Origin of the sequence: Micromonospora sp. NPDC005237 (genome assembly GCF_040607775.1) — a bacterium.
Classification (GTDB): Bacteria; Actinomycetota; Actinomycetes; order Mycobacteriales; family Micromonosporaceae; genus Micromonospora.
Map to the genome: position 1 here is coordinate 608,220 of NZ_JBEXHJ010000002.1, position 56,115 is coordinate 664,334.

51 protein-coding genes, 1 tRNA gene and 4 pseudogenes (1 of these 56 cut by a window edge) are annotated in these 56,115 nt (G+C 71.5%); 34 read left to right on the forward strand and 22 right to left on the reverse strand.

The genetic code is table 11. The features are described 5' to 3' along the window. Window positions 1–508: tetratricopeptide repeat protein (locus ABZT87_RS07765; RefSeq protein ID WP_355134319.1), on the forward strand; the 508-nt coding region annotated here is incomplete at its 5' end. Window positions 509–933: 425 nt separating this feature from the next. On the opposite strand, the gene ABZT87_RS07770 is transcribed toward ABZT87_RS07765, so the two are convergent. Both ABZT87_RS07770 and ABZT87_RS07775 read right to left on the reverse strand, forming a co-directional pair. Then, window positions 934–1,344, reverse strand: coding sequence for a DUF4240 domain-containing protein (locus ABZT87_RS07770; RefSeq protein WP_355134321.1), 411 nt, complete (start codon window positions 1,342–1,344; stop codon window positions 934–936). Between the two features lie 31 nt (window positions 1,345–1,375). Next, a pseudogene (locus tag ABZT87_RS07775) lies at window positions 1,376–1,681 on the reverse strand (DUF4240 domain-containing protein); the annotation flags it as partial. Between ABZT87_RS07775 and ABZT87_RS07780 the strand changes: the two are divergent. Both ABZT87_RS07780 and ABZT87_RS07785 read left to right on the forward strand, forming a co-directional pair. Continuing rightward, complete coding sequence (locus tag ABZT87_RS07780) at window positions 1,672–2,223, forward strand: sigma-70 family RNA polymerase sigma factor (protein WP_354860409.1); 552 nt, start codon at window positions 1,672–1,674, stop codon at window positions 2,221–2,223. The pseudogene ABZT87_RS07775 and the gene ABZT87_RS07780 overlap by 10 nt on opposite strands. Next, on the forward strand, window positions 2,223–3,230 hold the full coding sequence (locus ABZT87_RS07785) for a CU044_5270 family protein (protein WP_355134323.1): 1,008 nt from the start codon (window positions 2,223–2,225) through the stop codon (window positions 3,228–3,230). The genes ABZT87_RS07780 and ABZT87_RS07785 overlap by 1 nt, the downstream gene beginning before the upstream one ends. A gap of 60 nt (window positions 3,231–3,290) precedes the next feature. Here the strand turns inward: ABZT87_RS07785 and ABZT87_RS07790 are convergent, their stop codons facing one another. Together ABZT87_RS07790 and ABZT87_RS07795 are read right to left on the reverse strand one after the other, a co-directional pair. Then, window positions 3,291–4,613, reverse strand: coding sequence for a hypothetical protein (locus tag ABZT87_RS07790; protein WP_354860634.1), 1,323 nt, complete (start codon window positions 4,611–4,613; stop codon window positions 3,291–3,293). 2 nt (window positions 4,614–4,615) lie between these two features. Next, entirely contained in the window at window positions 4,616–5,137 is a 522-nt protein-coding gene (locus tag ABZT87_RS07795) for a SigE family RNA polymerase sigma factor (RefSeq protein WP_354860633.1), read from the reverse strand. 259 nt (window positions 5,138–5,396) lie between these two features. Between ABZT87_RS07795 and ssd the strand changes: the two genes are divergently transcribed. From ssd to ABZT87_RS07830, 7 genes are all read left to right on the forward strand, one after another. After that, window positions 5,397–6,500: a septum site-determining protein Ssd gene (gene ssd / locus ABZT87_RS07800; RefSeq protein ID WP_355134325.1), complete on the forward strand. Its 1,104-nt coding sequence runs from the start codon at window positions 5,397–5,399 to the stop codon at window positions 6,498–6,500. Continuing rightward, entirely contained in the window at window positions 6,497–7,708 is a 1,212-nt protein-coding gene (locus ABZT87_RS07805) for a TadA family conjugal transfer-associated ATPase (RefSeq protein WP_355134327.1), read from the forward strand. The genes ssd and ABZT87_RS07805 overlap by 4 nt, the downstream gene beginning before the upstream one ends. Then, window positions 7,705–8,868, forward strand: coding sequence for a hypothetical protein (locus ABZT87_RS07810; RefSeq protein WP_355134329.1), 1,164 nt, complete (start codon window positions 7,705–7,707; stop codon window positions 8,866–8,868). Before ABZT87_RS07805 ends, ABZT87_RS07810 begins: the two co-directional genes overlap by 4 nt. A 329-nt stretch (window positions 8,869–9,197) precedes the next feature. Continuing rightward, the gene (locus ABZT87_RS07815; protein ID WP_355134611.1) at window positions 9,198–9,761 is read left to right on the forward strand and encodes a type II secretion system F family protein; all 564 of its coding nucleotides are present in this window, start codon (window positions 9,198–9,200) and stop codon (window positions 9,759–9,761) included. Between the two features lie 22 nt (window positions 9,762–9,783). Beyond that, window positions 9,784–9,951, forward strand: a complete 168-nt coding sequence (locus tag ABZT87_RS07820; protein WP_234584142.1) for a DUF4244 domain-containing protein — start codon at window positions 9,784–9,786, stop codon at window positions 9,949–9,951. Window positions 9,952–10,064: 113 nt separating this feature from the next. After that, on the forward strand, window positions 10,065–10,379 hold the full coding sequence (locus ABZT87_RS07825) for a TadE family type IV pilus minor pilin (protein WP_355134613.1): 315 nt from the start codon (window positions 10,065–10,067) through the stop codon (window positions 10,377–10,379). Next, a complete protein-coding gene (locus ABZT87_RS07830; protein WP_355134331.1) occupies window positions 10,379–10,792 on the forward strand; it encodes an Rv3654c family TadE-like protein in 414 nt (137 codons plus the stop codon). Before ABZT87_RS07825 ends, ABZT87_RS07830 begins: the two co-directional genes overlap by 1 nt. A 253-nt stretch (window positions 10,793–11,045) precedes the next feature. On the opposite strand, the gene ABZT87_RS07835 is transcribed toward ABZT87_RS07830, so the two are convergent. The 3 genes from ABZT87_RS07835 to ABZT87_RS07845 form a co-directional block, all read right to left on the reverse strand. Continuing rightward, a complete protein-coding gene (locus tag ABZT87_RS07835) occupies window positions 11,046–11,624 on the reverse strand; it encodes a hypothetical protein (RefSeq protein WP_355065448.1) in 579 nt (192 codons plus the stop codon). Between the two features lie 119 nt (window positions 11,625–11,743). After that, a complete protein-coding gene (locus ABZT87_RS07840) occupies window positions 11,744–11,947 on the reverse strand; it encodes a hypothetical protein (RefSeq protein ID WP_354860625.1) in 204 nt (67 codons plus the stop codon). Window positions 11,948–12,046: 99 nt separating this feature from the next. Beyond that, window positions 12,047–14,425 (reverse strand): DEAD/DEAH box helicase, encoded by a 2,379-nt coding sequence (locus ABZT87_RS07845; RefSeq protein ID WP_355134615.1) that lies wholly within the window; start codon window positions 14,423–14,425, stop codon window positions 12,047–12,049. Between the two features lie 188 nt (window positions 14,426–14,613). On the opposite strand from ABZT87_RS07845, the gene ABZT87_RS07850 reads away from it, so the two are divergent. The 7 genes from ABZT87_RS07850 to ABZT87_RS07880 all read left to right on the forward strand — a co-directional run bounded on the left by ABZT87_RS07850 (window position 14,614) and on the right by ABZT87_RS07880 (window position 24,099). Further along, complete coding sequence (locus ABZT87_RS07850) at window positions 14,614–14,970, forward strand: STAS domain-containing protein (RefSeq protein ID WP_355134333.1); 357 nt, start codon at window positions 14,614–14,616, stop codon at window positions 14,968–14,970. Beyond that, window positions 14,970–15,404: an ATP-binding protein gene (locus ABZT87_RS07855; RefSeq protein ID WP_234584146.1), complete on the forward strand. Its 435-nt coding sequence runs from the start codon at window positions 14,970–14,972 to the stop codon at window positions 15,402–15,404. Before ABZT87_RS07850 ends, ABZT87_RS07855 begins: the two co-directional genes overlap by 1 nt. Window positions 15,405–15,785: 381 nt before the next feature. Further along, on the forward strand, window positions 15,786–18,146 hold the full coding sequence (locus ABZT87_RS07860; RefSeq protein WP_355134335.1) for a sodium-translocating pyrophosphatase: 2,361 nt from the start codon (window positions 15,786–15,788) through the stop codon (window positions 18,144–18,146). A 102-nt stretch (window positions 18,147–18,248) separates the two neighbouring features. Next, a complete protein-coding gene (locus tag ABZT87_RS07865) occupies window positions 18,249–18,791 on the forward strand; it encodes a hypothetical protein (protein ID WP_355134337.1) in 543 nt (180 codons plus the stop codon). 176 nt (window positions 18,792–18,967) lie between these two features. Further along, window positions 18,968–19,531, forward strand: a complete 564-nt coding sequence (locus tag ABZT87_RS07870) for a hypothetical protein (protein WP_355134617.1) — start codon at window positions 18,968–18,970, stop codon at window positions 19,529–19,531. 421 nt (window positions 19,532–19,952) lie between these two features. Continuing rightward, window positions 19,953–22,793 (forward strand): type I DNA topoisomerase, encoded by a 2,841-nt coding sequence (topA, locus tag ABZT87_RS07875; protein WP_355134339.1) that lies wholly within the window; start codon window positions 19,953–19,955, stop codon window positions 22,791–22,793. 79 nt (window positions 22,794–22,872) lie between these two features. Continuing rightward, on the forward strand, window positions 22,873–24,099 hold the full coding sequence (locus ABZT87_RS07880; RefSeq protein WP_355134341.1) for a CapA family protein: 1,227 nt from the start codon (window positions 22,873–22,875) through the stop codon (window positions 24,097–24,099). Between the two features lie 8 nt (window positions 24,100–24,107). On the opposite strand, the pseudogene ABZT87_RS07885 reads toward ABZT87_RS07880, so the two are convergent. Next, window positions 24,108–25,418 (reverse strand): annotated as a pseudogene (locus tag ABZT87_RS07885) (D-arabinono-1,4-lactone oxidase); the annotation flags it as partial. A 226-nt stretch (window positions 25,419–25,644) separates the two neighbouring features. Between ABZT87_RS07885 and ABZT87_RS07890 the strand changes: the two are divergent. Continuing rightward, window positions 25,645–26,250, forward strand: a complete 606-nt coding sequence (locus ABZT87_RS07890) for a TetR family transcriptional regulator (RefSeq protein WP_354860638.1) — start codon at window positions 25,645–25,647, stop codon at window positions 26,248–26,250. A gap of 21 nt (window positions 26,251–26,271) precedes the next feature. On the opposite strand, the gene ABZT87_RS07895 is transcribed toward ABZT87_RS07890, so the two are convergent. Next, the gene (locus tag ABZT87_RS07895; RefSeq protein WP_354860615.1) at window positions 26,272–27,477 is read right to left on the reverse strand and encodes an amino acid deaminase/aldolase; all 1,206 of its coding nucleotides are present in this window, start codon (window positions 27,475–27,477) and stop codon (window positions 26,272–26,274) included. Between the two features lie 317 nt (window positions 27,478–27,794). Here ABZT87_RS07895 and tmk point away from each other — a divergent pair, with 317 nt between their 5' ends. The 6 genes from tmk to ricT all read left to right on the forward strand — a co-directional run bounded on the left by tmk (window position 27,795) and on the right by ricT (window position 33,720). Then, window positions 27,795–29,885 (forward strand): dTMP kinase, encoded by a 2,091-nt coding sequence (gene tmk / locus ABZT87_RS07900; RefSeq protein WP_354860636.1) that lies wholly within the window; start codon window positions 27,795–27,797, stop codon window positions 29,883–29,885. After that, window positions 29,885–31,159, forward strand: coding sequence for a DNA polymerase III subunit delta' (locus ABZT87_RS07905; RefSeq protein WP_355134343.1), 1,275 nt, complete (start codon window positions 29,885–29,887; stop codon window positions 31,157–31,159). Before tmk ends, ABZT87_RS07905 begins: the two co-directional genes overlap by 1 nt. A 122-nt stretch (window positions 31,160–31,281) precedes the next feature. Beyond that, window positions 31,282–31,611 carry a YbaB/EbfC family nucleoid-associated protein gene (locus ABZT87_RS07910; protein ID WP_007454690.1) on the forward strand — a complete coding sequence of 110 codons (330 nt, stop codon included), beginning with the start codon at window positions 31,282–31,284 and terminating at the stop codon, window positions 31,609–31,611. Window position 31,612: 1 nt separating this feature from the next. Then, window positions 31,613–31,918, forward strand: coding sequence for a hypothetical protein (locus ABZT87_RS07915; protein ID WP_355134345.1), 306 nt, complete (start codon window positions 31,613–31,615; stop codon window positions 31,916–31,918). Next, window positions 31,918–32,598: a hypothetical protein gene (locus ABZT87_RS07920; protein ID WP_355134347.1), complete on the forward strand. Its 681-nt coding sequence runs from the start codon at window positions 31,918–31,920 to the stop codon at window positions 32,596–32,598. Before ABZT87_RS07915 ends, ABZT87_RS07920 begins: the two co-directional genes overlap by 1 nt. Window positions 32,599–32,883: 285 nt before the next feature. Continuing rightward, window positions 32,884–33,720 (forward strand): regulatory iron-sulfur-containing complex subunit RicT, encoded by an 837-nt coding sequence (gene ricT, locus ABZT87_RS07925; protein ID WP_354854689.1) that lies wholly within the window; start codon window positions 32,884–32,886, stop codon window positions 33,718–33,720. Between the two features lie 36 nt (window positions 33,721–33,756). Here ricT and ABZT87_RS07930 read toward each other — a convergent pair whose 3' ends face one another. From ABZT87_RS07930 to ABZT87_RS07940, 3 genes and pseudogenes are all read right to left on the reverse strand, one after another. Continuing rightward, window positions 33,757–34,002 carry a flavin reductase gene (locus tag ABZT87_RS07930; protein WP_355134349.1) on the reverse strand — a complete coding sequence of 82 codons (246 nt, stop codon included), beginning with the start codon at window positions 34,000–34,002 and terminating at the stop codon, window positions 33,757–33,759. A 10-nt stretch (window positions 34,003–34,012) separates the two neighbouring features. Then, window positions 34,013–34,271 (reverse strand): annotated as a pseudogene (locus tag ABZT87_RS07935) (hypothetical protein). A 138-nt stretch (window positions 34,272–34,409) separates the two neighbouring features. Continuing rightward, on the reverse strand, window positions 34,410–35,957 hold the full coding sequence (locus ABZT87_RS07940; RefSeq protein ID WP_355134351.1) for a recombinase family protein: 1,548 nt from the start codon (window positions 35,955–35,957) through the stop codon (window positions 34,410–34,412). A 71-nt stretch (window positions 35,958–36,028) separates the two neighbouring features. Here ABZT87_RS07940 and ABZT87_RS07945 point away from each other — a divergent pair. Next, window positions 36,029–36,235 (forward strand): annotated as a pseudogene (locus tag ABZT87_RS07945) (regulatory iron-sulfur-containing complex subunit RicT); the annotation flags it as partial. A gap of 96 nt (window positions 36,236–36,331) precedes the next feature. Here the strand turns inward: ABZT87_RS07945 and ABZT87_RS07950 are convergent. Then, entirely contained in the window at window positions 36,332–38,068 is a 1,737-nt protein-coding gene (locus ABZT87_RS07950; protein WP_355134353.1) for a metallophosphoesterase, read from the reverse strand. A gap of 143 nt (window positions 38,069–38,211) precedes the next feature. On the opposite strand from ABZT87_RS07950, the gene ABZT87_RS07955 reads away from it, so the two are divergent. Then, window positions 38,212–38,285: transfer RNA gene (locus ABZT87_RS07955), tRNA-Thr, on the forward strand. A 177-nt stretch (window positions 38,286–38,462) separates the two neighbouring features. Here ABZT87_RS07955 and ABZT87_RS07960 read toward each other — a convergent pair. The 3 genes from ABZT87_RS07960 to ABZT87_RS07970 are packed head-to-tail and all read right to left on the reverse strand — an operon-like array spanning window position 38,463 to window position 41,959. Continuing rightward, window positions 38,463–39,464, reverse strand: coding sequence for a LacI family DNA-binding transcriptional regulator (locus ABZT87_RS07960; RefSeq protein WP_355134355.1), 1,002 nt, complete (start codon window positions 39,462–39,464; stop codon window positions 38,463–38,465). Then, entirely contained in the window at window positions 39,461–40,816 is a 1,356-nt protein-coding gene (locus ABZT87_RS07965; RefSeq protein ID WP_355134357.1) for an amidohydrolase family protein, read from the reverse strand. Before ABZT87_RS07965 ends, ABZT87_RS07960 begins: the two co-directional genes overlap by 4 nt. Before the next feature lie 18 nt (window positions 40,817–40,834). Then, window positions 40,835–41,959 carry an FAD-dependent oxidoreductase gene (locus tag ABZT87_RS07970; protein ID WP_355134359.1) on the reverse strand — a complete coding sequence of 375 codons (1,125 nt, stop codon included), beginning with the start codon at window positions 41,957–41,959 and terminating at the stop codon, window positions 40,835–40,837. Between the two features lie 347 nt (window positions 41,960–42,306). Here ABZT87_RS07970 and ABZT87_RS07975 point away from each other — a divergent pair, with 347 nt between their 5' ends. Beyond that, window positions 42,307–43,053: a hypothetical protein gene (locus tag ABZT87_RS07975; RefSeq protein ID WP_355134361.1), complete on the forward strand. Its 747-nt coding sequence runs from the start codon at window positions 42,307–42,309 to the stop codon at window positions 43,051–43,053. A 47-nt stretch (window positions 43,054–43,100) separates the two neighbouring features. On the opposite strand, the gene ABZT87_RS07980 is transcribed toward ABZT87_RS07975, so the two are convergent. Continuing rightward, window positions 43,101–43,754, reverse strand: coding sequence for a hypothetical protein (locus ABZT87_RS07980; RefSeq protein ID WP_355134363.1), 654 nt, complete (start codon window positions 43,752–43,754; stop codon window positions 43,101–43,103). 162 nt (window positions 43,755–43,916) lie between these two features. Here ABZT87_RS07980 and ABZT87_RS07985 point away from each other — a divergent pair, with 162 nt between their 5' ends. The 7 genes from ABZT87_RS07985 to ABZT87_RS08015 all read left to right on the forward strand — a co-directional run bounded on the left by ABZT87_RS07985 (window position 43,917) and on the right by ABZT87_RS08015 (window position 48,747). Further along, on the forward strand, window positions 43,917–44,252 hold the full coding sequence (locus ABZT87_RS07985; RefSeq protein ID WP_355134365.1) for a hypothetical protein: 336 nt from the start codon (window positions 43,917–43,919) through the stop codon (window positions 44,250–44,252). Between the two features lie 17 nt (window positions 44,253–44,269). After that, complete coding sequence (locus ABZT87_RS07990) at window positions 44,270–44,575, forward strand: pore-forming ESAT-6 family protein (protein WP_355134367.1); 306 nt, start codon at window positions 44,270–44,272, stop codon at window positions 44,573–44,575. A gap of 38 nt (window positions 44,576–44,613) precedes the next feature. Further along, complete coding sequence (locus ABZT87_RS07995) at window positions 44,614–44,973, forward strand: DUF6507 family protein (RefSeq protein ID WP_355134369.1); 360 nt, start codon at window positions 44,614–44,616, stop codon at window positions 44,971–44,973. Then, window positions 44,970–46,964 carry a hypothetical protein gene (locus ABZT87_RS08000; RefSeq protein ID WP_355134371.1) on the forward strand — a complete coding sequence of 665 codons (1,995 nt, stop codon included), beginning with the start codon at window positions 44,970–44,972 and terminating at the stop codon, window positions 46,962–46,964. The genes ABZT87_RS07995 and ABZT87_RS08000 overlap by 4 nt, the downstream gene beginning before the upstream one ends. A gap of 37 nt (window positions 46,965–47,001) precedes the next feature. Beyond that, complete coding sequence (locus ABZT87_RS08005) at window positions 47,002–47,298, forward strand: hypothetical protein (protein ID WP_355134373.1); 297 nt, start codon at window positions 47,002–47,004, stop codon at window positions 47,296–47,298. Window positions 47,299–47,465: 167 nt separating this feature from the next. Continuing rightward, a complete protein-coding gene (locus ABZT87_RS08010; RefSeq protein ID WP_355134375.1) occupies window positions 47,466–48,161 on the forward strand; it encodes a hypothetical protein in 696 nt (231 codons plus the stop codon). 235 nt (window positions 48,162–48,396) lie between these two features. Then, on the forward strand, window positions 48,397–48,747 hold the full coding sequence (locus ABZT87_RS08015; protein ID WP_355134377.1) for a hypothetical protein: 351 nt from the start codon (window positions 48,397–48,399) through the stop codon (window positions 48,745–48,747). An 8-nt stretch (window positions 48,748–48,755) separates the two neighbouring features. On the opposite strand, the gene ABZT87_RS08020 is transcribed toward ABZT87_RS08015, so the two are convergent. The 5 genes in view from ABZT87_RS08020 to eccD are tightly spaced (at most 15 nt apart) and all read right to left on the reverse strand, a layout consistent with a single transcriptional unit that may run on beyond the window. Further along, entirely contained in the window at window positions 48,756–49,721 is a 966-nt protein-coding gene (locus tag ABZT87_RS08020) for a DUF6177 family protein (RefSeq protein WP_355134379.1), read from the reverse strand. Next, complete coding sequence (locus ABZT87_RS08025) at window positions 49,706–50,065, reverse strand: hypothetical protein (protein ID WP_355134381.1); 360 nt, start codon at window positions 50,063–50,065, stop codon at window positions 49,706–49,708. Before ABZT87_RS08025 ends, ABZT87_RS08020 begins: the two co-directional genes overlap by 16 nt. Further along, complete coding sequence (gene eccCa, locus ABZT87_RS08030; protein WP_355134383.1) at window positions 50,065–54,024, reverse strand: type VII secretion protein EccCa; 3,960 nt, start codon at window positions 54,022–54,024, stop codon at window positions 50,065–50,067. Before eccCa ends, ABZT87_RS08025 begins: the two co-directional genes overlap by 1 nt. A 15-nt stretch (window positions 54,025–54,039) precedes the next feature. Beyond that, window positions 54,040–54,978, reverse strand: coding sequence for a hypothetical protein (locus tag ABZT87_RS08035; protein ID WP_355134385.1), 939 nt, complete (start codon window positions 54,976–54,978; stop codon window positions 54,040–54,042). Window positions 54,979–54,991: 13 nt separating this feature from the next. Next, window positions 54,992–56,115, reverse strand: partial view of a type VII secretion integral membrane protein EccD gene (gene eccD / locus ABZT87_RS08040; protein ID WP_355134387.1) — the 3' portion only. It continues 205 nt past the right edge of the window; 1,124 of the gene's 1,329 nt are visible here — the last part of the coding sequence; its start codon lies beyond the right edge, outside the window; its stop codon occupies window positions 54,992–54,994.

Genomic DNA, 56,115 nt, shown 5'->3' on the forward strand with positions numbered 1-56,115 from the left:
CCTGGCGGGCGCCTACCGGGCAGTAGGGCGGATCGATGAGGCGATCCCCCTGTTCGAGCAGGTGCTGGCCGACCGGCGGCGGGTCCTGGGTGACGACCACCCGAGCACTCTGGCCTCGGGTGGCAACCTGGCCTACGCCTACCAGACGGTGGGGCGGATCGATGAGGCGATCCCCCTGTACGAGCAGGTGCTGGTTGGTTGTCGGCGGGTCCTGGGTGACGACCACCCGGACACTCTGGCCTCGGGTGGCAACCTGGCCTACGCCTACCAGACGGTGGGGCGGATCGATGAGGCGATCCCCCTGTACGAGCAGGTACTGGCCGACCGGCGGCGGGTCCTCGGCGACGATCGTGGGACCCGAGCGATTGCAGCCAACCTTCAGAAGGCTACTTATGCTGCAGGGAGTAGCACGAAGGGAGCGGAAGCCCCTAAGGCCGACACGCACTATAGGAAGAACCATGGGGGGCACGGTCGGCAGCACGAGGCAACACCTGATGACGACCGATAGCACTGCGTACGCGTGCTCGAACGAAGGGCCGGCTGGTACAGCCAGCTGTACAGCCAAGCCGGCCGACGGACACGGTCTGGGGCCGACGGCGGACGGCACGGCGAGCAGGCCAGCGGCAGCCACCGACTTTGGCTGACAGCAGTCTTGATCTTTGCAAGGCAGTGGTCCGGGGAGTTGGCCACGCGCTGCGGACTGCCCTGCGGGCGGCCTCCGGCCGTCCTCGGGCGCCCGCAGCGCGTCATCCGAGTCAGCAGATCGTCAGCGAACGCCGTACCGCGTAGCCACACTCGATCATGCTCGACGGCACGACCGATACGTCTGACCACGCGGTACGGCACCCGATCACACTCGTTGCTACGTCAGGTCACTTTCCCCCCGACGGGGGTCGTCCCTTTCCATGGGAGCGCGCCACAGCAGCTGACCGGCTACTCCATCGCGAGTCGGCGGGCGCGGAACAGCTCGAGGAGCCGAGGCAGCCGCCTTCGCCACTCGTCCTCGTCGCGAAGGTCCCAGCGATCGTCGTCAGGCTCCGGGCTGGGCTCTGGCGGGGTCGCAGATCGCGTTGCCTCGACGGCGTCCCAGAAGGCCTCGGAGTTACCCGTCAGCTGCTCGTACGCCGTCTCCGCGGCGAACTGGAGAGCCTCGTCGCCGATCCACAGGTCGCGGCCTTCCGAAGCGCTTATCTGCCGCACGGCGGGATGGTCGGCGAGCGAGTCGGGGTCGCGCACAACCGACTCGAACGCTCTTCTGCCCAGACCGACAAGCCCGGCCTGGAAGTCGGAGAACCCGTCGTCGGAAAGGAACGTACTCGATGATCCAGCATGCCGCGCAGACATCCCAGGTGTCGGCCTGGTCCACCACCTCGTCGAGCACCTGGTCGAACGCGACGATGTGCGGCAGCGGGAGCCGCATCAGCTCCGCCACCAGGGCCTCGGCGACCGCGCTCGGCTGACCGTCGCGTTGGGGTTGGTCCGCCGCTGTGCCTGCCGCGGCTCGTGCCCGCTCCACGACACTCCAGAACTCGTCCACATGCACGGCCAGGAGTGTCCACGATGGGTCTGACAGGAGAGGGCGCTGGGACCACGAAAGCGATCCGGGCGGTAATCGTCGGGCCTCCCGCGACACAAGCCAGGGTGAGGGTCGCCGAGGCAATGGGGGTTCGGGTGGGTCCACCGGAGAAACGCGACGAGGGCTGGTTCAACAGCCTCTACGCCGCCGATTACGCGCACATCGTCAGGTACGGCCTGCGTCGGCTCGCCGACTCCGAGGCGTCGGCCGAGCTCGCTCAGGAGGTCTTCGTCGTCGCGTGGCGTCGTCGCGGCGAGGTTCCGGACCGCAGCCTGCCCTGGCTGTACGGGGTGGCCCGCCGCCTGCTGGCGAACCAGTGGCGCTCCCGGCGTACCGCCCCCGACGTCGTGCCGATCACCGCCGCCGAGCTGGCGAGGGTGGCCGACTCGTCCGGCGCCGACACGAGCGTGGGGATCGCCGACGTTCGGGCCGCGCTGGCCACCCTCGGCGATCTCGATCAGGAGATCCTCCGGCTGATCGGCTGGGAGGAGTTGACGGTGTCCGAAGCGGCCCAGGTTCTCGGCTGCACCCGCGCGACCGCGGCGGTCCGTCTGCATCGCGCCCGCCGCCGTCTCAGCGAAGCGATGTCCGACCGGCCGGTTCCATCCCGGCGTCCGGTGCTGGCGACCACCCGAGAGGATCTGTGATGTTCGGAGCAGAGCGAACCCGTACCCTCCTCGGTCCGGCCGACCCCGCGCGCAGCGTCGCCGTCGCACCGCCGCCGGCCTCGGCGCGCGATCTGATCGACCGGGCCGACGCCACCGAGCCGGACGACGGGCGTCGTCGCGTACGCCCGACTCGCCGGCTGGTCCTGACGGCCGGGACGCTGGCGGTGGCGGCCGGCGCGGTGGCCGTCCTCCAGCCGTTCGATGAGCACAAGCCGGACAGTCCGGGAGGGCCCGGTGGCGCGGTGGGAACGGTGCTCGTGCCGGTCGCGTACCAGTTCGACGCCGACCCACCGGCGGCCGGCCCGCAGCTGCGCGCGCTGGCCAGCAAGATCAAGGACGCGGAGTACGACCTGCACGGCGGTCGCTACATGTACCACCACACGAAGGTGTGGGGCGATCCGGTGATGACCTCAGCCGATGGCCGTCACCACGTCGCGTTCGCCGGTGAGTCGAAGGTCTGGCAGGCCGCCGACGGGACCGGCAGCCAGATCAACACGCAGCTGGAGCCGCAGTACCCGGACCAGGAGTCTCGTGCCTACTGGCAGCGCAAACTCGGAGCGGGTCCAGCAGTCGGCGGCAATCCGGGGGCCATGATCCCCCTGCCGCCCATGGAGCTCACACCACCGCCGGCCGACCCGTCGCAGTTGCGCGAACTGCTCCAGGTCGAGTACGGCCCGGGTGCGGCGAGCAAGGAGGTCAGTACGCTCTACGCGCGGTACGTCGTGCCGCGTGCGACCCGGGCGGAAGTGCTGCGGGTACTCGCCGACGTGCCCGGTTTCCGCTGGCGGGGGCGGGTGACCGATCGCGCGGGCCGGGCTGGCGTGGCGGTCACCTTCGACGACCGCGAACACGACCAGCAGTCTCTGCTGATCTTCGACCCAAGGACGGGTGAGTTGCTCGCCCACGAGCTGCTGACGCTGGCCCCGGTGCGGATCAGCGCGTACCAGCTGATCCTGGACACGACCTGGACCGACCGGATCGGCTGACCACCGACGTCGGGGCCGCTCCCGAGGGAGCGGCCCCGACGTGTGTCCGCATCTCGCAAGTCAGGACGTGAGAGACACCGTGCTTACGGTGCCGCCGGTGGCGGTTACGCGTACCTCGGTGGCGGTGGGCGGCAGCAGCGCCGCGTCACGGCCGGCGTCGTGCCACTGGCCGGCGTCGCTCCGATAACTCAGCGCTGAGCCCTCGGCGGCAACGAGGATGCCCTGGTCGTCCGGCAGGCGCAGCCGGACCGGCAACGGCGCCGTCCAGTCGGCGAACGCGCTGGCCACGGCTTCGAGAGGAGCATCACCGCGTGCGAGCAGCGCAATGACGCGAGCGGGGTCGCTGTCGTACTGGATGCTCTGCAGGAGTAACCGTCGACCGTCGGCCGTCGCCCCGTAGACGTACAGCTCAGGGGCGTCTCCCGGGGCATGGAGGCCGGCAACATCGTCCCATGCGGCGAGAGCTTCGGGCCCGGCGCTGACCTCGTAAACGGACCGGTCGCCTTCGTATCGGGGATCACTGGGGTCGCCGCCCCACACCTGTTCGGCACCCGGCAGGGTTCGTTTGATTCGCTGTACGTCCCGGCGACCGCTTTCATTGGAAAAGAGGACGTCTGCGGCACCGAGGATCTGCACGGTGTTCCGTTCGCTCACGGGCGTGAAGGAGAGAGCGACGGTGACTTTCGTCTTCTGCGGGGGTATCCGCAGGATCGCCGCGCCGTCCTCGAATTTCACCGGCTGGTAGGTGCGGCTGATCCTGCCGTCCGGCGTGTACCGCAGTTCGGGCGAGAACTCCATCGGCTGCCCGCTGTCGAGGACGAGGAGCACGTCGCGCTCCGCCCCGAGCAATGCGGCCTGCGTACTACGCTGCCGTGGGTCGTCGGTGAGGGCTTCGATCGCCCTGACCTGTGGACCACCCCCGGTTGGCTCGACGAACGCCGCCCATCCGATGTGGTTGTCCCCCGCGCCCTCGTTCCGATCGGTCGTGCTGGCGTAAGCGACGTAGGCAGCAGGGCCGGCCGGCGTTCTTCCCGCCCACACGACGTGTGGGTCACCCGGCATCTGCGTATCGCCCGAGCGTTCCAGTTGCCGCCGCCATGCCGCACGGACCTGACGCAGGTACGCGTCGTCACCAGCCAGGTCGCCCTTGGTCGGTTCGTTGAACATCGGCGAGGTCACCTCGGGCGTGTCGCGCCAGACCGGGACCGTGAGCGCACCCCCCAGGGGGACAGCCACGACGGCGGCGCAGACGGCAGTCAGCGCGACCCGGAAGCGCCGGACTCGCCGCCGGCCGCCACGGCGCACATTTTCCAACAGGTCGGGTCGACCACTGAGGTGGCTGGTTGCCCGGTGCAGGACCTCCCGCACGTCGTTGTCACTCATGTTCACCGCGAACTCTCCCTTTCGATGGTGGACATGACGAGACCTGGCCCGGCAAGCGCCGTCCGCAGGCGAGCCAATCCGCGCGAGGTATGGCTCTTCACTGTTCCCTCGGAACAGCCCAGAGCTGCGGCAACGTCGGCGGTTGGGAGATCTTCCAGGTATCGGAGCACGACGGCCGCGCGTTGCCGAGCCGGTAGGTCGCGCAGTGCCGCGACGACCGCCCGGCGAAGCGCGATGTCGTCCGCGTGGTCCCGCGTGACAACGTCGTGGTCGTCCAAGGTCTGCTCGGGTCGCCGCCTACGTCTTCGCCACCGGTTGATCGATCGGTTGATCAGTGCACGTCGTGCGTAGGCCTCCGGACTGGCCTGCACGCGACGCCAGCGCACGTACATCTGCTCCAGAACCTCCTGCAGCAGATCCTCTGCGGCATGCCGATCGCCCGTCAGCAGGTAGGCGACACGCAACAGCGCACCCGAGCGTGTACGGACGAACTCGTCGAACTCCGCGCCCCGCGAATCTCGCATCTGACCTCCGGTCTCGTCATCAAGCAGGACACCGCGACACGTCCGCTGGTTTACCGGTGCGCGTCAGTTCGCGCGCGCGATGGGCCGATCCTGCTGGCGCAACAGTGACCTCGGCCCGCGCGCCTAGCAGATCAACTCCCTCCCCGGGCGTTGTCCACAGCACCCAAAGTTGTCCACAGGTGGCGTGCTCGGGCCGGTGCCCGGGGCCGATCGCGAGCAGGGTCAGCGGTGCATCTGATCCCGAGCGCTGGAGGCCGCGATGGCACCCCGTACCTCCGTTCCGCCGATCCGACGGCTCCCGCTGGTCGTCACAGGCGACGGCGACCTGCTCGACGACCTGCTCCGGCTCGCCGCCGCCGGCGGCACCGAGGTGGAGCTCGCCGCCGACCCGGCCGCAGCCCGCACCCGCTGGGGTCCCGCGCCGCTGGTGCTGCTCGGCGCCGACCAGGCGCAGGCGTGCCTGCGCGCCCGACTGCCGAAGCGGCCGCGGCTGGTGCTGGTCGGCTGGGCCAGCCAACTCGACCCCGGCTGGCAGATCGCCGAGCTGATCGGCGCCGAGCACGTCGCCGCACTGCCCGCCGCCGAGCCCTGGCTGGTGGATCGCCTGGCCGAGCAGGGTCCCGATCAGCCGGCCGGCCCGGGTGCCCAGGTCGTCGCGCTGTTCGGCGGCCGGGGCGGTGCCGGCGCGAGCGTGCTCGCGGGCGGGCTCGCCGTGACCGCGGCGCGAGCCCGACTGCGCACCCTGCTCATCGACGCCGACCCGCTCGGTGGCGGCCTCGATCTCGTCTTGGGCTGGGAGCAGCTGGAAGGGCTGCGCTGGCCGTCGCTCACCGACGCGGACGGGCGGGTGGACGCGCCGGCGCTGGTCCACGCCCTGCCGAGCCGGGGCGACCTGGTGGTGCTCTCCTGGGATCGCGGCGAGATGCTGGCACTGCCCGCCGCCGCGATGGCGGCGACCGTCGACGCCGCGCACCGTGGCCGGGACTTCGTGGTGATCGACCTGCCCCGACAGTTGGACGACGCCGCCGTGGTCGCGTTGCAGGCAGCCGACCAGGCGTTCGTCGTCGTGCCGGCGGAGCTGCGTGCCACCGCGGCAGCCGCCCGGGTGGTCGCCGCGGCCGCCCCACACTGCGCCGCGCTCTCGGTGGTGGTGCGCGGGCCCGCCCCGGGCCGCCTGCGCGCCACCGAGGTGGCACGGGCACTCGGGCTTCCGCTCGCGGGCACGCTGCGGCCCGAACCCGGGCTCTGCCGGGGTCTCGAACGCGGCGAGGCGCCGGCGGCGGCCGGCAAAGGCCCGCTCGCCACTCTCTGCCGGCGGATCGTCGCGGACCTCACCGGCGTCCCCGCGACGGGTGCGGCATGAGCGGCCGGCCGGAGGACGGCACCTTCGCGGCCCGGGTGCGGCAGCGGATCGCCGCCGCCACCGACCCGGTCACCCCGGCGACGATCGTGTCTGCCGTACGCGCCGAGCCCACCGCTGCGGTGTTGGGCGACACCGCCGTACTGCGGATCGCCGACCGGGTGCACGACGACCTCGTCGGCGCCGGGCCGCTGGCCCCGCTGCTGGCCGATCCGGAGGTGACCGACGTCCTGGTGAACGGTGTTCGCGTCTGGGTCGACCGGGGCGCGGGGCTGCACCAGGTGGCGGTCCCGGTGGGCTCGGTCGAGGACGTCCGCCGGCTGGCGCAGCGACTGATCGCCAGCGCAGGACGGCGGCTCGACGACGGCTCCCCGTACGCGGACGCCCGGCTTCCCGACGGCACCCGGCTGCACGCCGTGCTGCCGCCGGTGGCGACCGAGGGGCCCTACCTGTCCCTGCGGACGTTCCGGCACCGCCCGTTCACCCTCGACGAACTGGTGCGCCAGGGGACGGTGCCGCGACCGGTGGCGCCACTGCTCGCCGCCGTCGTCGCTGCCCGGCTGGCGTACCTGGTCACCGGCGGCACGGGCTCGGGCAAGACCACCCTGCTCAACACGTTGCTCGGGCTGGTGCCCGCCACCGAGCGGATCGTCCTGGTGGAGGACGCGGCCGAGTTGCAACCGGGGCACCCGCACGCGGTCGGGCTCCAGGCCCGTACCGCCAACGTCGAGGGGACGGGCGTCGTCAGCCTCGGCGACCTGGTCCGGCAGGCGTTGCGGATGCGCCCGGACCGGCTGGTGGTCGGGGAGTGCCGGGGCGCGGAGGTGGTCGACCTGCTGGCCGCGCTGAACACCGGCCACGACGGTGGCGCCGGCACGCTGCACGCCAACACCCCGTCCGACGTGCCGGCCCGGCTGGAGGCGCTCGGCATGCTGGGCGGGCTGCCCCGCGCCGCGCTGCATGCCCAGGTGGTCGCCGCGCTCCAGGTGCTGCTTCAGGTACGCCGAGGAGACCAGGGTCGTGTCCTCGAGTCGATCTGTCTGCTGCTTCCCGAGGGGCCCGAGCGACTGGCCACCGTGGTGCCCGCCTGGGTACGTGGACGTGGGTTGGGGCTGGCCGCGCGTACCTTCGGCACGCTGCTGCGAGACCGGGGCGTGGCGGTGCCCCCGATCCTCAGCGAGCCGTGGCCTGGATCGGCAGGCCCGGCATGACCGGCGGGACTGCGCTGGTGGTGGCGCTGCTGCTGGCCGCCGCGGCTCTGGTGGCCTGGCCTGTGCAGAGCGTCCGGGCACGCCGCCGCCGGGTGCTGGCACCGGGCCGTGGCACCACCGGCGCTGAGTCGGACGACGCCCTGGTGGAATGGATCAGGGGCCTCGCTCGTGGCCAGGGCGGGCCGACCGATGAGCTCGGCGGCGTGTCGGCCTCGGCCCACCCGGGTGCCCTCTCGTACCCGCCGGGCACGTCGGCGTCCAGCAGCGGGCGGGCGGTTGTCGCCTGGTCCACTCGGGACCTTGACGACAGCCCGAGCCGCCCGAGGGCGACCGGCGGCCCGGGGGGATCCACGCGACCGGCAGGCCCGGCACGTCCGCCGATCCGTCGGGATCCTCGCCGCCCGGCTGCCACTGCCCGGCCGGAGACCGAGACCCTGGTGGCCGTCGAGCATCCGGGCCACAGCCGGGTCGACCCGGCGGACCACCGCCTCATTGACCCGGCGGACGAAAAGGCCGGCGGTTCGTACGCGGCCCATCCGGTACGCGTGCGTCGGTCGCCGAGGCGTGTGCTGCTGCTGGTTGGCCTGGTGGGGGCGGGTGTCGGTGCCGTATCCGCCGGGCCGGTGGCCGCGGTCGCGGTGGCCGGCTACGGCACGCTGGCCGTGCGCGCTCTGCTCCGCTGGAGGGCGAGCCGGCACGCCGAGCTGGATCGGCGGCGCGGCCTGGACCTGCTCTGCGGTCTGGCCGCCGACCTCCGGGCGGGCCTGCCCGTCCCGCCAACCCTGGAGATCGCCGCCGTCCAGGGGTCGGGCGGAGCGGACCGGCTTAGCGAGCTGACCTCGGCCGCCGTGCGGCTGGCGGACCGGACCGGCGCACCACTGGCCGAGCTGGTCGAGCGGATCGAGGCGGACGCCCGGGCGACCGACCGGGGCCTGGCCGCCGCAGCGGCACAGGCGGCGGGTGCCCGTGCCACGGCCTGGTTGCTGGCGGCCCTGCCGCTCGGCGGGATCGCGCTCGGCTACGGGATCGGGGTCGATCCCTTGGCGGTGCTCCTGCACAGCACGGTCGGTGGGGTCTGCGCGGTCCTCGCGGTCGCCCTGCAGGTCGTCGGCCTGTTCTGGGCCGAGCGGCTGGGCGCGACGCCAGGTCGGGGCGCCTGATGTCCCCGGCGCTGCTCGTGGCTGCCGGTCTGGTGGTCGCAGCCCTTCTCGTGGTGCCGCTGCGGCTGCGCCAGCGCGGCCCGGCTCGCCCACCCCGGCGGGTGACCCAGGGCGGCTGGCCGGGCCGGGACGGATGGCCGGGTCGGAACGGTGCCGTGCGCCCCGACGGCGTGGAGCGTCAGGCCGTTCCGGGCGGTTCGGAGCGCCCAGCCGGCTCGGCGGGTCGGCGCGGCTCGCTGGCTCAGGGCGGCTCGCTGGCTCAGGGCGGCTCGGGTAGGGGCGGTGTGGAGAGGCGGCGGCGACCGGACGCGATCCGGCTCGCGGCAGGGATGGCCGGGCTCGCCGTGGCGGTGGTCGTCGGGGGCTGGTTCGGGCTGCTCGGTGCGGTTCCGACCGCGGTCCTGCTGGACGTGCTGCTGCGGCGGATCGAGTCCCCGGCGGCGCGCGGCCGGCGACTCCGGGAAGCCGCCGACCTGCCGCTCGCCGCGGACCTGCTGGCGGCGGCGATGCGGGCGGGTGCGCCGGTGGACCGCTCGGTGCTGGCCGTGGCCGAGGCGCTGGACGGCCCACTCGCCAGCCGACTGGCCCGGGTCGGCCGCACCCTGCTCCTCGGCGGTGGCCCGGCCGAGGCGTGGTCGGCGTTGGACGGGGTGCCGGGAGCGGACCGGATGGCCGCGGCGGCATTCCGCTCGGCCAACAGCGGCGCCGCGCTGGCCGGTGCGTTGACCCGTCTCGCTGATGACCTGCGGGCCGACCGGGCCACCGCCGCCGAGGCGTCGGCCCGCCGGGCTGGCGTACTCATCGTGCTGCCGCTGGGGCTGTGCTTCCTGCCCGCGTTCATTCTCGCCGGCCTGGTGCCGGTGATCGTCGCCGTCCTCGGCGACGTGCTCTGACCCTTCGAGAAAGGAAAGACGCATGCGCAAACTCATCGCCCGACTCCGCGGCGACGACGGGATGAACACCGCCGAGTACGCCGTCGGCACGCTCGCCGCAGTGGCTTTCGCCGGGATCCTGTTGAAGGTGCTGACCTCCGGCAACGTCCAGTCGGCGTTGACCGCCGTCATCGACCGGGCGCTCAAGTGATCGGGCGCCGGCAGGTCGGCCATGGTCGGGAACCGGGTACCCCCGGGCGGGCGTGCGACGGTAGCTGGTCGGCCCACCTCGTCGGCGGCGACCGGGGCTCCTTCACCGCCGAGCTGGCGGCCGGCCTGCCGGCGCTCCTCCTGCTGCTGCTCGCCGGCCTGACCCCGGTCAACGCCGTCAGCACCCAGGCGAGTTGCCTGCACACGGCCCGGGAGGTGGCGTTGGCCGCCGCCCGGGGAGCCGACAGCGCAGATGGGGAGCGCGCGGCGCCACCGGGAGCAGAGGTGTCGGTGTCGATCAACGGCGACCGGGTGCAGGCGACGGTCCGCGCGCCCGTCCGCGCGCTGGGCGGCCGGCTACCACGGATCACCGTTGTCGCGACAGCGGTCGCAGCCGTGGAGCCAGGCGCCAGCGAGGGGAGTTGGTGATGCGGCACCCCGACGCTCGGGCCCGTGGGCACGGCCCGAAGGCCGAGCGACACGATGGCGGTCGACCGGACGCGGAGCGAGGTGGCGCCACCCTGCTACTGCTCGCGTTGGGACTGGTCTTCGTGCTGGTCGGGACGTTCGGTGCCGCCGTCGCCGCAGCGGGGATGGCGGCTCAGCGGGCGGCGGTGGCCGCTGATCTCGGTGCGCTGGCTGGCGCTGTCCGGGCGCTCGACGGCGACGCGGTGGCGTGCGCGTCCGCCGCGGACATCGTCCACCGCAACGCTGGCCGCCTGATCGACTGTCTCCTCGACGGGCTGGACGTGCTGGTGACCGTCGAAGTGGCGTTCACACCCCTTCCGGGCCTGACCCGGGTCGCCGCGTCGACGGCCCGCGCCGGCCCGGTGCGCGGCTGAACAAGGCCCCGCTGGATACCACCGGGCTGGCCGGTGTCTTCGGGCCGCGGGTCGCGCCGACGGGTTACGCCCAGCTGATCCGACCGCCGGGCTGATCCGACCGCCGGGCTATCCGACCGCCGGGCTGATCCGACCGCCGGGCTATCCGACCGCCGGGGCTATCCGACCGCGGCCGGCTGGCCGGGACAGGGTTGCGGGCCCTGTCCCGGTCAGCGGCCGAGGGGGTGGGTCGCTGGGTGCGAGCCGGGGTGCGTCAGCGGGACTGGAGCGCGTCGAGGGCGACGGCCATCGCGATGACGAGACGACGGTCGATCTGCGGGTTCTGCACCTCGACGATGTACTTGTCGCGCAGGCCCCACTTCTTCACCACGGAGAAGATCGGCTGGCCACCGGCGGTGAAGTCGAAGTGGTACGGCAGCCAGGACAGCGAGTCGACGAACCGGCGCAGCAGTGCCACCGGCAGGCTGCGCTCCTGACCCGTCACCTGCGGCAGGCCGGCCTGCTCGACGTGCCAGGTGGAGCGGAGCAGCGACTGGGCGAAGTCCTTGCGGAACAGGCCGATCGCGTTGCCGGCCGCGTCGGTGACGTCGTACGTCGCGCCGAGGTCGATGCGCTGGCGGGCCTTGAAGCCGAGCAGGGGCTGCTGCTTGGAGTCGTCGGTGTAGATCGTCACCTGCTCCTTGAAGGCGAGCCGCTTCTGCTGCGCGAACGCCAGCAGCTCGCCCTCGGTGCCGTCCGGCGCGACCGCCCGGACCTCGTACTGGTTGACCATCATCCGCAGCCGCTGGCGGATGTGGAACTGCTGCAGGGTCTGCAAGTTGTCGAGCTGCATGTGTTCTCCTCAGGGGGATGGTGCGCCGGAGTCTCGCACAGCCGGGCAACCACCGCCGGCCCGTGGCCGTGGTGGTCCCACCCCGACCGGTCCGCCCCGCGGGACCGGCCCCGCGAAGGTCAGCGGCCGTCCACGGTCGCGCGCAACGACCAGGTGTTGAGCACCTGGTGGATGCTGCGCAGCCGTTCGTTGATCTGCTCCAGTCGTTCCGCCTGAGCCAGGGCGGCCAGCGCCGCCCCGAGTGCGATCTGCTGGTCGAGGGTGAGGTGATCCTGGTCGATGGTGTAGAGCAGGTCGACGGTCTCAGCGATCGTGTCGGCCACGGCTTCTCCTCGGGCGCGGGGGCTAACTGGAACACAAGCATCGATGGAAGCGCTCCCATGCCATTGTGCCCAGTGCCATCGGGATTCATGCAAGGTGCCTCAGGCGGGCAGATTCTCCAGCACCACGTCGAGCACCCGGATCGCGTCCGGCTTGGAGAGCGGGTTGTTGCCGTTGCCGCATTTCGGCGACTGCACGCAGGACGGGCAGCCGGTCTCGCAGCCGCACTCCGCGATGGCGTCCCGCGTGGCGCGCAGCCACGCCGACGCCGTCCCGTAGGCCCGCTCGGCGAAGCCGGCGCCGCCCGGATGCCCGTCGTAGACGAAGACCGTCGGCGCCTCGGTGTCCGGGTGCAGGGCGGTGGAGAGCCCGCCGATGTCCCACCTGTCGCACGTCGCCATCAGCGGAAGCAGGCCGATCGCGGCGTGTTCGGCGGCGTGCAGCGCACCCGGCACGTCGGCCTGCTGGACCCCTGCGGAGGCCAGCGACCGCGGTGACAGCGTGAACCAGACCGCCACCGTGCGCAGCTCCCGGGTGGGCAGGTCGAGCGGCCGGGTGTCGATCACCTCGCCGGTGGCGATCCGGCGCCGCTGGTACGACACGACCTGGCTGGTCACGTCCACCTCACCGAGGAACATCCCGACCGGTCCGGCGTCCACGTAGGAGCGCACCGACACCACGGACAGGTCCGTGACGTCCCGGGCGTGGGTGGACCAGTCCGGCTCCTCGACGTGCACCAGCGCGCAGCCGTCGGCCAGGTCGAGGTCGTCGACCACGTACGAGATGCCCTGGTGCAGGTAGACCGCGCCGGGGTGGAGCAGGAAGTGCGACGAGCCGCCGTCGACCGTGCCGAGCAGCCGACCGGTGGCCGACTCCACCACGCAGACCGGGGCGCCGCCCTCGCCGCGCAGGTCCACCTCGGGGCGCTCGCGGTGCCGCCAGTACCAGCCGGTGGGCCGCTGCCGCAGCGCGCCCGCCTCGACCAACTGGTCGATGGCCTCCTTCGCCCCGTCGCCGAAGAGCGCCAGATCGGCCGGGGTGAGTGGCGCCTCGACGGCCGCGCAGGCCAACTGCGGCGCCAGCACGTACGGGTTGGCCGGGTCGAGCACCGTCGCCTCGACCGGCGCACCGAAGATCGCCTCCGGGTGGTGCACCAGGTAGGTGTCCAGCGGGTCGTCCCGCGCCACCAGCACGGCGAGGGCCTCCTGGCCGGACCGCCCGGCGCGGCCCGCCTGCTGCCACAGTGACGCCCGGGTGCCCGGATAGCCGCAGATCAGCACCGCGTCCAGACCGACCAGGTCCACGCCCAGCTCCAGCGCGTTGGTGGAGGCCAGACCGAGCAGGTCACCGTGCAGCAGGGCACGTTCCAGCTCGCGCCGCTCCTCGCGCAGGTAGCCGCCCCGGTAGGCGGCGACCCGGCCACCGAGCCCCGGGACCGCGTCGTCCAGTGCCCGGCGCGCGTTGGCCGCCACCACCTCGGCGCCCTTGCGGGACCGGACGAACGCGAGCGTGCGTACCCCCTCGGCGACCGTGTCGGCGAGCAGGTCCGCGGTCTCCCGCAGCGCCGAGCGGCGGACCTGGACGAGGTCCGTGGTGGCGTCGTGGTCGCCGGCCGCCTGCGCGGGCACCGCAGGGGCGGTCGAGTCGGGTGGGAGCAGCGGCGGCTCCCAGAGCGCGAAGGTCACCCCGCCGCGCGGTGAGGCGTCCTCGGTGACCGCCGTCACCGGCAGGCCGGTCAGTCGGCCGGCGGCGGTCGCGGGGTCGCCGGAGGTCGCCGAGGCGAGCACGAACACCGGGGTGGCCCCGAAGCGGGCGCACTGCCGGCGTAGTCGGCGCAGTACGTGCGCGACGTGCGAGCCGAACACACCCCGGTAGGTGTGGCACTCGTCGATCACCACGTACGCCAGCCGGCGCAGGAAACCGGACCACTGGGCGTGGCCGGGCAGGATGCCGTGGTGCAGCATGTCGGGGTTGGTCAGCACGAAGCGGGAGTGCCGGCGGATCCACTCCCGTTCGGCACGCGGCGTGTCCCCGTCGTAGCAGGCGGGGCGTACCCCCTCCAGCTCGAGGCCGGCGACGGCCCGCAGCTGGTCAGCGGCGAGGGCCTTGGTCGGCGCCAGGTAGAGCACGGTGGCCCGAGGGTCGGCGAGCAACGTGGCCAGCGCCGGGAGCTGGTACGCCAGCGACTTGCCGGACGCGGTGCCGGTGGCGACGATCACGTGGCCGCCGTCGTACGCCAGGGTGGCCGCCTCGGCCTGGTGCTGCCAGGGCGCGACCACGCCGCGGCGGGCGAACGCCGCCCGCAGCTCCGGCGGCGCCCACGCCGGCCAGGGGGCGGGCACCCCGACCCGGGCGGGCACCCGCTCGACGTGGGTGACCGGGTCGCCGGCACCCCGGGCGCGCAGCCGGCGCAGCAGGTCGACCGGCGCTGGTCCGGCGTCGTGACCTGCGGATACGGTGGGCGCGGCGGACGACTCCAGGTCACGGCGCGGCGTAGGACGCGCCGAGATGAAGTCGTTGGAGGTCACGTCCTGCACTCTCGCACTGGTGTTCGGAGATGAAAAGCCGGGGCCGGGGGTAAGGGGAAGCCTCCGCCGGTGACCGCAGGGTGCCCCGGCGGTAGTGGTTAGATGCCCAGGAGAGTTTACGGCTCTGGCGAGGAGGACCGATGGAGCTGTCGTTGGCGACGCGCACCGTGGGCGAGCACACGGTGCTCGAGGTCGGCGGTGAGGTGGACGTCTACACCGCGCCCCGGCTCCGCGAACGACTCCTCGAGCTGATCGACGGTGGCGCCCGGCACGTGGTCGTGGACCTCGGGCGGGTGGACTTCCTCGACTCCACCGGGCTGGGCGTGCTGGTGGGCGCGCACAAGCGGCTGCGGACGGCCAGCGGCTCGTTCGCCCTGGTCTGTGACAAGGAGCCGCTGCTCAAGATCTTCCGGATCACGGCGCTGGACCAGGTGTTCCCGCTGCACCCCACGGTCGAGGCGGCGGTCGGTGCGGGCCCGACCGGCGCCAACGCGTGATGGCGACGGTCCGGCTCTCCTTCTCCCCGGCGCCGGTGCACGTGCGTACCGCCCGACTGGTCGGCGTCGCCGTCGCCCGGCGTGCCGGTGTCCGCGAGGATCTGCTGGACGAGGTGCGCCTGGCCATCGGTGAGGCGTGCACCCGGGCGGTCGCCCTGCACCGGCAGTACGGCCTGGCCGATCCGGTGCTGGTGGAGATGTCCGACGGCGGCACGTACGCGGTGCGGGTGGTGGACCGTGCGCCGATCGAGGCCGGCATCGGGCTGGCGGCGTTGCCGCCGGACGAGTTGGCCAACGAGTCACTGACCGACGAGGCGTTGACCACGGGCGTCGGGTTCGCCCTGCTCGCGGGCTTCGTCGAGGACCTGCAGGTGCGCCCGGTCGACGAGGGCATCGGCACCGAGGTGCGGATGGTGTGGCCGGTCGGCCGCTGACCCGAGGAACTGCCGAAGAAGGCCGAGCACTGCCGAAGAAGGCCCAGAACTCCTGAAGAAGGCCCAGAACTGCTGAAGAAGGCCGCATCCCCGGCGGGGGTGCGGCCTTCTCGTCATGGATCGGGTCCTATATCAGATTTCGTTTCATAACACAGCGACGAAGATCATCGAGACACGGTGCCACCTCGGTGTGACCTCGAACACTGTGGAGGGCTACAGTACCCGGGTTGTCAGCAAGTGATCCAACCCGCAGCCAGCGGGTATGGGTGGTCATCGCTGGTCCGCTGGGGTGGGTTGGCGCGCGCTTGCGAGTCCGCATCCAGGCGTCGACCGGTGCGTCTCCACCCGTCGACGCGAGTGTTCGGTAACAGGAGGACACAGATGTCCGAGACCTTGGCCGCCGATGGCGGCGGGCTTTCCCTTACCGGAAGCAATGTCACATACGTCGTCATCGCCGCGGTCATCGCGCTGGTGGCGCTCGTCTTCGCCGCCGCGCTGACGAAGACGGTGCTGGCAGCCGGCAAGGGCACCACGAATATGCAGGAGATCTCGGGGGCGGTCCAGGAGGGCGCCTCGGCCTACCTGCTCCGCCAGTTCCGCACCTTGGCGATCTTCGTCGTCGTCGCCGTGGTGCTGCTCTTCCTGCTGCCGGTGCACGACACCGACGGCAGCGAGATGGCCGTGAAGCTCGGCCGCTCGCTCTTCTTCGTCGTGGGCGCCGTGTTCAGCGCGTCCATCGGCGGCGCCGGCATGTGGCTGGCGACCCGCGCCAACCTGCGCGTGGCCGCCGCCGCCCGGGAGCGACAGGGTGGCCGCGAGGCGGCCATGAAGATCGCCTTCCGGACCGGCGGCGTGGTCGGCTTCCTCACCGTGGGCCTCGGCCTCTTCGGCGCCGCGCTCGTCGTCCTGGTCTACCGGGGTGACGCGCCCACGGTGCTGGAGGGCTTCGGCTTCGGCGCCGCGCTGCTGGCGATGTTCATGCGGGTCGGCGGCGGCATCTTCACCAAGGCCGCCGACGTCGGCGCCGACCTGGTCGGCAAGGTCGAGCAGGGCATCCCCGAGGACGATCCGCGCAACGCCGCCACCATCGCCGACAACGTGGGCGACAACGTCGGTGACTGCGCCGGCATGGCCGCCGACCTCTTCGAGTCGTACGCGGTGACGCTGGTCGCCGCGCTGATCCTCGGCCGCGCCGCCTTCGGCGAGGACGGTCTGGTCTTCCCGCTGATCATCTCCACCATCGGCGTGCTGGTCGCCATCGTCGGCGTCTTCATCACCCGGCTGCGCGCCTCCGACCGCAGCGGCCTCACCGCGATCAACCGGGCCTTCTACATCTCCGCCGTGATCTCCGCGGTGCTGGTGGCGATCGCCGCGTACGCGTACCTGCCGGCGACCTTCGTCGAGCTGGAGGGTGGCCTCACCGACGTCGACCGCAACCCGCGACTGGTGGCCATCGGCGCGGTCGTGATCGGCATCGTGCTGGCCGCGGCGATCCAGGCGCTGACCGGGTACTTCACCGAGACCAACCGCCGGCCGGTGCAGGACATCGGCAAGAGCTCGCAGACCGGCGCCGCCACGGTGATCCTCGCCGGCATCAGCATCGGGCTGGAGTCGGCGGTCTACTCGGCGCTGCTGATCGGCGCCGGCGTCTTCGGGGCGTTCCTGCTCGGCGGCAGCTCCATCACGCTGTCGCTGTTCGCGGTGGCGCTGGCCGGCACCGGCCTGCTCACCACGGTCGGCGTCATCGTCGCCATGGACACCTTCGGGCCGATCTCCGACAACGCCCAGGGCATCGCCGAGATGTCCGGCGACATCGACGAGCACGGCGCGCGGACGCTCACCGAGCTGGACGCGGTCGGCAACACCACCAAGGCGATCACCAAGGGCATCGCGATCGCCACGGCGGTGCTGGCGGCGACCGCGCTGTTCGGCTCGTACACGGACACCCTGAAAGCCGCGTACGGGGACGCGAAGGTGAGCAACGTCGAGGCAGAGATCCTCAACGCGCTTAACCTGGCCAACCCGCGCAACCTGGTCGGCCTGATCATCGGTGCGGCGGTCGTCTTCCTCTTCTCCGGGCTGGCCATCAACGCGGTGTCCCGCTCGGCCGGCGCCGTGGTGATGGAGGTGCGCCGGCAGTTCCGTGAGCTGCCCGGCATCATGGACCGCACCCAGCGCCCGGAGTACGGCAAGGTCGTCGACATCTGCACCCGGGACGCGCAGCGCGAGCTGATGACCCCCGGTCTGCTCGCCATTCTGGCGCCGATCGCGGTCGGCTTCGGCCTCGGGCCCGGCGCGCTGGCGGCGTACCTCGCCGGCGCGATCGGGGCCGGCACCCTGATGGCGGTCTTCCTGGCCAACTCCGGTGGCGCGTGGGACAACGCCAAGAAGCTGGTCGAGGACGGCGCGTACGGCGGCAAGGGTTCCGAGGCGCACGCCGCCACGGTCATCGGCGACACCGTCGGTGACCCGTTCAAGGACACCGCCGGCCCGGCGATCAACCCGCTGATCAAGGTGATGAACCTGGTCTCGCTGCTGATCGCGCCCGCCGTGGTGGCGTACAGCGTCGGTGACGACCGCAACGTGGCACTGCGGGTGGGCATCGCGCTGGTCGCGACGCTGATCATCGTGGCGTCGGTGGTCTTCAGCAAGCGCAAGGGCATCGCGATGGACGACTCCGACGCCGGTGGCAACACCGGCGCGGGCAGCGCCGACCACCGGCCGGAGACGGTCAACGCCTGAGCGACACCGGCACCGGAGTCCCCGCTCGACGTACCTGTCGGGCGGGGACCCCGGCCATCCGGACCGGTGCCACGCCTGGCCGGAGGCCGTACGCTGCAACGCATGCGTACGTGCCGGGCGTCTGCCGCCGGAAAGCTCACGGTGGTCCTGGCCACGCTCGTCGTCGTCCTCTCCGGCTGCGGTGGTGGGCCCAGCCCGCGGGCCTGGGCGGCGTCGGTCTGCGGCGCGCTCACGCCGTGGCGCTCCGAGATCAGCAAGTTGACCAGCAGCACCGACCAGCAGATGACGGCGCAGACCACTCCGGCGCAGGCCAAGGAGAACTTGGTGCGGCTCTTCGGTGGCGCGGAGCAGGCCAGTGAGACCGCGCGCCGCAAGGTCGAGCAGGCCGGGGTCCCGGAGACCGACAACGGCGAGGCCATCTCGGCCGGGTTCCGCAGCTCGCTGAGCAAGATGCGGGACGCCTACGGCCGGGCCCGGGACACCATCGAGGGGTTGGGCACCGGCGAGCCGGACGCCTTCTACGACGGCGTGCGGGCCGCCGTCGAGACGCTGAACAAGGAGTACGACGCCAGCGCTCTGGACACCAGCCAGCTCAACTCCGAGGAGTTGAAACAGGCCTTCGACGAGGTGCCGGAGTGTCGCTGAACGGGCTCGGTGACTCTCCGGCGGCGCAGTCGCTGCCGGCGCTGTTCCCCGCACCCGAGCCCGATCCGCCGGACACCGGCCCGGCGACGTCGGGTGCCAGCCGGCGACGCGGCGGCCCGGCCCGATCGGAGTCGAGTCGTCCCGGGCCGCCGCACGCCGACGACGCGGGGCGGCAACTGGTCTTCTTCGGCGCGGATGCCGCCGAACCGGCGGTCGCCGATCTGGCCGGGCTGCTGGCCGGGCCGGGCGAGGTGGTCCGGATGGGCGGCACCGCCCGGCTCGCGGTGCGGGTGGACGCCGCCTGGCGGGTGCACGTGCTCGTCGCCGAACTGGCGCAGCGCGGACTGGCCGCGAGCTGGGAGCCGACCGAGGACGAGCGACACACCGTCCGGACGTCGTACACCCGGCTGTTGAAGCCGCTCGCGGTCGCCTGGCTGCACGGCCCGGCGAAGCGCCCGCCGGCCGTCTTCCACCTGACCGGCCGGCGGCTGCGGCTCTGGCTCGCCGCCGCCGGGACGCCGGAACCGCCCAGCGGCTTCCTGCTGCGGCTCGGCGAGGGCGACCAGGAGTCGTGGGACGCGATCGGCGCCGCCCTCGCCGCCGCCGGCCTGGCCGGCACGTTGCTCGGCCCCGGCGAGGGCGGCCCGGCGTACCGGATCACCGGCCGGCGCCGGTTGGCGCGGCTCGCCGAGCTGGTCGGCCCACCGCCACCGGCGGCGCCAACGGACGCCTGGCCCTGACCGTGGTTCCGCCGCTCGTCGGCGTCGATCTTGGAGTTGTGGTGGTGGACGTACTTCTCTTTCGGGGCCTAAACGCCCACCACAACCCCATGATCGATGTGAGCGGGGGTGGCGCGGGGTGAGGGCGGGTGCGGTGTCTGGTGTTGGACAGCTGGGCTTGAATGGGCCGGTTGGGGTCCGCCATCGTCACAGTGACCCGCTTCGAGCCCTACTCACGGTGTACGGTGGCGCCGTCCGGCAGTGCCGAGCACGGCGGGGCGGGAGTTGACCGCCGCGCCGCAGCGGATTGCCGCCCGCGAAACCCGAAACGCGGACGGCGCGTTACGTTGGACATCCGGACCGCCGGTGCCGCGGCGGGGTCGAGAGCGGTCGCTGTCGTAGGCGCCGGCAGGCCACGAGCAGGAGTGAGGTCGACAGAGACGTGCCGAGCAAAGCTGGAACCACCCGTCTGGTCATCGTCGAGTCACCGGCGAAGGCCAAGACGATCTCGGGCTACCTCGGCCCGGGGTACGTCGTGGAGGCCAGCTTCGGTCACGTCCGCGACCTGCCGCGCAACGCCGCCGACGTGCCGGCTAAGTACAAGGGCGAGTCCTGGGCCCGCCTCGGGGTGGACGTCGACAACGGCTTCCACGCCCTCTACGTCGTCTCCGCCGACCGCCGGCAGCAGATCAGCAAGCTGGTGAAGCTCGCCAAGGAGGTAGACGAGATCTTCCTGGCCACGGATGAGGACCGCGAGGGCGAGGCGATCGCCTGGCACCTGGTGGAGACGCTCAAGCCCAAGGTGCCGGTCAAGCGGATGGTCTTCCACGAGATCACCAAGCCGGCGATCCAGGCGGCGGTGGCCAACCCCCGGGAGATCGACCGCGACCTGGTCGATGCCCAGGAGGCCCGGCGGATCCTCGACCGGCTCTACGGCTACGAGGTGTCCCCGGTGCTGTGGAAGAAGGTCATGCCGCGGCTCTCGGCAGGCCGGGTGCAGTCCGTGGCGACCCGCATCGTGGTCGAGCGGGAACGGCAGCGGATGGCGTTCCGCACCGCCGAATACTGGGACATCCTGGCCACCCTCGCCGTGGCGAACGCCGGTGAGGGTCCGCGAAACTTCAACGCCACCCTGATCGCGTTGAACGGTGACCGGATCGCCACCGGTAAGGACTTCGAGCCGACCACCGGTCGCGTCCGGGCCGGTGCTGGCGTCGTGCACCTCGACGAGAGCGGCGCCCGTGGGTTGGCGGCCCGGCTCGACGGGCGGCCGTTCACCGTCACCCGCGTCGAGGAGAAGCCCTACCGCCGCCGCCCGTACGCGCCGTTCATCACCTCCACGCTCCAGCAGGAGGCGGCCCGCAAGCTGCGCCTGTCCTCGCAGCAGACGATGCGTACCGCGCAGCGGCTCTACGAGAACGGCTACATCACCTATATGCGTACCGACTCGGTGAACCTGTCGGAGACCGCCATCTCGGCGGCCCGCCGGCAGATCGTCGAGCTGTACGGCGAGCGCAGCGTTCCGCCGGAGCCGCGCCGCTACACCGGCAAGGTGAAGAACGCGCAGGAGGCGCACGAGGCGATCCGCCCGGCGGGGGACAACTTCCGTACCCCGGGCGAGGTGGCCAAGGAGCTGTCCGCCGAGGAGTTCAAGCTCTACGAGCTGATCTGGCGGCGGACCATCGCCTCGCAGATGACCGACGCCGTCGGTTCCAGCGTGTCTGTGCGCATCCGCGCGGTCTCCACCTCCCAGGAGGAGGCCGACTTCGGCGCGACCGGCAAGACCATCACCGACCCGGGCTTCCTGCGCGCCTACGTCGAGTCCAGCGACGACGAGAACGCCGAGGCCGAGGACGCCGAGCGCCGGCTGCCCACCCTGGTCAAGGACCAGCCGCTGACCGCCGACGAGTTGGCCGCGCAGGGCCACCACACCCAGCCGCCGTCGCGCTACACCGAGGCGTCGCTGGTCAAGGCCCTGGAAGAGCTGGGCATCGGCCGCCCGTCCACCTACGCGTCGATCATGCAGACGATCCAGGACCGGGGGTACGTCACCAAGCGCGGCCAGGCGATGATCCCCACGTTCCTGGCCTTCGCGGTGATCGGGCTGATGGAACGGCACTATCCCCGCCTGATCGACTACGACTTCACCGCCACCATGGAGAACGAGCTGGACGAGATCGCCGGCGGTGACCACGCCGCGGTCGACTTCCTCACCGCGTTCTATTTCGGCAGCTCCAACGGTGCCGGTGACCAGGACATCGCCCGTTCCGGCGGCCTCAAGAAGCTGGTCACCGAAAACGTCAGCGAAATCGACGCCCGCAGCGTCAACTCCATCCCGCTCTTCACCGACGACGACGGGCGCGAGGTCGTCGTGCGGGTCGGCCGGTACGGGCCGTACCTGCAACGGGAGCTGCCCGGCGGCGAGCAGCCGGCACCGGCTGCCGAGGGTGAGGAGGGCGGCACCCAGGGTGACCGGGCGCCGATCCCCGAGGGCCTGGCCCCGGACGAGCTGACCCCGGAGAAGGTGCACGAGCTGTTCCTCGGCGGCAGCGGCGAGCGCAAGCTCGGCGACGACCCCGCCACCGGCGAGCCGATCGTGCTCAAGTCCGGCCGCTTCGGCCCGTACGTGTCCAGCGGCGAGCGGAAGTCGTCGCTGCTGCGCTCGCAGACACCGGACTCGCTCTCCCTGGAGGAGGCGCTGCGGCTGCTCAGCCTGCCCCGGCTGGTGGGCGTCGCGCCCGACGGGGTCGAGGTGTTCGCCAACAACGGTCGCTATGGCCCGTACGTGAAGCGCGGCGAGGAGTTCCGCTCGCTGGAGTCCGAAGAGCAGATGTTCACGGTCAGCCTGGACGAGGCGTTGGCCCTGCTGGCCGCTCCGAAGACCCGGGGTCGGCGGGCCGCCGCGCCGCCACTGCGGGAGATGGGCGTCGACCCGCTGACCGAGAAGCCACTGGTGATCAAGGATGGGCGTTTCGGCCCGTACGTGACCGACGGTGAGTTCAACGCGTCCCTGCGGCGCGGGCAGACCCCGGAGGCGTTGAGCCTCGAGGAAGCCTCGGAGATGTTGGCCGAGAAGCGTGCCAAGGGCCCGGCGCCGCGCAAGAAGGCGGCGGCGAAGAAGGCTCCGGCGAAGAAGGTCACGGCGACCAAGAAGACGGCCGCCGCCAGCAAGTCCACCGCCGCGAAGAAGACCACTACCGCCAAGGCGACGGCGGCCAGGAAGGCGGCCCCGGCGAAGAAGGCGGTCCCGAAGAAGGCCACCGCCAGTCCTGCCGAGGAGTGACAGCCAGCACGCCGCCCCTAATGGGTTAAATGTCCAATTCGGTGGCGGGGCTCTGGCGTGGACTGCCTAACGTGAGGGGATGTTCGCAGCCCCTGTTTCGCGCCGCCGCGTGCTCGTCGGCGCTGCGGCGGGCACGCTGCTGCTCGCGGTGGTCGCGGTCGGCGTCCGGACGATGGACGCGGGCAGCCCCTCGCCGGCCGGCGCCACCGCGTCGCACGCTCCCCCGCAGACCGTCGCCCCCGGGCCGTCCACCGGGCCCACCCGGGATCCGGCCAACCGGCGGACCGTGCGACTCGTCGCCGCGGGTGACGTTCTGATCCATCCAGCGGTGACCGACCAGGCGCGCCGGGACGGTGCCCGTGCCGGCGGCATGGACTTCGCCCCGATGTTCGCCGGGGTCGCCCCGGCGGTCCGCGGCGCCGACCTGGCGCTGTGCCACCTCGAGACGCCACTGGCCGATCCCGCCGGCCCGTTCGCCGGCTATCCGTCGTTCAACGCGCCCCCGCAGGTGCTCGACGGGCTGCGCGCCACCGGATTCGACGGCTGCTCGACCGCCTCCAACCACACCCTCGACCAGGGCGCCGACGGGGTGGCCCGGACAATCCGCGCACTCGACGCCGCCGGGCTGGGGCACACCGGCAGCGCCCGCAGCGCCGCCGAAGCGGCCCGGCCCCGGATCTACCAGGTCGGCGACGTCCGCGTCGCCCACCTGGCGTACAGCCTGAACTTCAACGGGCTGAGTCGCCCCCCGGGCAAGCCGTGGCTGGCCAACCTGATCGATCCGCCCGAGATCCGCGCCGCCGCCCACAAGGCGCGCGCCGCCGGTGCCGACATCGTCGTGCTCAGCCTGCACTGGGGTACGGAGTATCAGCACCTGCCGGACGCCGACCAGCGGGCCTGGGCCCAGCAGCTGATCTCGTCGCCCGACGTGGACCTCATCCTGGGCCATCACGCCCACGCGGTGCAGCCGTTCCAGCGCTTCGGCGACAAGTGGGTGGTCTTCGGCATGGGCAACGAACTGGCCCGGCACGAGGAGCCGATCGACGACAACCGCGAGGGTGTGATGGCCCGGGCGACCTTCACCGAGACCGCCCCGGGGCGCTGGACGGTGACCCGGATGGAGGCACTGCCAACCTGGACCGACCTGGCGCCGGCCCTCCGGCTGGTCGATCTGACCGCAGCGCTTGCCGACCCGGGCACCCCGCCAGGTCTGCGGGGCGACTACCGGGCGGCGTACCAGCGGGTGCTCGGCTACGTCCGGGCTCTCGGTGCCGGCGCGGACCAGGTGGAGGCGTCGGGCGGCTGAGCGCCGCCGCCGAGGACGCGGTCGAGGTGGGCGTTGGCGAACCGGTGGTCGGGGTCCAGGCGGTCGCGTACGGCCAGGAAGTCGGCGAACCTCGGGTAGGCGGGGGCCAGGCTGGCGGCGTCCCGGTAGTGCAGCTTGCCCCAGTGCGGGCGGCCACCCAGCCCGGCGGCCACCTCCTCGAAGGCCCGGAAGTACGGCTCGTACGGCGTGCCGACGTACTGGTGCACAGCGATGTACGCGGAGTCCCGACCGTAGCCGTGCGACAGCCAGATGTCGTCGGCGGCGGTGAACCGCACCTCGACCGGGAAGAGCACCTTGAACGGCAGCCCGTCGACGATCCGCTGGAGCGCGGCGAGCGCCTCGGGTAGCGCCTCGCGGGGCAGGCCGTACTCCATCTCCACGAAGCGGACCCGGCGTGGGGTGCAGAACACCCGGTCGGAGCGCCCGGTGTACTGCCGTTCGGTGAGTGCGCGGGCCGAGACGGCACTGATGCCGGGTGCCAGCGCCGGCACGGCCCGGCCGATCCGGCAGGCGCCGGCGAAGACCGTGTTGGACAGGAAGTCGTCGTCCAACCAGCCGCGCCAGCGGGACAGCGGCCGGTCGTTGGCGGGTACCCGGTCGTTGGTCTTGACCTGGACGCGGGACGTGTAGGGGAACCAGTAAAACTCGACGTGGTCGTGGCCGCCGATCAGAGTGGGCAGGTCGGCGAGCACGTCGGCCAGCGCGGCGGGCCGTTCGTGGGCGTGCAGGACGAAGGCGTCGACGCAGCGCAGGGTCACCTCGACCAGCACCCCGAGCGCGCCGAGCGACACCCGGGCGGCGGCGAAGACGTCCGGGTGCTCGTCGGCGGAGCAGCGCAGCACCTCTCCGCTGCCGGTGACCAGAGTGATCGCCTCGACGAAGGTGGACAGGCAGCCGTAGCCGGCGCCGGTGCCGTGGGTGCCGGTGGAGATCGCGCCGGCGACGGTCTGCGCGTCGATGTCACCGAGGTTGGGCAGGGCGAGGCCGTGCCGGGCGAGCAGGCTGTTGAGCGTGTGCAGGGTCATTCCGGCCGGTACGGTGACGAGCCGGTTCGCGACGTCGACGCTGACGGTGGTGTCCAACTCGGACAGCTCCATCCGCCGGTCGTCGGCGAGCGCGATGGCGGTGAAGGAGTGGCCGCTGCCGGTCACCCGGATCCGGCGGCCCTCGGCGGCGGCGGCGCGGACGGCCTCGGTGACGTCGGCCACCGAGCCGGGGCGGAGGATGGCGGTGGCGGAGCCGCGCTGGTTGCCGGCCCAGTTGGACCAGGGGGTGGTGAGCGATGCCGTGCCGACCATGCGCGCTCCTCATTCATGAATATGAACTGACTTCATATCAGGAACGTTGTACCTGGTAAATACCGCAATTGCGATCCGCTCGTTGTACCGGTAGTCACGGACTCGTGACGTGGAGATATGTTCATCCGTCGAAGGGGGGTGGCGCCGAGTGTCCACACCAGCCGCCACGACCGGGCCGCTGCGCCGCGTACCGGTGCAGGGTCGAAGTGTCGCGCGGGTACAGCGCATGTTGGATGCCTGCGCCGAACTCGTCGACGAGGTGGGGTACGAGGGTCTGACCACGACCCTGCTCGCCGAGCGGGCCGAAGTGGCGATCGGGTCGGTCTATCAGTTCTTCCCGGACAAGCGGGCGATCGTGCAGGCGTTGACCCTGCGCACGATGGAGTCCTACCTGCAGCGGCTCGACGAGCGCTTCGCCTCCGACGAGATGACCCACTGGTGGGACGGCGTCGACGCGGGCATCGACGAGTACATCACGATGCACCGCACCGTCCCGGGCTTCCGTACTCTGCACTTCGGCGACGTGGTCGACCTGCACCTGCTCGATGAGCAGCGGGACAACAACGGCGTGATCGCCGACCAGTTGGCGCGGGTGCTCACCGAGCGCTTCGGGCTCACCGACGTGCCGAAGCTGCGCTTCGTCCTGGAGATCGCGGTGGAGGCCGCCGACGCGCTGATCAAGCTCGCGTTCCGGCGGAAGTCCGACGGCGACGAGCGGGTGCTGCTCGAGGCGAAGGCGCTGATCCGGGAGTACCTGCATCGCCAGGTCGACGGGCGCGACAGTGGCCACCCCGCCGACGAGCAGCAGACCGAGGCCGTCCAGCACGCCTGAGTCGGCGCGCGGGGCGGCCCGTCAGAGGAACGCGTGGCCCTCGCCCCGGTAGGTGGGCACGGTCGCCACGATCGCGTCCCCCTCGACCAGGTGCAGCTCGTTGACCCGTTCGCACAGCTCACCGGCCTTGGCGTGCCGGAACCACACCCGGTCGCCGACCCGCAGGGTGGCCGCCGCCGCGCCGGAGAGCGGGGTCTGCACCTCGCCGGCTCCCTCCGTGGCGACGAGCTTCAGGCCGGCCGGCAGCCACGGCCGGGGCAGCCGGCTGTCGGCGGCCTGGCCGGAGGCGATCCAGCCGCCGCCGAGTACCGTCGCCAGCTCCGGCGTCGGCCGGCGGACCACCGCGCAGGCGAAGAACGCCGCCGGGGTGGGCCGCCACGCGCGGTACGCGTCGAACAGCGTCGGCCCGTACAGGCCCGATCCCGCGGTGACCTCGGTGACCGCGGGATCGGCGCTGGTCGCGGCCACGCTGCCGGTGCCGCCGCCGTTGACGAACTCCAGGTCGGCGTGCTCGCGTACCGCCGCCACCGCCGCACCCCGGCGGGCCAGCAACTCGCGGTACGACCCGCGCTGGGCCAGCCGGATCGCGCCGGCCAGCAGCGTCCGCCCCGGCGGCGCGTCGCCCAGGCCGGCGATCTGCGCCTCGTACGACATGAGCCCGACCAGCCGGAAGCCGGCGCGGCCGGCGACGGTGGCGGCGAGCGCGCCGGCCGCCCGGGCGCTGTGCACCGGTGAGCGGCGGACGCCGACGTGCACCCCGCGCAGTGGGCGCCAGGAGGCGTCCAGGTCCAGGCAGAGGCGCAGCTCGGCGCGCTGCCCCGGGGCTCGGACGGTGTCGATGAAGTCCAGTTGCCCGGTGCCGTCGATCATCAGCGTGATCGCGGCGGCGAGCGTCGGGTCGGCGGCCAGCTCGGCGAGGGCCGCCCGGTCGGCGCTCGGGTACGCGACCAGCACGTCGTCGCTCATGCCGGCGCGGACCAGCCAGATCGCCTCGGGCAGGGTGAACGCCATCACGCCCTGCCAGCCGGGGCGGGCGAGCGCCCGGCCGATCAGCTCCCGGCTGCGCACCGACTTGCTGGCCAGCCGGAGCGGCTTGCCGGCGGCGCGGTCGGCCAGGGCCGCCGAGTTGGCGTCGAAGGCGGTGAGATCCACCACGGCGTACGGGGGGTCGAGATGGGCGGTCGCCCGGTCCAGGCGGTCGCGCAGTTTGTCGCTTTCGATGGCCACGTGTGCACGCTAACTGTCCGACGGTGAATGCGAAATACCCTCGCGTACGTCCCGGGCTGCGGCCGGCGCCCCCGGCGGCCTAGGCTCAGCGAGCAGGAGAATGTCGCCGGTGGGGCGGCCCCCACCGGGTCTAGAGTGTTCCACCGGGGGTGCCCAGCGATGGGCCGGCACGTGGAGGTACGGCCATCGAAAGCCAGAACAGCGGCGAGTCGCCCGGCGTGTCGCGCGCGGGTGACCAGTCGGGCAACGCCGCCAACCAGTCCAGCTCCGGTCAGGTCGATCCGTCCGGCTACGCCGCGATCCGCTCGGTTCTGCGGATCAGGCCGTTCCGGCGGCTCTGGATCGTGCTCGGCGCGGCCTCCTTCGGCGACTGGCTCGGTCTGCTGGCCACCGCTCTCTTCGCCGCCTCCCAGGTGCAGGGCAGCACCGCCCAGGGCGCCGCGTTCGGCGGTGTGACCGCGATCCGGCTGCTGCCCGCGCTGGTGCTCGGCCCGGTGGCCGGCGTCTTCGCCGACCGGTTCGACAGGCGCTGGACGATGGTCATCTGCGACCTGCTGCGCTTCGTCCTCTTCGCGTCCATTCCGCTCTACGCCCTCAGCGGCGCCCCGGGCGGCCTGGTGGTCGGCTGGGCGCTGATCGCCACCTTCCTGATCGAGTCGATCACCCTGCTCTGGATCCCGGCCAAGGAGGCCGCGGTCCCCAACCTCATCCCGCGGGCCCGGCTGGAGGCGGCCAACCAGCTCACCCTGATCACCACGTACGGCCTCACCCCGGTCGCCGCCGCCGTCGGCCTGGCCGTGCTCGACCGCGGCGTCCGTGGTGCCGTCGGCGGCGACCTGCCCTCCTGGGCGGAACCGGCCCAGCTCGCGCTCTGGTTCAACTCCTTCACCCGGCTCGCCACCGCACTGGTGGTGGCCTTCGGGATCAAGGAGATCAGCGAGGCGCAACGCGGTGAGGCCGGGCGTTCCGAGCAGAGCATGTTCCGGCAGTTCTCCGAGGGCTGGAAGTACATCGGCCAGACCCCGCTCGTGCGTGGTCTGGTGCTGGGCATCTTCGGGGCGTTCGCCGGTGGCGGCATCGTGGTCGGCACGGCCAAGTTCTTCGCCAGCTCGCTGGGCGCTGGCGACGCCGCGTTCTCGCTGCTCTTCGGCGCCATCTTCGTCGGTCTGGCCCTCGGCATCGGGCTCGGCCCGATGATCGTGAAGGACATGTCCCGGCGTCGGTGGTTCGGTATGAGCATCGTGCTGGCCAGCGCCGCCGTGATGACCCTCGCCTTCGCCATCCACCTGTCCATGGCGATCGTCGGAGCGGTCCTGGTCGGCGCCGGCGCCGGGATGGCCTTCCTGGCCGGCACCACGCTGCTGGGCGGCGAGGTGGCCGACGAGGTGCGCGGCCGGGTCTTCGCGGTCGTGCAGATCGGCACCCGGCTGGTGCTGATCCTGGCCATCGGGCTGAGCAGCGTGTTGGTCGGCGTCGGCGGCTCCCGCAAACTGACAATCGCCGACCTCGGCATCTCCGTCTCCTCCACCCGCCTGCTGCTGCTCGCCGCCGGTGCCGCCGGCATCTTCGCCGGGATCAGCGCCTTCGGCCAGATGGACGACAAGAAGGGCGTCCCCGTCCTCGCCGACCTGTGGGGCTCGATCCGTGGTCGCCCGCTGATGCCCTCCGAGCCGTTCGTCTCCGCCGGGCTCTTCGTGGTGTTCGAGGGCGGCGAGGGCGCCGGCAAGTCCACCCAGCTCACCGCGCTCGCCGAGCGGCTGCGCGGCCAGGGGCACGACGTCCTGGTCACCCGCGAACCGGGGGCCACGGCCGTCGGCCAGCGGATCCGGTCGCTGGTGCTGGACACCTCCGGCGACGAGGCGCCCTCCCCGCGCGCCGAGGCGCTGCTCTACGCCGCCGACCGGGCGCACCACGTGGCCGCCGTCGTCCGGCCCGCGCTGGTCCGTGGCGGTGTGGTGATCAGCGACCGGTACGTCGACTCGTCGCTCGCGTACCAGGGCGCCGGGCGGACGCTGCCGGTCGACGAGGTCTCCTGGCTCTCCTCCTGGGCCACCGGTGGGCTCAAGCCGGACCTGGTGGTGCTGCTCGACGTCGAGCCGCGGACCGGCCTGTCCCGGGTGGCCTCGCGCAACGCGGGCGCCGACCGGCTCGAGGCGGAGTCGATCGCCTTCCACGAGCGCGTCCGCTACGCGTTCCTGGACCTCGCCGCCGCCGACCCGAAGCGCTACCTGGTGCTCGACGCGTCCCGGCCGGTCGACGAGATCACTCAGCTGGTGGTCCGGCGCGTGCAGGAGATGCTGGGCAAGCCGGGCGGCATCGTGCACCCCCGCCCCGCGCAGGGCCCGGACACGTCGGTGCAGCCGGAGTTATCCGACGCGGAACTGGTGACGATGGAGCACAAGACCTGATGCCGGACGTCTTCGCCGATCTGGTCGGCCAGGACGAGGCGGTCGCCGAACTGCGCCGGGCCGCCGGCGCGGCGGCGGCCGTGCTGCGCGCCGGCGCGGCCGACCGGACGCCCGCGCTGATCGCCGCCGGCCCGGCCAGCGAGGCCGCTCCCGAGACCGGTGACACCGAGCCCGGCGCGCTGGACCCGTCCACCGGGATGACGCACGCCTGGATCTTCACCGGGCCGCCCGGTTCCGGTCGCTCGGTCGCCGCCCGGGCCTTCGCCGCCGCCCTCCAGTGCACGTACGGCACCGGCTGCGGCGAGTGCCCCGGCTGCCACACCACGATGGGCGGCACCAACGCCGACGTCCGGATGGTGGTGCCGGAGGGGCTCTCGATCGGCGTCGGCGAGATGCGCGCGCTGGTGCTGCGCGCGGCAAGCACCCCGTCGGGCGGGCGCTGGCAGGTGGTGGTCATCGAGGATGCCGACCGGCTCACCGAGGCGGCCGGCAACGCGCTGCTCAAGGCCATCGAGGAGCCGCCACCGCGTACGGTCTTCCTGCTCTGCGCCCCGTCCACCCACCCGGACGACATCTCGGTGACCATCCGGTCGCGCTGTCGTGTCGTACCCCTGCGGCAGCCGCCGGCCGCGGCGGTGGCCGAGGTGCTGGTCCGTCGGGACGGCATCGCGCCCGACGTGGCGCAGTGGGCGGCGGCGGCCGCGCAGGGGCACGTGGGTCGGGCTCGCCGGCTGGCCCGCGATCCGGAGGCCCGCAAGCGGCGTGAGGCGGTCCTCGCCGTGCCGCGCCGGCTGACCGGCGTCGGCGCGGCGTTCGACGCGGCGTCCGCGCTGATCGAGGCGGCCGAGGCGGAGGCTGAGGCGTCGGTGTCCGAGGCGGACGCCACCGAACGGGCCGCGCTGGAGACCGCGCTCGGCGCGGGCGGCACCGGCCGGGGCGCGGCCGGCGCGATGCGCGGCGCCGCCGGGCAGCTCAAGGAGTTGGAGAAGCGGCAGAAGTCGCGGGCCACCCGGGCCCAGCGGGACGCGCTGGACCGCGCGCTCGTCGACCTGGCCGGCTTCTACCGGGACGCGCTCACCATGGCGCTGCGGGCCCCGGTCGATCCCGTGCACACCGACACCGCCGCGCTGGCCGGCGCGGGGGCCCAGAAGTGGGACGCCGAGGGGTCGCTGCGCCGGCTGGAGGCCGTCCTCGCCTGCCGGGCGGCGATCGAGGCGAACGTCAAGCCACGGATCGCGGTCGAGGCGATGATGCTCGCCCTTTGGAAGGGCTGACCCGCAGCTCCAGCCGGTTGTCCACAGCCATCGACACGCGCGATTGCTGTGCGGTACGGTCCGGTGTGCCGTGGTGACGGTGACGGCACGCTCAGTGAGGGGCCATCCGGGAGGAGTCGCCGATGCCGCGGGGGGAGATCGACGAGGCCTGGATCGAGGAGGCGGTGCGGCGCTACCGCCGCATCGAATCGCTGCAGGCCGAGTTCGACCAGGCCGTGTCGACCGTCGAGGTCACCGTCCGGTCGCCGGACGGGCTGGTCGAGGTGGTGGTCACCGCCGGTGGGCGGATCACCGACGTCCGGTTCCTCGGGCCGCTGCACACCCGCAGCCCACGAGACGTGGCGGGCTCGGTGCAGGCCGCCGTCACCGCGGCCGCCGACGCCGCCGAGTGGGCCCGGGAGAAGCTGCACAACGAGACGTTCGCCGCCTACCGACCGCTCGCGGGGGCCTGACATGGACACACTGCGCGGGCTCTCCGCCCGGCTCGACGAGGCGAGCGCCACGCTGACCACCCTGTCCCACACGGTCACCGCCAGCGACCCGGCCCAGGCCGCGTTCGGCACGGACGCCCCGGGCCGCCCCGGCGAGATCGGTCGCGCGCTGCACCGACAGTGGACCGCCGCCACCGACGACCGGGCCCGCGAGGCACGGGCCGCCGCCGCTCGGCTCGCCGCCGCCGCCTCGGCGGTCCGCGAGGCCGCCGACCGGTACGCCGAGGTCGACCGCGCCGCCCGCCGCCGGATCATCGGGGAGCCGTGATGGACCCACTGGACCGGCTCGCCGAGCCCGGCCTCGACCTGCTCCACCGGGTGGACGCGTTGCTCGCGGCCGGCGTTCCCGAGGGCCACCGGGTCTGGCCTCTGCTGCGCCGGATGCAGGTGCTGCCGGGTGACGCCGTCCGGGGCTTCCTCGACCTGCACCCGGCGCCGCTGGCCAGCGCCGGGCACGCGGTGCGCCGGCTGGTCCGGGGGTACGACGACGTCGGCGCGGCGCTCACCGACCCGGTGCTCTGGTCCGGCCCGGCCGCCTCGGCGTACGCGCAGGAGCGCGCCGCGCTGCTGCGCCATCTCGACGAGGGCCCGGAGAGCCTCATCGGGCGACTGGAATCCACCGCCGGGTACGCGGACGCCCTCGCCGACTGGGTGGAGGGCAGCCGCCTCGCCCTGGCCCGAACGATGGCCGACGTGCTGCGCTCGGCCGAGGCGGTGGCTGTGGTCGCCGCCACCGCCACCGGCCCGCCGACCCGCCTGACGCCGCTCGGGCCGGGTGTCGCCGACGCGGCCGAGATCGCCGCGCGGGTGCTGGCGGTGCTGTGCGTCGCGTACGACGGCGCCGAGACACTGCTGCGCCAGTGGGCGCCGAGCCTGAGCGAGTCCACCTGGCGGTCGTCGATGGACGCCCGTCCCCGCTACGACCAGCCCACCCGGGTCGGCTGGTAGCCGATCGCCGCGTCCCCCGACAGGCCACGGCGTCGCTCGCGGGCGCCCGAGCAGAGTCGGCGCCCACGGCGACGCCGTGGTCTTCCCCCTGCACCCCCCGCAGGTCTGCCTCCACTCAACGCCGCCCGGAGACGTTTGTCCCCCACCCACGGCCGGAATCAACCGTCCGGGCGAGGGTCAACGGCACGACGGGTGGCCCGGCAATAGGTCAAGTCGACGGTCATGGATGCCGGTGCGGGGATCGGCCGGTGCGCCCTTTGCGGTGATGCGTCGTAAGGTGGGGGGATGGGCATGCTCTGCGCGGTCAGCTTCAACCGGTACGGGCGCCTCTACTACCTCGACCCGGGCGAGTTGCGCCCGCAGGTGGGCGACCGGGTGCTGGTGCCGACCGACGACGGGCCCGAGGTGGCCGAGTGCGTCTGGGCCGCCCAGTGGGTGACCGAGGAGACCGACGGCTTCCCCCGGCTGGTCGGGCTGGCCGGCGACGACGACCTGCTCCGGGACGAGGCGCTGCGCCGTCGTAAGGCCGAGGCGAAGGTGGCGGCGAAGCGGCTGATCCGTGCGCACGGCCTCCCGATGAAGGTGGTGGCCGTCGACCACGTGCTCGGCTCGGGTGACGGCGGCGGCGAGCGCAGCACCGTCTACTTCACCGCCCCGCACCGGGTGGACTTCCGTTCCCTGGTCCGCGACCTGGGCGCCACCCTGCACTGCCGGGTCGAGTTGCGGCAGCTCTCGGCACGGGATTCGGCCCGCGTCCAGGGCGGCATCGGCTCGTGTGGTCGGGACCTGTGCTGTGCGACGTTCCTCACCGACTTCGAGCCGGTGACCATCCGGATGGCCAAGGACCAGGATCTGCCGCTGAACCCGCTGCGCATCTCGGGGGCGTGTGGCCGGTTGATGTGCTGCCTGAAGTACGAGCACCCGCTGTATGACAGAAGCGGCACATACCCGACGAGCGGCCAGCGGGTTACCACCCCGGAAGGCGAGGCCAGGGTCGTCTCGCGGCACGTCCCGAGCGAGACGGTGACTGTTCGCCAGCTCTCCAGCGGCGAGACCAAGCGGTGCTCGCTGTCTGACGTCTGCGGATCGCGCCGGTCATACGAAGAAGGCCCCACTCCGTAGAGCAGGACCTCCTCCACCCCAGAGGGACCCGGGGGTCTATCGGGACTCAGCCCAGGCGACGAAACGCGGGGCCAGGTCCGGCAGCTTGGTGTCCGGGTTCAGCTTGGTCAGGTCGGCCTTCGCCTCTTCCTGAAGCGAGGCGAGGTAAGCCAGTAAGCCCGGCCGATCCTCGCGGTACCGCCCGAGAAGGCGCAGCTTCGCGGCAGAGCAGGGCCAGAGGATGCCGCACGCCGGACAGCGCCACGACGGGCGAAGCGGCTTGTGGCCTTCGAAAGTGGTCATCGGCCGACCCTCACGGAGTGCGTGGGATCGGGCGGCGCGGATCGGTGGCGCGACGCGGGGCTTGAACCTGTAGGCGTACCCCGTCGCGCATCACGTACAGCTCACGTCGCGCCACAGCATCGCCTGCCGCGTTCAGCTCGTACCCTTCGATCCACACCCACCCTTCGTACGTGTCCGCTCGGGAACTCGCGGATGATGCGTACGAAGATCGGGCGCAGGAACTGCACGCTCGCGGCGGTGGTCAGGTGGACGATGTCGGCGGCCTTCATCTCCCCGATCACGTCGACACCCACCAGCTGTCGGGGACGGGTTGAGGCGGTTGACCGGCGATGGCGGAACTATGGTCCCCGGCGGCCAGGGCGGAGGCCCCCTCTCCCTCATCGCGAGAAAGGGGGCTTTCTGCTTGCCTACTGCCAGGCAGGGGAGAACGGCGACTCGATCAGCTCAGGCTTCCAGGTCCCCTCACTCTTTTTCGGTCGACCCTTGCCCCGAGGCCGGACCTGGATCAGCACGAAGGCGTCGCGCAGGATCTGGCGCTGCTCACCCAACTCCATGGCATCGAACTCCTCGTACGCGGCCTCGATGTCGATCTCTTCGGCTGGACCACCGTGTGCGCCGGCCTTCGCCAGCGCGGTCTGAACGTCGACCAGCTCGGCCTGGAGCTTCGCGGACCCCTCCTGTAGGGCGGCCCGGGTGATGAACCCCTGGGTCCGGTCCTCGACCAGCTCGGCCATGAGCGTGGCGATCTCCTTCTCCCGTTCTTTGAGCGGCGTGGTGTCGATGCTGACCGGCTGCGGATGGAACGTCGCCCTGCCAGTCTTCTCCATCTGCTGGATCAACCGGCGCACGACGATCCCGTCGGTGAAGTCCACGCCGATCGAGCAGTGCCCCCGGCCCAGCTCCGGCTTGTTCGCCCAGCCCTTGCACACGTAGACCAGGTCGTCCTTCTCCCGGCCTCGCCTGTCCACCCCCATCGACGCGTTGCACACCGAGCACTTCGCGATGGCGGACAGCAGGTTCTGCAACTTGCCTCCGTTGCCGTCTGGGCGCTCCCGGTCAGTGAGCAGGCGATCCATCGCCCACCAGGTCTCCTCGTCTACCAGCGCCTCCCAGTTTCCGTCGCCGACGATCTCCCCGTACAGGGTCTGTTTGCCCATGTTCCGAGGCGAGCGCAGCCAGTTCCGCACGGCGACGTTGTTCCACTGCCCGGACGGGTTGTAGTGCTGCTTGCGGGGCTGGCGAGGCCGAGCCTTCTCCGGATCCGGCGCGGTGGTCGTGAAGCCGGCCTTGTTCCACTCCCGCGCCACGGTCGATAGGAACTTGCCGGCGAGCACATCGCGGTACGCCTTGCCGCCAGCCGCCGCCTCAGGCTCCCGCAGCGCGCCGTCCAGCTCGTAGCCAAACGGACGCCGGATCCACTGCGGCTTGCCCTGCTGGATCCGCAGGTCGTTGCGCAGGATCTGACGCTCTGCCTTCCGCTCCACCTCGGCGGTAGCCACGGCGGCCAGGATGCGGGCGACCATCCGACCCACGTCGGTGGTCAGGTCGATATCCCCGGTGGCGGTGGCCAGGCCGATGTTCTTCTCCACGGCCAGCTCGATCAGCACCTCCAGGTCCCTCATCGAGCGGGTCACCCGGTCCAGGTGCCAGGCCACGACCAGGTCGGCTTCGCCGTCCTCGATCATCTGAATGACTTTCATCCAGCCGGGCCGTTCGGTGAGGCGGAAGTCGGTGGCCGAGATGGTGTCGTCGACAACGGCGACCACCTCCCAGCCGCGAGCCAGGGCCAACGCCCGGCACGCTTCCTCCTGGCGCTCCAGGCCGGCACCCTCGCCGGTCCGGTCCATGCTCATCCGCAGATACAGCACGGCGCGGAGGGCGGTGTCCTGCGGGGCGAGAGCCCGCATCGCCCGGCGACGGGCAGCACTCTTGATCGTGGTGGCGCGGGGAGTCATGGGGCTGCCTTGACCTGGTCATCAGTCATTCAGTCAAGCTAATGAATATACTGTCTGCGGTCAACTAAGGGAACCCGCTGTACCAGCGCTTCCAGGAAACCGCGCCGGCCGTCGGCAACCGTGTCTCCACCCCCGAGGGCGACGGTCGGGTGGTCGGCCACAGCGTCCCGCGAGACGCGGTCACCGTCCGCCTCGACGCCGACGGCTCCCGCTGCTCGTGCTCCCGCGCCTCCGTCTGCGCCCCCCGCCAAGCCCACGACCAGCACTACACCCCCTGACTCTTCCCCACTGCTTCCGTTGATCAAGAGGTTTGCGTCAGGATTCGGGCCCCGAATGACGCAAACCTCTTGATCACCTGGTGGGTCCGGTCAGGGTCAGTGCAGGACGATGGGGGGTTCGGTCAACTGGGGGGTTAGCGGAGTTTTCGGGGTCAGCCAGCTTGCGGAGGGGGAGTCGTCGGGGTTCACCTGCCAGTCGCGGGCTACCCGGTCGACCCCGATCGGGTAGACGGTCAGCGTGCCGTCCGGGTCGATGCGCAACCGCAGGAACGACTTGGAGTCCTCGATACCCTGCCCGGCGAACAGTTCGTTGACGTTCACCCCGAACGCACTGGCGACCAGCAGGTACGCCGCCACCAGCTGACTGGCCACCAGGCCGATGACCGGGCCGTACAGCACCGCCGCGGCGACCGCCGGCAGCGGCCACGGCCAGTCGTAGAACGGCAGCGCCAACCAGACCCAGGTGCCGCCGGCGGCCAGCGCCACCTGGGCCACGCCGTGGCTGACGCCGAGAATCCAGTGCCGGACATGCCGCTTGCCGCTGGCGCTGGGCGGCTTGGCGAACAGGGCCGCCGCCACCACCGTCACGAGCACCATCAGCACCAGCGGGACGCTGAACAGTCGCTGGTTGGTGCTGTCGGCCCAGTTCGCCGCCGCGCCCGCCATGGCCAGCATCAGCAGGGTGTGCAGGGTGCCGAGCAGCGTGGTGAAGCCGGGGTTGCGGAACGGCAGTCGGGCGAAGATGCCCCAGCCGTAGCGCCGGGAGCGGGCCGCGTCCGGATAGCGGGCCACCAGGTCGTACGGCTGTGTGCGGCTGGCCCGTCGAGCCAGCGTGTCCCGGGGCGGCACCTCGATGCGCTCCGGCAGCTTGTGCGTCGGGTACAGGTACGCACCGCCGCCGCCACAGGTGATCAACTGCCGGCCCGAGCCGGCGTAGCGGGCGTAGTGGTGCAGGTCGCCGGAGAGCAGCAGCCGCACCTGCGCCCCGGTCGGGTCGATGATGGTCCGGACGAAGTAGTCGATCGAGTCGTACGCCATGGGGTCGTCGGCGGCCTTGACCCATGTCGGCGACGGCGCCGCGATGATCACCTTCGAATCCGGGGTGAGCCGCCGGGCCACCTCGTCGAAATAGGCCAACTGTGGGTCGTCCAGGTATGAGCCGGACTGGTCGTCGACGCCCAGCAGCCACCAGCCGGCCGGCAACTCCACGGCGAAGTACGACCGCGACTGCCCGGTGCGCCAGCCGGCGAAGTTGCGGTCCCGGGAGCGAACGAACAGCCGCAGGAAGGCGGTCAGGCCGTCGTACCAGTCGTGGTTGCCCGGCACCGCGAACAGCGTGGGACGGTCGGGCGGGGCCGCCGGCAGCGCGGCCTGGTACGGCCCCTTGCACCGGTTCTCGTACTCCGCGTAGGCCGCCGACGGGTACACCTGGTCCCCGCCCATCACCAGGGTCTGCGCACGGGGCAGCCGGTGCCCGTCCACGGTCAGCTCCGGCTGCGCCAGCAGGTACGCGACGGAGTAGGTGGCGTGGAAGCCGTCACCGAGGTCGGCCACGTAGTCGAGCCACAGCCCGCCGTCCGGCCCCGCCTGGCGGAAGATGCCGTCGCCGAAGGCGTTCTGCAGCTCGCGCTTGTCCAGGTAGGCGCCGAAGAGGATCGCCAGCAGCGTGCGGATACCGGTGCTGATCAACAGGAACGGGGCCAGCCATGGCACCGGCTTGCGGGGGGTGAAACCCAACTCCAGTGGATCGGTGGAGCGCGGCCGGCGAGGGGCCCGCTCCCCGTCGGGTTGCTCGCCCGCCGGGGTCTGGTGATCGTCGCGTTCGTCACTCACCCGCCGCAGCGTAGTACCGGTCCCGGCGAGGCGCTGTCCGGTAATTAGCCAGATGGCAATGGTTGTCCGGTTGGTGCTGACGGAGGCGCGGGGGTATCCCGTTCGGTCCGGGGCCGGGGGGTGCCGTACACTTGCTGATCGTTGCCGCCTTAGCTCAGTCGGCTAGAGCGACGCACTCGTAATGCGTAGGTCGACGGTTCGATTCCGTCAGGCGGCTCGGTACAGAAGCCCAGGTCATTGGCCTGGGCTTCGCCGTTTTCCAAGGTCCACCACACCGCCGACGGACGTGCCGGTCCGCAGATAGTCCGCATCCCGCTCCGCGACCGCCTGCCCCGGACGCTGCTGCCCGACCCGTTGTCGTGCCACTGTCGACCTCCGCGAGAGACGTGTGTGATCAACGGTGCCCCTCGCCGCACGAGCGGCGGGCGACGAGCGTCGGTTCGAAGACGACTTGCACCGACTCGGCCGGACGCTCGACGACGAGCTCGGCCGCCCGCCGTCCCATCTCGTGCGACGGCTGGGCGACCACGGTGATCCCGAGCGCGGCGGACCAGGGGAACTCGTCCATCGTCAGGAACGCGATGTCGTCCGGAACGGTGAGCCCGTGGGCGGTCAGCGCGGAGTGCACCGCGACGGTCAGGCGGCCGGTGGTGCAGACGACGGCGTCCAGCGGCTCGTCCCGGGCACGGGCACGCGCGAGGAGTGCGCCGACGGCATCGCCCACCTCCTCCTCGGAATCCGCGACGACGACCGCCTCGTCGGGCAGGGACAGGTCGGCCTCGGCGAGCGCCAGCCGCAGCCCCGCAGTGCGTTCGACCTGCGAGGGCCGGTTACCGGAGGTGACGACACCGACAAAGGAGCGCCCGCACCCGGCCAGGTGTACGCCCATCAGCCGACCGGCCTCGACGTTGTCCAGGCTGACCGAGTGCATGCCGGCCGGCGGGTCCGGGACGGTACGCGCGACGACCACGACCGGCACGCCGGTGTCGGCCATCCGGCGGGTACGACCGTCGGCGCTCTCGCCGGTCGTCACGATCAGCCCGCGTACCCGCTGCTCGTCCATCGTGTGCACGTGGGCGAGCTCGCGGTGCACCTGGCGGAACGTGTTCGCGAACAGAACGAGGCTGCCCTGGGCGTCGGCCACCTCGTCGATGCCACGGATCAGGTCGAGGTAGAAGGGGCTGCGCAGGTCACGGATGACCACCCCGATCGTGTTGGCGCGTCCGGCGAAGACGCCCCTGGTGAGCGCGTTCGGGCTGTATCCGAGACGGGCGATCGCCGCCCACACCCTGGTGGCTGTCGGCTCGGCGACGGCGCCACCATTGACGACCCGGGAGACGGTGGCCGTCGACACACCGGCCTGCGCGGCGACGTCGCCGATGGTGGCCCGTCTCACCGTGGTCCCCCTGTTCTCCCGTCCCGGACGACGATCCTGCCCCCGATCATGACGGTCGCCACCCGATCGAGCTGCTCCGGGTCCGTCACCACCAGGTCGGCTATCGCACCGGGTACGACCCGGCCCCGGCGGGGTGCCAACCCGGGGATGGCGTCGGCGACGTTGGCGCTCGCCATCGCGACCGCCGCCGGGAGACGCACCACACCCGCCTTCGTGGCCCGGTCGATCCCCAGCAGGATCGGGTCGTGGTGGCCGCCCGCGTAGTCGGTCGAGATCGTGTCGACGAGCCCCGCCGAGAACATCGCGTAGAGCAGCTCCGGCCCGGTCGTGAGTCGCCGGGCCCCGAACGTGTCCAGGGTGGAGACGTCCACGACGGCGCCCGCCTCCTTCAGCCGCTCGGCGTGCTCGACGGCCTCGCGCAGGTCGAAGCTCGAATGGTTGGAGTGTGCCGCGATCAGCCGCACGTCGGTTGTCGCGATCGCGGCGACCTGGGTCATCGACGCCGCCGCGTTGTGCACCACCACCGGTACCCCTGCCCTGCGTGCCTGCTCGGCCGCCTCGGCCAGCCCGTGCAGGGCGATGTCGAAGGCGGGCAGCACGATCCCGGAGACGATCTCGCGGACCTCGTCGACCGACAGCCTGCCGGTCAGCCCCGCACCCGCCAACGCCTCCTCGACCGCGTCCCGGTCGAACGCCGACGTCGAGATGTGCCGCCCCAGCACCGCGATCTTCAGGTTGTCCGCCGCCCGAGGGGTGATCCGTACGCCGGTACGTCTCTGCACCTCGGCCGGGATGTACAGGTAACTCGCCCCACCCCCGCCGAGGGTGTGTCCCGCGCCGATCTCGCCGAGCGCGACGGCACCGGCGTCCAGCGCGTGCCGTGCGGTGAAGGCGCGGTGCGCTCCAGTGAGGCCACCGCCGTCGGCGATGGTCGCCGCGGCCAGGCAGGACGGGACGTTGCACGAGGCGAGCTTCACGTTGACCGGGTGCGCCGCATCGGTGGCGGCGAGCGCCTCGGCGGTGACGAAGCCGTCCGCGCAGAGCACGGTGGTCGTCCCCTCCCGTAGGTGCCGGTCGAGGTTGGCCAGTACCTGCGGGTGTGGCAGGGCCTCGTGGCCGCTGGCGAACAGCGGCCCGTACGCGGTGCCGTGGGTATGGTTGTTGATCAGCCCCGGGAGCACCAGCATCCCGGAAACGTCGACGATCTCGTCCACCGTCCCGTACGCCTCGATTGGCCGCGACGGCACGATCTCGTGGACCGTGTCTCCCTCGATCACGACGTCGACCCCGGGCTGCGGCTCCGTGCCTCGGCCGTCCACCAGGACACCGTCATGCAGGACTGTCGTGGCCACTGTCCTCCCCCTGTCCGGTCACCGGCTCGTCGGTGCGAAACGCTCGAACCGGAAGGCGGCCAGTTCCTCGCCCCGGTCCTCGCCGAGCACCCCGGCCGCGACCAGGCCAGCGGCGTGCACGCTCAGCGTCACGCCGCTGTGCGAGACGGCGAAGTGGAAGTTGGGCAGCTCCGCTACGCGACCCAGCACCGGCAGACCGTCGCCGGGAATAGGCCGTTCACCCACCCGGACGTTCTCCACAGTCGCGGCGGCGATCCCCGGATAGAGCCTGCGGCCCGCGTCGAGCACCCGATCGATCGCCGACCGCTCGACGTCGATCTCCCCGGTGTCGGCGACGTACGCCGCGCCGTCGATCCCGTGGCTGTGCAACAGCAGCCGTCCGCCGCCGTCCGGGCGCAGGTGGACGTGCGGAGCGTGGACGACCCGGGACACCGCGACGGCGACCGGTGAGGTGTGCACGAGCACGCCGCGCGTGTTGCGCATCGGCAGGTCCAGCCCGGCCAGCGCGGCGACCCGGGCCGCCCACGGCCCGGCGCAGTTCACCACGGCGTCCGTCCGGAACTGCCGACCGGAGGCGAGTCGGGCGGTACGCACGCTGCCCCCGCCCACCTCCAGGCCGGTGAGGGCGTCGTCGCGTACCAGCTCGGCGCCCTGGGACACCGCGTACGACAGCAGGTGGCCGATCAGGCGCCTCGGCTCGATCCAGCCCTCGCGCGGGAAGAACGCGATCCCGTCCGCCGGCAGTTCGGCGGCGGCGATGTCCGGTTCGAGGCGTACCGCCTCCGCCCGGCTGAGCCAACGCGCCTCGTACCCGTATTCGAGGAGCCCGGCGACCTTCGCGTGTAGTCGCCCGTACCCATCGGCGTCGGCGGCCCATTCCAGGTTGCCGTCCTCGTGGTACCAGTCGCTGCCCGGCACCCCGGCCGCCAGTTCCCGGTGCGCGTGCATGGCCGCGACGCTGAGGTCGTGGTACGAGCGGGGCTGTTTGCCGCAGGAGTTGGTCCACGAGAACGTCGCGCCGGAGGTGCCGCCGCCCGGTGCGCCGGCGTCCACGACGGTGACGCGGGCGCCGCGCCGCGTCAGCGCTGCGGTCACCGCCGCGCCGTACACACCGGCACCGATGACCACCACTTGCCCGACCATGCCCATGCTCGTGCCTCCCCATCGATGTAACTAGTTACATCGGAGCACGGGTCGTCTGATCAAGTCAACGGGCAATGGCCAACGGTGCCCCGCTTACCCCCCGAAAACCCCTGCTAAAGGTCCACTGTGAGTGACAAGCGTGGACCAGTTGTTGATGGCGTCTGTGCAGGTCAACGATGGATTTCGGCAATCGATGACAAGCTTCGGAACGTGATGTTCGGTAAGCGTAGGTGGACGGTTCGATTCCGTCCGGCGGCTCGGTATTCGGGGCTCCGCCCCTCAGGCCCGCCGCTGCTGGCACACTCGCCAACTGAGTCACGACGTCGCGAGCGCGATGGAGGTGAGGGGTGAGTTTCTCGCGCGCATGGGAAGCGACAGCGCCGGGGCCGTACGGGCTTGGTGAGGTCTACGACGACGTGACGTACGGCAAGCTACCGCCGCTGCCCGAGCGGCTGTTCACCGGGACGTTCGACTGGCTGACTCCGAAAGCGGCGGGAACGGGGTCGTACTACATGGCACCAAACCCCGTACGCGTGGATGGTCTTGACGCGTTCAACCGACGTCTCGCACGGCACGGCCTTGCTCTGCCGGCAGCGTTCGTGGTGTTCATGGCGAGCAGCCGCCTGCAGAGCTCCGTGCCGTCGTGCTTGGCCTGCGAGTGGGAGATCTCGCCCCGGTTGGTGGCCAGCCCCATCGAGGACCACGCATTCATGGTGCGGTTCATGAACGATCAGCAGGGTTGCGGCTACTGGTATCTGTACCTGGGCTCCGACGGCTCCAGTCCTGTGGTGTGTAGCGCTTCGAGCTACGAACCCGCGGACGGTGACGAACCGCTGAAGATGGACCCGGCGAGTTTCTTGGCGGACGTCCAGTGGACGGCACCGGGTTTCGAGCACTTCGTCTACCGGTACTGGGTTGAGAATGTCGCCTGGTTCGAGCTGGTCTCGCAGAAGCGAGATCTCCTGGACCTCAGTCCCGTCGTTCGTCGGTACGTCGACCACCTCAGGGTGCCCGCAGCTGCACCGCTTGATTGTTGGCCGACACCGTTTCCCGGAGAGCGCGGTGGCGATCACGGGCAGGGCCAACTCTGGTAGCTACGCGGTCGAGTGGTACGCGGGCGCTCAGAGATCTGCGTGTGCGACTACAGCCACTCCAGGTCGATGTTGCCGGAGTAGACGCGCGCAACCCGGTAGTCGGGGCGGCCGAACAGCTCCGCTTCGCCGTTGTAGATCGCAATGAGCGAGGCTGACCCACGCCACCACATGTCGACCCCGCCGGCAGTCTCGGGCACGGGTCGCAGGCCGGAGAGGTCAAGGTCGGCGACCGCGTCGCCAGAGAGCTTGGTAACCGTTTGTGCGATCTGCTCTGCCGACTGGGCGAGTGCGAGCGACTCGACCCAGCCTTCGATTCGGGTGTGCAGAGGCACCCAACTGTCCATGGCGATGCCGAAGCTTCCGTCAGGTCCAACAACGAAGGAGTACGGCAACGCCGTCCGTTGCGGTCCTGCTTCGAACCACCAGCCCGGCTCGGTGAAGTCGTTCTCCCATTGAGGGACATCGGCGCACAACATGCGCGGTCCACCGTCGTAAGTGAACGACGGAGGTAGGACGAGCCCGCCCCAGCGATGCTGATGGCTCTCCGCCTGGTCAACGACTTCCGACGGGATACCGTTGGTCTCCCACTGCTTGCGCCGGTCACCGACAGCGGGCACGTCGAGCCAAACTCCGTGGATCGCGACGAAGCGGCGAGCCCTGGCGGTCAGGCTGGACGGCGCGTCACGGAGGTATCGCCTCACGAGGGCAAGCCTACGGCGGCGGCCCGCACAATGATTTCCCGCCACGTTGCCACCGCGCATCTCCCGGCCTTCGCCGTCCCGCACGAAATCCACCGAGGATGATGTGGCGTGGATCTCGTAGCATTGATGGCGGACGTTCGGTCGAGGAGCGGGAGTGGTGTCATGAAGTTCGACATGGGGGCGCAGACGCTCGGCAGTCTGACCAAGCAGACGCAGGGCTCGTCCGATGATCTCGGTTCGCTGATCAAGCAGTTGATCGTCGCGGCGGAGCCGTTGCAGGGGAACTTCAACGGGGCCGGGCGGGTGGCTTTCGATTCGTTCAAGGCCAACGCCGATTCGATCACCGCCGAACTGAACTCCGCCCTGGGTGCGATTCTGGGCGGCCAGAGTGGAATGGACTCCGCATTCGGTCAGGGTGACACCGAAATGTCGGACAATGCCAGGTCGTCGGCGGCCACCGCGAACTTCGACGCCGCCAGGTTCTCCAGCAGCCGCTGACACGGGGAGTGACAGTCATGAGCACAGACCGACGCAGTTTCGACACCGGCACGTCCCAGCAGGTCCAGGGCGACCTCGCCGGCATCATCGCCCGGCTTGAGGCGGTGATCTCTCAGCGCAGCGCCGACGTCGCGGCCGCGATGGCCGACTTCCAGGCCGACGGTGTGTCCGAGGAGTACCGGACCGTCGAGGACCGGTGGAACCGCGCCGCAGGCGAGGTCCGCACGATCATCGATCTGGTCAAGACCACCATGACGAAGAACGACGAGACGGCGAACACGACGCTGTCCCGGGCCCGCTCGGCGGTGCAGTCCATCGGTTGAGCCGTAACCCGACGAGTTGTTGACGAGGGAGCACGAGCGTGAGCACGTGGGACATCTCCCCCGGCGGAGTGCGCGACGTCCTGACTCGCACACATGCCGCGGCCACCCCTTTCGAGGGGCAGATGACGAGCTTGAACTCGGCGCTGGAGGGATCCGCGACCGAGTCCAGTTCGGAGATCGTGGGCCAGGCACTTCAGGGCTTCGTGGAGTCGATTCGGACGGATCTCGAGTTCGTGTTCACTCGCACGGGGGCGTGCATGCAGGCTGCGGCGCAGGCGACGAACGCCTACGTCGAAGGTGATCTGGAGATGGCGGCGAACGCGCAGCGCAGCGCAGCGGCCGCGCCCGACCCGTCGGCCACGATGCCGGGGCCGGGCGGTCGGGCGGTGCCCCGATGATCAACCCGGGGGAGATTCCGCAGATCCCCGGCAACATGGACGCGCTGGCCACCCACGCCCAGACCATCCGGACCACCGGCGGCGACTTTGCCAACACTGGCCAGGCGGTCGACAGCACCTGGCAGGGGCTGGCGGCCGTATACAAGGCGCCGGAGGCGGAGCAGCTCTTCGCCGCCACCGGCCCGGTTCGGACGGTCTCGGCCTCGGTCGGCGAGGACGTCCAGGCCGTCGGGGCCGCGCTGGCCACGTACGCCACCGAGGTCAAGGAGATCAAGGCCCAACTCGCGGCGCTGAAGGGCCAGGCGGAGCAATTCGTCGGCTCGGTCAAGGACGACGAGGACTGGCGCGAGGACGAGGGCAAGGTCAACCAGCACAACGGCCTGATCACCGCGGTGAACACACAGGTGGCCGCGTTCTTCGAGGCGCAGCGCAAGTGCGCCAACACGATCAACGCGCTGTACGGCGGCCGCCAGTACCGGGCCGACAACGCCGACGGCCAGGCCGACGACGGCGAGTACGGCTTCACCGCCGACACGCTAAACGCCGCTGCCGGTGAGGACGGTGCCCTGCCCTGGGGCAGCAACGAGGAGCACGATCGTGGACTCCTCGGTGACGTGGGGGCGTTTTTCGTCGGCATCGGCGAAGGCTTCGTCACCATGCTGGAAGACCTGGGCGGCCTGATCGGCCGGGATCCCGTCACCGGTGAGTGGAGCTGGGGCACCGCCGGCCAGTCGTGGCTGGGACTCGGCAAGTTCGTGTGGGCGGTCTCGATCTACGTCAACCCGGTGACGATCGTGATCGACCAGACGGTCGGCATGCCGTTCATGGAGAAGCGTGAGGCGGGAAACCTCCTGCTCAACGCGGGCAAGAGCATCATCGCGTACGACACCTGGGGCGAGGACAAGTCGAAGGCGGCCGGCATGGCCACGTTCAACATCGTCTCGGCGGTCGTGGGTACGAAGGGTGCCGGCTCCGGGCTGCGTGGTGCGGGTGCCGCCGTCAACGGCATCCGGGGCAGCGCCACCGCCGCCCGGATCGGCGCCGCGCTGGTCCGCACGGGCAACTGGCTCGACAAGCTGCCCACCGTCGGCGAGGTGGCCATCAACGTCGCCAAGAAGTTCGACATCCAGATTCCGCGGCTCGGGCTGGTGCCGGCGATCGCCGGCGACGTACCGCTCGGGCGTGGCTTCGAGGTCGAGATGCCCAACGTTCGCGGTGGCGACGCGATGCACATGGACGGCGGCAACGGCCCCGGCGGCGGCCCACACGGCGGGAACGAGCTCGGTGGACACCCGTCGGGTGGGAATCACCCGGGCGATGGGGGCGCACCAGGCGACAACCCCCCAGGCACCGATCCACCCGGTCAGCATCAGCCAGGTAATGACCCGCCGGGCAGCGATCCGCCGGGTAATGACCCGCCGGGCAACGATCCGACGGGTAACGACCCGACGGGCAATGACCCGCCGGGCAGCGATCCGACGGGTAATGACCCGCCGGGCGGCGGGGCCGGGCAGGACGTGTTCGATGCGCTCGACCCGGCGGAGCAGCAGCGTCTCATCGACGACGTGATCACGGACTCGAACAAGGACTTCCCGATGACCCGCGAGAACGCAGAAGCGGTGCTCCGCGGAGGTCCACCGGGTACCACTCCGCACGTCGCAGGCGAGGGTGTCCAGGGCGGGGATGTCCAGTTCGTCGATGCGGACGGCAATACGGTGCTCGCCCGGGAGAACAAGTCGATCGCCGGGGGGTACAACTCCTTCAACAAGGAAGTTAAACACGCTGCTCTGGAACAACTCGATGGTTCGGGCGAGGTCTGGGTGCAGGTCCGGCCGGGTACCGATGTGGAGACCTGGATCCGTAAGTTCCAGGGCAGCCGTGCGCCGGAACGTCTGGCTGAGTACGCCAAGGTTGAGGTCATTTTCCGGGACCCCGCTGGCAATGTGCTGGGTGAGTACAATCTGGGCACCAAACTGCCGCCCCGGCAGTGACCGATGACGACTGTCTCGCTACGCGGAGGGGAGTGACGTGAGCATCTCGAGCTATCTCGTGTGTCCGTCGCGCAAGTTGATAATTGGGCTTGGCAAGCGGCTCAGAGACGAGAGTGGCACGGTTACCGGGTTCTCCATCGGTAACCATTTGACCTCCGAGGATCCGCAGCTCACTCAGGTGCTCTGGAAGTTCCTCGCCGAGACTGCCGGTGCCGAACTGGTCGTCAAGTTCAGCGACGACCCGGAGTTCGAGGAGATCGCGGGGTACCGCGAGATCGGTGGGGATGAGTACGACGACGTCTCGTTCGAGGATTACCTGCGCGGACAAACCTAGGGTCGGTGCCGGCTCGCGAAGCAGAGATGGTGCCTTGAAGGGGCCCTTGCACCGATTTGCTGGCCGCCTTCGCCAGTTTCCCTCGTGGCTGGCGGAGGCGGAAGGGATGCCTTGGTATGTCACCAGCAGTAGGTGACTTCCTCAGGCCCTATGGAGTTGATTTTCCTGTGACCGGTCCCTGGGTTGCCCCCGAAATGCTGGCTGCCGTGCCAGTTCCATGGCGGCTGGCGGATCCCGTCGAGCGTGGGAAGGCGGCGCGCGAGCTGCCACCCGGCCCGCAGCAGCAGGTCGAAGCCCTACGGGCGTTGGAGACGTGCCTCGCCTACCTGGTGGACGTCCGGGACCGTTGCGGCGACGAGCCCGACTGGGGGCATCCCAGGGCGTTCTTCGATGACTACTGGTTCATCCTGTACGCACGGCTGAAGCAGTCGATGCCGACCCTTGCCGACGTCACGCCCGAGAGGGTGCGCGACTGGGCCGAGGCTTACCTGGACCCGGAGGACGTCTTCGGCGTCACGTGGACGACGCCACCGGACGGGGTCATCGACAGCATTGGTCGATCATGGGTCTTCTTCATCCTGCAAGGCGCGACGGAGAGTCTGGTCCGCTGGTTCCGCCGCGTGGGGCCTGATCACCTGGACGATTCGGTACGAGCCCGAGTGGTCGACCTGCTCAAGGCGGCCACACCTCGTCTGCCGTGGCGTCTGACGATCATCACCATCCCGACGATTCTGGATCTCGGCGGCCCGGAGGAGAAGGGCTACTTCGATCGTCTGGCAGACGATCCGGGCCTCCACGAGAAGACCCGCGCCGAGGCGGAGAGCGTGAGCTCGTTCATCGACCGCCAACACGAGCCGCTCTAGCGGGGGATGTTCCGGCCGTAGCGGCACAGCACCGCGCTGCCGCGCCGACCTATGAAGATCCGCTGCTCGCGCAGACTCTTTGGAAGTTTCTCGCCGACACCGCCGGTTCCGAGCTGGTCGTCAAGTTCAGCGACGACGAGGAATTCGAGGAGATCGCGAGCTACCGCGAGATCGGCGCGGACGAGTATGAAGGCATCAGGATCGAGGACTATCTACGCGGAGGAGTGTCGCCCTGATGCCGGACTACGTAGAAATATATTTCGGGTCGACCGATGACCGGGACCGGGTGGCCGGCAAGGTGAGTTCCGCCCTGGGTATCCCCTTCGAGCCGTCCGACAAGCCCTACGCCGACTACCTGGGCAAGACCGAGGACCTGGCGCTCGACTTCAAGGTGGGTCACGAGCTGGAGGACGACGCGGGGATCCCGTTCGAGGAGATGCCCTATGTGTTAACGGTCCGGGATTTCCGTCGAGGTCAGTTGGACGAACCCGCCGCGAGAAAAATGTTCGGTGAGTTGGAAGGACTGGGCTACCGGCCCCTGTACCTCGTCAGAGGTCTCCAGGAGATTCTCGCGTCCATCGACTGAGCCGACGGTCAGCGGGGGACGTTCAGGCCGTACCGGCGCAGCACCGCGCCGAGCGTTTCGTACGGGGCGCCGGGGCCACCGTCGAGTCGATACCACCACGCGCGTCGGGCGCCCCGCCCCAACGGGCGGCCCATGACCACCTCGTGCTCGGACTCGACGGGGTTCTCCTGGTGGCCGACCAGGATGCCCCACGGCAACGCCGGCATGCTCGGCGTGCTCGACCGCAGCCCGCCGGTCCGGCCCGGATGGACGGTCACGATCATGCTGCGGGCCGTGCCGGCCAGCTTCTCGGCGAGCCCTTCGATCGTCGTCTCGTCGACGGACGACAGGGCAGGGCCGGCCAGCCGGAGTTGTTCGCGGATGCCGACGTCGACCCGCTCGACCGTCAGGACCCCGAGTGTGGCGGACCTGCCCCCGCCGCCGACGACGGTCAGGCTGGTGGGTGCCGGCGCGCGCGTTCGACAGAACGCCGTGAGTTCGTGGCGCGACCACGGCTCCGTGACCGGTTCGCCGACGCCCCACCCGGCCGGATCGCCGCCGGTGAGGGCGCGGATGGCGGCTTCGGTGCTGGCACCGAGTCGCAGGGCCTCGGTGGCGGGGTGCAGGGTGACGATCTGGATCTCCAGGCCGCCTGTCCACGGTGCGTCGGCCGGCGGCGAACCGGCGGGCTGCGAGGCGTCGGCACTGGCGAAGCGCTGACCGTCCCAGTGCAGCGGGAGGCCGGTGAGCCCGTCGCGGTACTGGCCGCCCGCCCGCACCACCCACTGCCCCCGTGCCTGGGCGAGCATCATCTCGAGCGGGTACGTGATGACGCCGTCCGCCGGCGTGACGACCTGGAGCAGCAGTCCGTCGCGTACCGCGTCGACCGCGGCTTCCGCGAGCCAGGGTGCCAGGCCGACCACCGCGCGGTCCTGGTGGAGAACGACGGCCCGGTCGGTGATCGTGTCGGTCGCGCCGTTCATCGGCTCATCCATGTCAGCCCTCCCGTGATCTCGACCAGTGCGGCGGTGAAACGGCGGGCCACGTCCGCGGCTTGCGGGTCCGCCGCGGGTGCGCGGCTCTCCACCCACCAGACCCGGCCGCCGAAGGAGTCGTCGAGCGGAAGACCGAGCAACCGCTCGGCCTCGCCCGGCACCTGCACCAGGCGCGCGGTCTCGACGCTCAGGAGCAGACGCCCGTCACCGGGGTCGAACAGCCGCACCAGCCCGGCCGCCTCGACGGTGTCCATCTTCAGCTCGGAACCGGCCGCGAGCAGGGCACCGAGCATCGCGGCCGGATCGGGCTCGGCGCGGCACAGCGCCACCGTGTCGAATGTCATCAGTGCTCCTTCGTCTGGCCGGCGAACGCGGTCTGCACCATGCGGGGGCCGTCGCCGGGGCGGATCAGTTGCGCGCGTCCGGTGGGCAGGACCATGGGGCGCACGCCCGAGAACAACTGGCCCTCCGTCCGGTCGCCGGACATGAGCAGGCTCAGGCAGCCGGCCTCGCGCACGGCCAGCGGGAACGGCTCGAACAGACCGCGTGAGGCGCCGGCCACCCGGCGGGCCATCACGACGTGCAGCCCGGTGTCACGGCCGGCCGCCACGTACGGGACCAGCGCGCCGAGCGGCTGCGTGGCCGACGCGGCCAGGATTTCGTAGTCGTCGATGAGCAGCACGATGCGGGTACGCGCCGACTCGGACGACCGCCGTTTCGCCAGTTCGTCGCACACCGCCCTGGACAGTTGCTGGGCGAGCGCCGCGTTCGGGGCGTACCCACCGCAGTAGGAGTCGGGCACCACGTCGGCGAGTACGCCGCGAGGGTCGAACACCGCGAAGACCAGCTCCTCGGACGTGTACTGCCCCATCAACTCCTCGGCGACCAGCCGCAGCAGGTTCGTCTTTCCGGTCCGGAGGTCCCCGAGGACGAGGAGGTGCTGGTCGCGGCCGAACAGGTCGAGAACGGCGGGGGAGAAGTCACTCTCGTAGCGACCAAAGGGGACCACGCCGTGGCCGGCGGGAGTGCCGGCGAGGTCGGCCACGGGGAGTACGGCGGGGAGGACCCGGACGGGTGGCGGCAGTGCTCCCGTCCAGGCTGCTCGCACCAACCGGGCGGCTGCGACCAGACCGGCGTTGGCCGGGTCCGGAACCCCGTCCAGTCGCGGGAGCGCCACCTGGGCGAACAGCTTCTCACTGGTGAGAGCCCGGCCAGGCTGGTCCGGTGGGACGCCCCGAGCCTGCCTGCCGTCGATGCTCGACTCGGCGGGCTCGGTGAGCCGCAGCTCGACCCGGTTGGCGAAGGCGACCTGCTGCGCGGCACGGACCTCGTTCCACCGCCGTGCGGTGCCGATCACGTGGATGCCGTAGCGGCCGCCCCTGGCGAGCAGGTCGTGCACCTTGGATTCCAGGCTTTCGAACTCGGCGTTGAGCTGGCCGTAGCCGTCGATCAGCAACACCACGTCGACGCAGCCGACCTCGGTACGCACGCTCTCGTCGGCGCCTCGCAGGTCCTCGACCGTGTCGAACTGGTGTCTGCTGAATACGCGTTGCCGCCGGGCGAGCATCGCGTGCACCTCGTCGACGACGCGGCGGACGCGCTCGCGGTCCTCGCGGTTGGCGACGCCGCCGACGTGGGGGAGCCCGGCAAGCCCCGAGAGGCCGTTTCCCAGCAGGTCGATGCCGTAGATGCCGACGTCGGTGGGGCGATGGGTGGTGGCCAGGCCGAGCGCGAGGGTACGCAGCACTGTCGTCTTGCCGCTGCCGGGCCCGCCGAGGACGAGCAGATTGCCGCCGCTCCCGGCGAGATTCAGCACCCAGGGGCCCTGCCATTGACGGGCGGGATCGTCGAGACGGCCCAGCGTAACCGGCAACCCGACGCCGGGGCGCGACCCGGTTCCCAGGCGTACGCCGTCCGGTGTGGTGCTCACCCCGCCGCCAGCCTCGTCGAGGGTGAGCATGGGTGGCAGGGGCGGCAACCAGATCGCCGGGACCCGCTGCCCGCTCGCCGCCAGCTGCCCCACCACTGTCGACAGCAGGGTCGGTCCGGTGGTGCGCCGGGAAGCCTTCGGCTCCTCGGGCACGCTCTCGTCGGCGTCGGTGCGCGCGGTGCCGAACACCGGCATCGGCTTCGCCAACGGCCCCACGATCGGGGCGAGTTCGGCGTCTGCGCCGTTGCTGAGCGGGCCGGAGACGTAGGCGGCCTTGAACCGCTGGTAGATCGACACGTCGACCTTCAGGTAACCGTTCCCGGGCAACGGCGGCAGGTGGAACGCGTCGACTGTGTCGAGGACGGTCCGCGACTCCATCTCGGTGAGCGTCCGTAGGCCGATCCGGTAGGCGAGATAGTTCTCCAGGCCGCGCATCTTGCCCTGTTCGACGCGCTGGCTCGACAGCAGCAGGTGCACGCCGATCGACCGCCCGATCCGCCCGATCCGCAGGAACAGGTCGATGAACTCGGACTTGGCGGCGAGCAGTTCGCCGAACTCGTCGATGAGCACGAGCAGGTGGGGCAGCGGGGGCAGGTCGGTGTGCTCGCCCTGCGCCGCGCGGAGCAGGTGGTACTCGGTGATGTCGGTGACCCTGCCGGCGTCGGCGAGCATCTGCTGGCGGCGCTGCACCTCGCCGTCGAGGCTCGTGTACATCCGTTCCACCAGCGCCGCGTCGGCGACCAGGTTGGTGATCAGCCCGGCCAGGTGCGGCAACTCGCTGAACGGCGCGAACGTGGCCCCGCCCTTGTAGTCGACGAGGACCATCGCCATCCGTTCCGGCGGGTGACTCGCCGCCAGGGCGAGCACGAGCGTGCGCAGCAGTTCGCTCTTGCCCGAACCGGTCGCTCCGACGCACAGCCCGTGCGGCCCCATCCCGAGCTGCGCGGCCTCCTTCAGGTCGAGCAGCACCGGACGCCCCGCCGGGTTGACCCCGATCGGGACGCGGAGGAAATCCCGCTCGCCCCGCGGCCGCCAGAGGTCGACCAGATCCAGGTTCGTGGGGTCGGACAGGCCCAACAGGTCCTGGAAGTCGGCCGGTGGCGTACCGGTGCCGTCGTCGTAGGAGTCGGCGGACAGCCGCAGCGGGGCGATGCTGCGGGCCAGGCCCTCCACGAGCGGGCCCGGTGCCTCGTCGAGGGTGCCGCGTACGGTCACCGGCGGGGACGCGGTCAGATCCTCCAGGGTGACCGAGTCGCCGTCGACGGTGATCCGGCGGGAGACGTCGCCGGGTTCGTGCAGCCGGTCGGCGAGCAGGTGCACCACGGTGACGCCGAGGCTGGCCAGACCGACCGTCTGGTCGGGGCTGGCCAGCACGCGGGCGAGCTCACCGTGTGCGTCGTCGATGACCAGCAGCCGTGGCCGGGCCTTCGCCTCCGTACGCCCGACACCGTGCCGGAACGACTTGAGCGCGCTGGTGGTCCGCTCCTCCAGATCCTCGCTGAGCAGTTCGACGAGCGTCTGTACGGTGGTGACCAGCAGCGGGGTCGGGCCGGACGGGCCGATCGAGGTCCGGTCGAGCAGATGTGGCAGCCACCGTGCCCAACGCCAGGTCCGGGCGCGCTCGGGGGTGGTGATGATCGCGAGCGTCACGTCGTCGGGGGCGTGGAACGTGGCGACCTGCACGAGGATCGCCCGGGCGAGGGCGACGGCGTCCGCGTAGTTCGGCGTTATCACGCTGACATCCCCGGCGCAGTCCAGGTTCGCCCGCAGCGGCAGCCCGGGTACCAGCGCGAATCGGCGGATCAGTGAGCGCGCCTCGTGACGCATGAACGGATCGAGCGGATTGGTGGGCGTGCTCTGCTCGCGTAGCTCGATCGTGCGGACGGGCAGCGAACCCATGCCCAGCCGTACGTGCAGAAAGTCGATGTCGGCGCGTCGGCGTTCCCACAGTCGGGCCGGGCTGCGGATCACGTCGAGCAGCCGATTCACCGGCGGGTCGAGGAGGTTCGCCTCCTCCCGCAGACGCTGCTCGGTCTCGCGCAACTGGTCGCGCAGTTCCTCCAGGTAGTCCTGGTAGCGCTCGCGCTGTGCCCGGCGCTGCCGGCCGGCCTTGCCCAGCTGGGTGAGGTACATCGCCCCGGCGGCGCCCAGCGCCGCCACCATGACCACGGCGCCCAGAGCCGCGAAGCCGGAGCCGCGCAGGAACATCATCATGCTCATCGCCACCCCGGCGCCGGCCATGGGCAGCAACGCCTGGAGCCCCATCGCGGACTTGCCGTCGGGCAGTTGCGGTGGCGGGTCCAGCACGAGTGGATCCATCGCGGCCATCGGGCGGGCCATCCGGGCGGGGCGGTGCACCATGCGCGTCGACATGCGGGGGGCCTCCGGTCACATCCGCCGAGCGCGACTCAGCGCCAGCGCGGCGGCGCGGGTCGCCTCCACGAGCGTCGCCTCGCCGATCCGCGACGGGGTGATGAGCGCACCGGCGGCCAGGTGACGGTCGTAGGGCAGCACCACCACCGGTACGCCGGTCTGCTCGATCAGCTCACGGGCGGCGTCGTGGATCAGCGTCGCGCGGCCGTGCGGGTTGCTCGCGCTCAACACGACGATCACGCGCTCCAGCCATGACCCGTAGCCGTCGTCGACGATCCGGCGCAGCGTCTGGTAGGTGCCCCGAACCCCGTCGGGTGTCGCCGCCGCGACGAGCACCACCGCGTGCGCGTCGGCCATCACCCCCGCCGGGGTACGGGCCTCCAGGCCGGGTGGGCAGTCGGTGACGGTGACGGCGAAGAGACGCGACAGTGCGCGCGTGACAGCGGTGCACAGGTTCGGGTTGGTGGTGCCGCTCGGCAGTACCCAGAGACCTGTCCCGGTGCGTGGGAGGAGTGGTTCGAGGTCGCGCAGGTCGCCGCCCCGGCCCGCGAGCAGTCCGGGTGCCAGTCGTTGCAGTGACGGGTCGCTCGGGGCGCCGAGCCGCCAGGTCAGCGAGCCGTCGTACGGGTCCGCGTCCGCGGCGAGCACCGGATCGGCGCGACGCGCGGCGAACACCGACGCCAGCAGCGCGGCAAGCGTGGATTTCCCCGCGCCACCCTGCACGGAGGCCACCGCGATCCGCCGGCCGGTGTGCACGGGTGCCTGCACCTCGGCGGCGAGGTCGGCGAGTTCCCGGGTCTGCCGGCCGCTGGCGAACATCCGGCTGGCGCTGCGCCACGTACGCCGTAGCGCGGAGTCGCCGGAGGGGGGCCTGCGCGCGATCGACAGGTCGTCCGGCTCCGACGCCGGCGGGTCGGCCGGCGGCGCGGTGCGCGGCACCGGTGGAGCGCTCATGCCACCGCCTCAGTCAGAAGGTGTCGAGAAGTCGCGAGTAGAGCCCGAACACCCCGACGGCGACGGGCACCAGCGCCATCACCGTCAGGGCCTCGACGCGATCGGCGACCTGCCGGCCTCGCGCCAGGACGTGCGGCGGCGGCCGGTACGCCAGGATCGCCAGGGCCACCGCGCAGACGCCGAGTGCCGCCACCGCCGTGCCCCACCACGTGCCGGGCCGCTCCCGTACCCAGCACAGCAGCAGGCCGCCCGCGATGGTCAGCGCGCCGGCCACCAGCGTCACCACCTCGGCCGCCAGTGGGAAGGCGCGCATCCGCAGCAGCAGGGCGCCGGCCACCAGGGCTGCCAGCACCAGTCGCCACGGGCCCGGCGTCGACGCGAGGATGAGCCCGGCGAGCGTCGCCGAGGTCGCCGCCGCGATCGCCGCGATGGCCAGCCCGCGATGCGCGGAGTCCACTGCGGCCTGTACCGATACCCGGCTCACCGGCTCGTCGTTGCTGCGGCGGTCGTCGAGACGGGTGAGGCCCGATGTGATCATCGCGATCCGCGGCAACAGCCCCAGCACGCCCACCGACGCGATCGCCAGCACCGCCGCGACCCGCTCGGCGGGCATGCCGAGCAGCAGCGGCACGCTCCAGCCCGCGACCAGGGCCAGCATCGTGCCGCCACCGAGGACGCCAGCGCGCCCGTTGCCCGTTACGGCACCCACCGCGACGACGGTGCAGCCGATCACCACGGTCCACAGTGCCCACCGGGGGGTGCGGGTGTCCGTCCAGCCGGGCACGGCGGTCATCACCATCGCGGCGCCGCTCAGGAGCACCGCCACCCCGATCCTGCGTCTGCCCACCATCCCGACGAGGAGGCCGGCGAGGGCGACCGCGCCGCCGACGACGCTGACCGCGGCAGGCCCGAGGTGCGGGCCGGCGAGCAGTGCCGCCACCGCGGCGGCCACCAGGCAGGCGGTGGTGGCGGTCCACGTACGGGGGAAGTCACCCCACCGGCCGCGCCGCCGGATGAGGTCGTCGCCGACCTCGTCGGAGACATCGTGGACGATCGCCGCCGGCGGTGCCTCGGAGATCGGGTCGACCCGCAACAGCGCGCCGTCCGGCACGGCGGCCTGCCGAAGGCTGCCGGCCG

What these genes read in the sequence shown, in the direction of transcription:
- ABZT87_RS07770 (WP_355134321.1), bottom strand. Translation starts at nt 1,344, where the DNA reads ATGTCTGCGCGGCATGCTGGATCATCGAGTACGTTCCTTTCCGACGAC.
- ABZT87_RS07785 (WP_355134323.1), top strand. Translation starts at nt 2,223, where the DNA reads ATGTTCGGAGCAGAGCGAACCCGTACCCTCCTCGGTCCGGCCGACCCC.
- ABZT87_RS07790 (WP_354860634.1), bottom strand. Translation starts at nt 4,613, where the DNA reads ATGAGTGACAACGACGTGCGGGAGGTCCTGCACCGGGCAACCAGCCAC.
- ABZT87_RS07795 (WP_354860633.1), bottom strand. Translation starts at nt 5,137, where the DNA reads ATGCGAGATTCGCGGGGCGCGGAGTTCGACGAGTTCGTCCGTACACGC.
- ssd (WP_355134325.1), top strand. Translation starts at nt 5,397, where the DNA reads ATGGCACCCCGTACCTCCGTTCCGCCGATCCGACGGCTCCCGCTGGTC.
- ABZT87_RS07805 (WP_355134327.1), top strand. Translation starts at nt 6,497, where the DNA reads ATGAGCGGCCGGCCGGAGGACGGCACCTTCGCGGCCCGGGTGCGGCAG.
- ABZT87_RS07810 (WP_355134329.1), top strand. Translation starts at nt 7,705, where the DNA reads ATGACCGGCGGGACTGCGCTGGTGGTGGCGCTGCTGCTGGCCGCCGCG.
- ABZT87_RS07815 (WP_355134611.1), top strand. Translation starts at nt 9,198, where the DNA reads ATGGCCGGGCTCGCCGTGGCGGTGGTCGTCGGGGGCTGGTTCGGGCTG.
- ABZT87_RS07820 (WP_234584142.1), top strand. Translation starts at nt 9,784, where the DNA reads ATGCGCAAACTCATCGCCCGACTCCGCGGCGACGACGGGATGAACACC.
- ABZT87_RS07830 (WP_355134331.1), top strand. Translation starts at nt 10,379, where the DNA reads ATGCGGCACCCCGACGCTCGGGCCCGTGGGCACGGCCCGAAGGCCGAG.
- ABZT87_RS07835 (WP_355065448.1), bottom strand. Translation starts at nt 11,624, where the DNA reads ATGCAGCTCGACAACTTGCAGACCCTGCAGCAGTTCCACATCCGCCAG.
- ABZT87_RS07850 (WP_355134333.1), top strand. Translation starts at nt 14,614, where the DNA reads ATGGAGCTGTCGTTGGCGACGCGCACCGTGGGCGAGCACACGGTGCTC.
- ABZT87_RS07855 (WP_234584146.1), top strand. Translation starts at nt 14,970, where the DNA reads ATGGCGACGGTCCGGCTCTCCTTCTCCCCGGCGCCGGTGCACGTGCGT.
- ABZT87_RS07860 (WP_355134335.1), top strand. Translation starts at nt 15,786, where the DNA reads ATGTCCGAGACCTTGGCCGCCGATGGCGGCGGGCTTTCCCTTACCGGA.
- ABZT87_RS07865 (WP_355134337.1), top strand. Translation starts at nt 18,249, where the DNA reads ATGCGTACGTGCCGGGCGTCTGCCGCCGGAAAGCTCACGGTGGTCCTG.
- ABZT87_RS07880 (WP_355134341.1), top strand. Translation starts at nt 22,873, where the DNA reads ATGTTCGCAGCCCCTGTTTCGCGCCGCCGCGTGCTCGTCGGCGCTGCG.
- ABZT87_RS07890 (WP_354860638.1), top strand. Translation starts at nt 25,645, where the DNA reads ATGTTGGATGCCTGCGCCGAACTCGTCGACGAGGTGGGGTACGAGGGT.
- ABZT87_RS07905 (WP_355134343.1), top strand. Translation starts at nt 29,885, where the DNA reads ATGCCGGACGTCTTCGCCGATCTGGTCGGCCAGGACGAGGCGGTCGCC.
- ABZT87_RS07910 (WP_007454690.1), top strand. Translation starts at nt 31,282, where the DNA reads ATGCCGCGGGGGGAGATCGACGAGGCCTGGATCGAGGAGGCGGTGCGG.
- ABZT87_RS07915 (WP_355134345.1), top strand. Translation starts at nt 31,613, where the DNA reads ATGGACACACTGCGCGGGCTCTCCGCCCGGCTCGACGAGGCGAGCGCC.
- ABZT87_RS07920 (WP_355134347.1), top strand. Translation starts at nt 31,918, where the DNA reads ATGGACCCACTGGACCGGCTCGCCGAGCCCGGCCTCGACCTGCTCCAC.
- ricT (WP_354854689.1), top strand. Translation starts at nt 32,884, where the DNA reads ATGGGCATGCTCTGCGCGGTCAGCTTCAACCGGTACGGGCGCCTCTAC.
- ABZT87_RS07930 (WP_355134349.1), bottom strand. Translation starts at nt 34,002, where the DNA reads ATGACCACTTTCGAAGGCCACAAGCCGCTTCGCCCGTCGTGGCGCTGT.
- ABZT87_RS07940 (WP_355134351.1), bottom strand. Translation starts at nt 35,957, where the DNA reads ATGACTCCCCGCGCCACCACGATCAAGAGTGCTGCCCGTCGCCGGGCG.
- ABZT87_RS07970 (WP_355134359.1), bottom strand. Translation starts at nt 41,959, where the DNA reads ATGGTCGGGCAAGTGGTGGTCATCGGTGCCGGTGTGTACGGCGCGGCG.
- ABZT87_RS07985 (WP_355134365.1), top strand. Translation starts at nt 43,917, where the DNA reads ATGAAGTTCGACATGGGGGCGCAGACGCTCGGCAGTCTGACCAAGCAG.
- ABZT87_RS07990 (WP_355134367.1), top strand. Translation starts at nt 44,270, where the DNA reads ATGAGCACAGACCGACGCAGTTTCGACACCGGCACGTCCCAGCAGGTC.
- ABZT87_RS08000 (WP_355134371.1), top strand. Translation starts at nt 44,970, where the DNA reads ATGATCAACCCGGGGGAGATTCCGCAGATCCCCGGCAACATGGACGCG.
- ABZT87_RS08015 (WP_355134377.1), top strand. Translation starts at nt 48,397, where the DNA reads ATGCCGGACTACGTAGAAATATATTTCGGGTCGACCGATGACCGGGAC.
- ABZT87_RS08020 (WP_355134379.1), bottom strand. Translation starts at nt 49,721, where the DNA reads ATGGATGAGCCGATGAACGGCGCGACCGACACGATCACCGACCGGGCC.
- ABZT87_RS08025 (WP_355134381.1), bottom strand. Translation starts at nt 50,065, where the DNA reads ATGACATTCGACACGGTGGCGCTGTGCCGCGCCGAGCCCGATCCGGCC.
- eccCa (WP_355134383.1), bottom strand. Translation starts at nt 54,024, where the DNA reads ATGTCGACGCGCATGGTGCACCGCCCCGCCCGGATGGCCCGCCCGATG.
- ABZT87_RS08035 (WP_355134385.1), bottom strand. Translation starts at nt 54,978, where the DNA reads ATGAGCGCTCCACCGGTGCCGCGCACCGCGCCGCCGGCCGACCCGCCG.